Source organism: Pontibacillus salicampi, assembly GCF_042434395.1.
In the GTDB taxonomy this organism is placed as follows: Bacteria; Bacillota; Bacilli; order Bacillales; family BH030062; genus Pontibacillus; species Pontibacillus salicampi.
The window spans coordinates 1-57,671 of record NZ_JBHLTP010000002.1; the positions used below are offsets into that span (position 1 = coordinate 1).

The 57,671-nt window shown below is 39.5% G+C and carries 59 protein-coding genes and 2 pseudogenes (1 of these 61 running past the window's edge); 49 read left to right on the forward strand and 12 right to left on the reverse strand.

Annotated features, from left to right (window positions below; translation table 11 throughout):
* Positions 1–500: 500 nt before the first annotated feature.
* From ACFFGV_RS00765 to ACFFGV_RS00800, 8 genes and pseudogenes are all read left to right on the forward strand, one after another.
* A complete protein-coding gene (locus ACFFGV_RS00765) occupies positions 501–1,436 on the forward strand; it encodes a BsuPI-related putative proteinase inhibitor (protein WP_377344627.1) in 936 nt (311 codons plus the stop codon).
* Positions 1,437–1,733: 297 nt separating this feature from the next.
* Positions 1,734–2,348: pseudogene (locus tag ACFFGV_RS00770) on the forward strand (LysE family translocator).
* A gap of 123 nt (positions 2,349–2,471) precedes the next feature.
* Positions 2,472–3,413 (forward strand): alpha/beta hydrolase, encoded by a 942-nt coding sequence (locus tag ACFFGV_RS00775; RefSeq protein ID WP_377344628.1) that lies wholly within the window; start codon positions 2,472–2,474, stop codon positions 3,411–3,413.
* Between the two features lie 172 nt (positions 3,414–3,585).
* Positions 3,586–4,389 (forward strand): formate dehydrogenase accessory sulfurtransferase FdhD, encoded by an 804-nt coding sequence (gene fdhD, locus ACFFGV_RS00780; protein ID WP_377344630.1) that lies wholly within the window; start codon positions 3,586–3,588, stop codon positions 4,387–4,389.
* A 23-nt stretch (positions 4,390–4,412) separates the two neighbouring features.
* Complete coding sequence (fdhF, locus tag ACFFGV_RS00785; protein WP_377344631.1) at positions 4,413–7,355, forward strand: formate dehydrogenase subunit alpha; 2,943 nt, start codon at positions 4,413–4,415, stop codon at positions 7,353–7,355.
* A complete protein-coding gene (locus tag ACFFGV_RS00790) occupies positions 7,348–7,824 on the forward strand; it encodes a helical membrane plugin domain-containing protein (protein WP_377344633.1) in 477 nt (158 codons plus the stop codon). The genes fdhF and ACFFGV_RS00790 overlap by 8 nt, the downstream gene beginning before the upstream one ends.
* Positions 7,825–7,957: 133 nt before the next feature.
* Positions 7,958–9,097 carry a DEAD/DEAH box helicase gene (locus ACFFGV_RS00795; RefSeq protein ID WP_377344635.1) on the forward strand — a complete coding sequence of 380 codons (1,140 nt, stop codon included), beginning with the start codon at positions 7,958–7,960 and terminating at the stop codon, positions 9,095–9,097.
* Positions 9,098–9,256: 159 nt separating this feature from the next.
* Positions 9,257–10,081, forward strand: a complete 825-nt coding sequence (locus tag ACFFGV_RS00800) for an MBL fold metallo-hydrolase (RefSeq protein ID WP_377344636.1) — start codon at positions 9,257–9,259, stop codon at positions 10,079–10,081.
* A gap of 586 nt (positions 10,082–10,667) precedes the next feature.
* Here ACFFGV_RS00800 and ACFFGV_RS00805 read toward each other — a convergent pair.
* A complete protein-coding gene (locus ACFFGV_RS00805; protein ID WP_377344638.1) occupies positions 10,668–11,198 on the reverse strand; it encodes a DUF420 domain-containing protein in 531 nt (176 codons plus the stop codon).
* 214 nt (positions 11,199–11,412) lie between these two features.
* Between ACFFGV_RS00805 and ACFFGV_RS00810 the strand changes: the two genes are divergently transcribed.
* Positions 11,413–12,000, forward strand: a complete 588-nt coding sequence (locus ACFFGV_RS00810) for a nucleotidyltransferase domain-containing protein (protein WP_377344639.1) — start codon at positions 11,413–11,415, stop codon at positions 11,998–12,000.
* A gap of 50 nt (positions 12,001–12,050) precedes the next feature.
* The gene (locus ACFFGV_RS00815) at positions 12,051–12,425 is read left to right on the forward strand and encodes a hypothetical protein (RefSeq protein WP_377344789.1); all 375 of its coding nucleotides are present in this window, start codon (positions 12,051–12,053) and stop codon (positions 12,423–12,425) included.
* A gap of 5 nt (positions 12,426–12,430) precedes the next feature.
* Here the strand turns inward: ACFFGV_RS00815 and ACFFGV_RS00820 are convergent, their stop codons facing one another.
* Positions 12,431–13,222 carry a GNAT family N-acetyltransferase gene (locus ACFFGV_RS00820; protein ID WP_377344640.1) on the reverse strand — a complete coding sequence of 264 codons (792 nt, stop codon included), beginning with the start codon at positions 13,220–13,222 and terminating at the stop codon, positions 12,431–12,433.
* A 168-nt stretch (positions 13,223–13,390) separates the two neighbouring features.
* On the opposite strand from ACFFGV_RS00820, the gene ACFFGV_RS00825 reads away from it, so the two are divergent.
* Complete coding sequence (locus ACFFGV_RS00825; RefSeq protein WP_377344641.1) at positions 13,391–14,074, forward strand: GNAT family N-acetyltransferase; 684 nt, start codon at positions 13,391–13,393, stop codon at positions 14,072–14,074.
* A gap of 62 nt (positions 14,075–14,136) precedes the next feature.
* The gene (locus ACFFGV_RS00830) at positions 14,137–15,255 is read left to right on the forward strand and encodes a bifunctional transcriptional activator/DNA repair enzyme AdaA (RefSeq protein ID WP_377344643.1); all 1,119 of its coding nucleotides are present in this window, start codon (positions 14,137–14,139) and stop codon (positions 15,253–15,255) included.
* Between the two features lie 64 nt (positions 15,256–15,319).
* On the opposite strand, the gene ACFFGV_RS00835 is transcribed toward ACFFGV_RS00830, so the two are convergent.
* Positions 15,320–16,042: a 3-ketoacyl-ACP reductase gene (locus tag ACFFGV_RS00835; protein ID WP_377344644.1), complete on the reverse strand. Its 723-nt coding sequence runs from the start codon at positions 16,040–16,042 to the stop codon at positions 15,320–15,322.
* A gap of 191 nt (positions 16,043–16,233) precedes the next feature.
* On the opposite strand from ACFFGV_RS00835, the gene ACFFGV_RS00840 reads away from it, so the two are divergent.
* The 8 genes from ACFFGV_RS00840 to ACFFGV_RS00875 all read left to right on the forward strand — a co-directional run bounded on the left by ACFFGV_RS00840 (position 16,234) and on the right by ACFFGV_RS00875 (position 21,219).
* Positions 16,234–16,521 carry a putative quinol monooxygenase gene (locus tag ACFFGV_RS00840; protein WP_377344646.1) on the forward strand — a complete coding sequence of 96 codons (288 nt, stop codon included), beginning with the start codon at positions 16,234–16,236 and terminating at the stop codon, positions 16,519–16,521.
* 751 nt (positions 16,522–17,272) lie between these two features.
* Positions 17,273–18,193: a CvfB family protein gene (locus tag ACFFGV_RS00845; RefSeq protein WP_377344648.1), complete on the forward strand. Its 921-nt coding sequence runs from the start codon at positions 17,273–17,275 to the stop codon at positions 18,191–18,193.
* 122 nt (positions 18,194–18,315) lie between these two features.
* On the forward strand, positions 18,316–18,444 hold the full coding sequence (locus ACFFGV_RS00850; protein ID WP_377344649.1) for a hypothetical protein: 129 nt from the start codon (positions 18,316–18,318) through the stop codon (positions 18,442–18,444).
* 42 nt (positions 18,445–18,486) lie between these two features.
* Positions 18,487–19,194: a class I SAM-dependent methyltransferase gene (locus tag ACFFGV_RS00855; RefSeq protein ID WP_377344651.1), complete on the forward strand. Its 708-nt coding sequence runs from the start codon at positions 18,487–18,489 to the stop codon at positions 19,192–19,194.
* Positions 19,195–19,483: 289 nt separating this feature from the next.
* Positions 19,484–19,858, forward strand: coding sequence for a MerR family transcriptional regulator (locus ACFFGV_RS00860; RefSeq protein ID WP_377344653.1), 375 nt, complete (start codon positions 19,484–19,486; stop codon positions 19,856–19,858).
* Positions 19,827–20,291: an SRPBCC family protein gene (locus ACFFGV_RS00865; protein WP_377344654.1), complete on the forward strand. Its 465-nt coding sequence runs from the start codon at positions 19,827–19,829 to the stop codon at positions 20,289–20,291. The genes ACFFGV_RS00860 and ACFFGV_RS00865 overlap by 32 nt, the downstream gene beginning before the upstream one ends.
* A 246-nt stretch (positions 20,292–20,537) precedes the next feature.
* Entirely contained in the window at positions 20,538–20,765 is a 228-nt protein-coding gene (locus ACFFGV_RS00870; protein ID WP_377344655.1) for a helix-turn-helix transcriptional regulator, read from the forward strand.
* The gene (locus tag ACFFGV_RS00875) at positions 20,749–21,219 is read left to right on the forward strand and encodes a hypothetical protein (protein WP_377344656.1); all 471 of its coding nucleotides are present in this window, start codon (positions 20,749–20,751) and stop codon (positions 21,217–21,219) included. The genes ACFFGV_RS00870 and ACFFGV_RS00875 overlap by 17 nt, the downstream gene beginning before the upstream one ends.
* Before the next feature lie 151 nt (positions 21,220–21,370).
* On the opposite strand, the gene ACFFGV_RS00880 is transcribed toward ACFFGV_RS00875, so the two are convergent.
* Positions 21,371–22,135 (reverse strand): MerR family transcriptional regulator, encoded by a 765-nt coding sequence (locus tag ACFFGV_RS00880; RefSeq protein WP_377344657.1) that lies wholly within the window; start codon positions 22,133–22,135, stop codon positions 21,371–21,373.
* 267 nt (positions 22,136–22,402) lie between these two features.
* Between ACFFGV_RS00880 and ACFFGV_RS00885 the strand changes: the two genes are divergently transcribed.
* The 4 genes from ACFFGV_RS00885 (at position 22,403) to ACFFGV_RS00900 (ending at position 26,483) form a co-directional block, all read left to right on the forward strand.
* The gene (locus ACFFGV_RS00885) at positions 22,403–22,930 is read left to right on the forward strand and encodes a GNAT family N-acetyltransferase (RefSeq protein WP_377344658.1); all 528 of its coding nucleotides are present in this window, start codon (positions 22,403–22,405) and stop codon (positions 22,928–22,930) included.
* 103 nt (positions 22,931–23,033) lie between these two features.
* Positions 23,034–24,053 carry an NADP-dependent oxidoreductase gene (locus ACFFGV_RS00890; RefSeq protein ID WP_377344659.1) on the forward strand — a complete coding sequence of 340 codons (1,020 nt, stop codon included), beginning with the start codon at positions 23,034–23,036 and terminating at the stop codon, positions 24,051–24,053.
* Between the two features lie 243 nt (positions 24,054–24,296).
* On the forward strand, positions 24,297–25,448 hold the full coding sequence (locus ACFFGV_RS00895; protein WP_377344660.1) for an amidohydrolase: 1,152 nt from the start codon (positions 24,297–24,299) through the stop codon (positions 25,446–25,448).
* 12 nt (positions 25,449–25,460) lie between these two features.
* Positions 25,461–26,483, forward strand: coding sequence for a DmpA family aminopeptidase (locus ACFFGV_RS00900; RefSeq protein WP_377344661.1), 1,023 nt, complete (start codon positions 25,461–25,463; stop codon positions 26,481–26,483).
* 55 nt (positions 26,484–26,538) lie between these two features.
* Here the strand turns inward: ACFFGV_RS00900 and ACFFGV_RS00905 are convergent, their stop codons facing one another.
* Positions 26,539–27,540: an aldo/keto reductase gene (locus tag ACFFGV_RS00905; RefSeq protein WP_377344662.1), complete on the reverse strand. Its 1,002-nt coding sequence runs from the start codon at positions 27,538–27,540 to the stop codon at positions 26,539–26,541.
* A gap of 171 nt (positions 27,541–27,711) precedes the next feature.
* Here ACFFGV_RS00905 and ACFFGV_RS00910 point away from each other — a divergent pair, with 171 nt between their 5' ends.
* Positions 27,712–28,245, forward strand: coding sequence for a DUF4367 domain-containing protein (locus ACFFGV_RS00910; RefSeq protein ID WP_377344663.1), 534 nt, complete (start codon positions 27,712–27,714; stop codon positions 28,243–28,245).
* A gap of 106 nt (positions 28,246–28,351) precedes the next feature.
* Positions 28,352–28,747, forward strand: coding sequence for a VOC family protein (locus tag ACFFGV_RS00915; RefSeq protein WP_377344664.1), 396 nt, complete (start codon positions 28,352–28,354; stop codon positions 28,745–28,747).
* A gap of 338 nt (positions 28,748–29,085) precedes the next feature.
* Here ACFFGV_RS00915 and ACFFGV_RS00920 read toward each other — a convergent pair.
* A pseudogene (locus ACFFGV_RS00920) lies at positions 29,086–29,273 on the reverse strand (transposase); the annotation flags it as partial.
* 209 nt (positions 29,274–29,482) lie between these two features.
* Between ACFFGV_RS00920 and ACFFGV_RS00925 the strand changes: the two are divergent.
* Together ACFFGV_RS00925 and ACFFGV_RS00930 are read left to right on the forward strand one after the other, a co-directional pair.
* Positions 29,483–31,858: a penicillin acylase family protein gene (locus tag ACFFGV_RS00925; RefSeq protein WP_377344666.1), complete on the forward strand. Its 2,376-nt coding sequence runs from the start codon at positions 29,483–29,485 to the stop codon at positions 31,856–31,858.
* Positions 31,859–32,115: 257 nt separating this feature from the next.
* Entirely contained in the window at positions 32,116–33,333 is a 1,218-nt protein-coding gene (locus ACFFGV_RS00930) for a cation:proton antiporter (RefSeq protein WP_377344668.1), read from the forward strand.
* A 111-nt stretch (positions 33,334–33,444) separates the two neighbouring features.
* Here the strand turns inward: ACFFGV_RS00930 and ACFFGV_RS00935 are convergent, their stop codons facing one another.
* Positions 33,445–34,197 carry an NAD-dependent protein deacylase gene (locus ACFFGV_RS00935; RefSeq protein WP_377344669.1) on the reverse strand — a complete coding sequence of 251 codons (753 nt, stop codon included), beginning with the start codon at positions 34,195–34,197 and terminating at the stop codon, positions 33,445–33,447.
* Positions 34,198–34,237: 40 nt separating this feature from the next.
* The gene (gene nfsA, locus ACFFGV_RS00940; RefSeq protein WP_377344670.1) at positions 34,238–34,978 is read right to left on the reverse strand and encodes an oxygen-insensitive NADPH nitroreductase; all 741 of its coding nucleotides are present in this window, start codon (positions 34,976–34,978) and stop codon (positions 34,238–34,240) included.
* Between the two features lie 434 nt (positions 34,979–35,412).
* Between nfsA and ACFFGV_RS00945 the strand changes: the two genes are divergently transcribed.
* On the forward strand, positions 35,413–35,784 hold the full coding sequence (locus tag ACFFGV_RS00945) for a hypothetical protein (protein WP_377344671.1): 372 nt from the start codon (positions 35,413–35,415) through the stop codon (positions 35,782–35,784).
* Positions 35,785–35,864: 80 nt separating this feature from the next.
* Here the strand turns inward: ACFFGV_RS00945 and ACFFGV_RS00950 are convergent, their stop codons facing one another.
* Positions 35,865–36,584, reverse strand: coding sequence for a nucleotidyltransferase domain-containing protein (locus tag ACFFGV_RS00950; RefSeq protein WP_377344672.1), 720 nt, complete (start codon positions 36,582–36,584; stop codon positions 35,865–35,867).
* A 161-nt stretch (positions 36,585–36,745) separates the two neighbouring features.
* Between ACFFGV_RS00950 and ACFFGV_RS00955 the strand changes: the two genes are divergently transcribed.
* The 13 genes from ACFFGV_RS00955 (at position 36,746) to ACFFGV_RS01015 (ending at position 47,691) form a co-directional block, all read left to right on the forward strand.
* On the forward strand, positions 36,746–37,720 hold the full coding sequence (locus ACFFGV_RS00955; protein WP_377344674.1) for an ATP-binding cassette domain-containing protein: 975 nt from the start codon (positions 36,746–36,748) through the stop codon (positions 37,718–37,720).
* On the forward strand, positions 37,713–38,492 hold the full coding sequence (locus tag ACFFGV_RS00960) for an ABC transporter permease (protein WP_377344675.1): 780 nt from the start codon (positions 37,713–37,715) through the stop codon (positions 38,490–38,492). Before ACFFGV_RS00955 ends, ACFFGV_RS00960 begins: the two co-directional genes overlap by 8 nt.
* A gap of 119 nt (positions 38,493–38,611) precedes the next feature.
* Positions 38,612–38,818 (forward strand): hypothetical protein, encoded by a 207-nt coding sequence (locus ACFFGV_RS00965; protein WP_377344676.1) that lies wholly within the window; start codon positions 38,612–38,614, stop codon positions 38,816–38,818.
* Positions 38,819–39,083: 265 nt separating this feature from the next.
* Positions 39,084–39,176: a putative holin-like toxin gene (locus ACFFGV_RS00970; RefSeq protein ID WP_377344790.1), complete on the forward strand. Its 93-nt coding sequence runs from the start codon at positions 39,084–39,086 to the stop codon at positions 39,174–39,176.
* A gap of 295 nt (positions 39,177–39,471) precedes the next feature.
* Positions 39,472–39,840 carry a rhodanese-like domain-containing protein gene (locus ACFFGV_RS00975; protein ID WP_377344678.1) on the forward strand — a complete coding sequence of 123 codons (369 nt, stop codon included), beginning with the start codon at positions 39,472–39,474 and terminating at the stop codon, positions 39,838–39,840.
* An 18-nt stretch (positions 39,841–39,858) separates the two neighbouring features.
* A complete protein-coding gene (locus ACFFGV_RS00980; RefSeq protein ID WP_377344679.1) occupies positions 39,859–40,161 on the forward strand; it encodes a rhodanese-like domain-containing protein in 303 nt (100 codons plus the stop codon).
* A 189-nt stretch (positions 40,162–40,350) separates the two neighbouring features.
* Positions 40,351–41,478, forward strand: a complete 1,128-nt coding sequence (locus tag ACFFGV_RS00985; protein WP_377344681.1) for an MBL fold metallo-hydrolase — start codon at positions 40,351–40,353, stop codon at positions 41,476–41,478.
* A 180-nt stretch (positions 41,479–41,658) separates the two neighbouring features.
* Positions 41,659–43,416 (forward strand): LytS/YhcK type 5TM receptor domain-containing protein, encoded by a 1,758-nt coding sequence (locus ACFFGV_RS00990; RefSeq protein ID WP_377344682.1) that lies wholly within the window; start codon positions 41,659–41,661, stop codon positions 43,414–43,416.
* Positions 43,409–44,137: a LytR/AlgR family response regulator transcription factor gene (locus tag ACFFGV_RS00995; protein ID WP_377344683.1), complete on the forward strand. Its 729-nt coding sequence runs from the start codon at positions 43,409–43,411 to the stop codon at positions 44,135–44,137. The genes ACFFGV_RS00990 and ACFFGV_RS00995 overlap by 8 nt, the downstream gene beginning before the upstream one ends.
* Positions 44,138–44,280: 143 nt before the next feature.
* Positions 44,281–45,720: a carbon starvation CstA family protein gene (locus ACFFGV_RS01000; RefSeq protein WP_377344684.1), complete on the forward strand. Its 1,440-nt coding sequence runs from the start codon at positions 44,281–44,283 to the stop codon at positions 45,718–45,720.
* Positions 45,721–45,955: 235 nt separating this feature from the next.
* Positions 45,956–46,843, forward strand: coding sequence for a cation diffusion facilitator family transporter (locus tag ACFFGV_RS01005; protein WP_377344685.1), 888 nt, complete (start codon positions 45,956–45,958; stop codon positions 46,841–46,843).
* Positions 46,844–46,984: 141 nt separating this feature from the next.
* Positions 46,985–47,299: an ArsR/SmtB family transcription factor gene (locus ACFFGV_RS01010; RefSeq protein ID WP_377344686.1), complete on the forward strand. Its 315-nt coding sequence runs from the start codon at positions 46,985–46,987 to the stop codon at positions 47,297–47,299.
* A gap of 101 nt (positions 47,300–47,400) precedes the next feature.
* The gene (locus ACFFGV_RS01015; protein WP_377344687.1) at positions 47,401–47,691 is read left to right on the forward strand and encodes a late competence development ComFB family protein; all 291 of its coding nucleotides are present in this window, start codon (positions 47,401–47,403) and stop codon (positions 47,689–47,691) included.
* A 63-nt stretch (positions 47,692–47,754) separates the two neighbouring features.
* Here the strand turns inward: ACFFGV_RS01015 and ACFFGV_RS01020 are convergent, their stop codons facing one another.
* The 3 genes from ACFFGV_RS01020 to ACFFGV_RS01030 form a co-directional block, all read right to left on the reverse strand.
* Complete coding sequence (locus tag ACFFGV_RS01020; RefSeq protein ID WP_377344689.1) at positions 47,755–49,050, reverse strand: MFS transporter; 1,296 nt, start codon at positions 49,048–49,050, stop codon at positions 47,755–47,757.
* A 137-nt stretch (positions 49,051–49,187) separates the two neighbouring features.
* Positions 49,188–49,679 carry a DUF2512 family protein gene (locus tag ACFFGV_RS01025; protein WP_377344690.1) on the reverse strand — a complete coding sequence of 164 codons (492 nt, stop codon included), beginning with the start codon at positions 49,677–49,679 and terminating at the stop codon, positions 49,188–49,190.
* Positions 49,680–49,733: 54 nt separating this feature from the next.
* Positions 49,734–50,177, reverse strand: a complete 444-nt coding sequence (locus ACFFGV_RS01030; RefSeq protein WP_377344691.1) for a GNAT family N-acetyltransferase — start codon at positions 50,175–50,177, stop codon at positions 49,734–49,736.
* 228 nt (positions 50,178–50,405) lie between these two features.
* On the opposite strand from ACFFGV_RS01030, the gene ACFFGV_RS01035 reads away from it, so the two are divergent.
* The 7 genes from ACFFGV_RS01035 to ACFFGV_RS01065 form a co-directional block, all read left to right on the forward strand.
* The gene (locus ACFFGV_RS01035; RefSeq protein WP_377344693.1) at positions 50,406–51,062 is read left to right on the forward strand and encodes a haloacid dehalogenase type II; all 657 of its coding nucleotides are present in this window, start codon (positions 50,406–50,408) and stop codon (positions 51,060–51,062) included.
* Between the two features lie 262 nt (positions 51,063–51,324).
* A complete protein-coding gene (locus ACFFGV_RS01040) occupies positions 51,325–52,707 on the forward strand; it encodes a sucrose-specific PTS transporter subunit IIBC (protein ID WP_377344695.1) in 1,383 nt (460 codons plus the stop codon).
* 484 nt (positions 52,708–53,191) lie between these two features.
* Positions 53,192–53,683 (forward strand): GNAT family N-acetyltransferase, encoded by a 492-nt coding sequence (locus ACFFGV_RS01045; RefSeq protein WP_377344696.1) that lies wholly within the window; start codon positions 53,192–53,194, stop codon positions 53,681–53,683.
* A 27-nt stretch (positions 53,684–53,710) separates the two neighbouring features.
* Entirely contained in the window at positions 53,711–54,661 is a 951-nt protein-coding gene (gene corA, locus ACFFGV_RS01050; protein WP_377344697.1) for a magnesium/cobalt transporter CorA, read from the forward strand.
* A 750-nt stretch (positions 54,662–55,411) separates the two neighbouring features.
* The gene (locus ACFFGV_RS01055; RefSeq protein ID WP_377344699.1) at positions 55,412–55,939 is read left to right on the forward strand and encodes a TRAP transporter small permease; all 528 of its coding nucleotides are present in this window, start codon (positions 55,412–55,414) and stop codon (positions 55,937–55,939) included.
* Positions 55,936–57,216 carry a TRAP transporter large permease gene (locus tag ACFFGV_RS01060; protein WP_377344701.1) on the forward strand — a complete coding sequence of 427 codons (1,281 nt, stop codon included), beginning with the start codon at positions 55,936–55,938 and terminating at the stop codon, positions 57,214–57,216. The genes ACFFGV_RS01055 and ACFFGV_RS01060 overlap by 4 nt, the downstream gene beginning before the upstream one ends.
* Before the next feature lie 18 nt (positions 57,217–57,234).
* Positions 57,235–57,671, forward strand: the 5' end (the start) of a protein-coding gene (locus tag ACFFGV_RS01065) for a DctP family TRAP transporter solute-binding subunit (RefSeq protein WP_377344702.1). Its footprint extends 619 nt past the window's final position; 437 of the gene's 1,056 nt are visible here — the first part of the coding sequence; its start codon is at positions 57,235–57,237; its stop codon lies beyond the right edge, outside the window.

Here is a 57,671-nt window from a genome sequence, read left to right on the forward strand (position 1 = left end):
CTTGGCCTGTAAACATTCTTTTACTCAACAAGACCATCCCCCATATATTTAGTTAATTCTAAGTATACATAAAAGTACCCTATAGAGAGACTTTTTTTAAGTGTCTACTCTATAGGGTACATTTTATAAATGGAATGGGAGCTTTTTTTTTCGATTATCGCTTAATGGTACACAAGAAAAATTAGATATATTTTCATTTGCTGTAACTTCTTAACAATGGTGAACGACTTATATTATAGATAGTTTTTAATGGTTTTATACAACCTAGAAGGCTGGATAATGGAAAGGGTTACAGATTAAGGGTGCTCCGTTTGAAGTGACTAAAAGCAAAATTTTTTGCCAAACTACAGGAAGAGTTTGATCATACCCACAACTGGCCTAAGAACTTCTAATGAAAAAGAAGGGAAGAGAGCTATCCAGCTAACCAGTATCTAGATAATAATATATTATTTATATTATTTGTAAGCATAACTTTAGAAAAAAAAACGGAGGGATGATAAATGAGGAAAGTGGGCAGTCTCATCATCGTAGCAGGGCTAGTTATACTTGGTATGTCTAATGTAATTGCGAAGCCACAGCTTAATCAGTTGCCATCTGATTCGATTCAATCCTATGCAGTGCAATCCTTACTAACCTATCAGTTTATGCCTATTCAAAATCACCCAGGTGATGAATTTATTACAACAATGAATAACGCGTACACATATGTCTTAATGGGTCAATCTCCGCTTCATGCAGATGTAAAGCTAGCAAAAGAGGAGAATGGACACCGCTTTATTTTTACAGTTGAAAATACATCCGATAAGAAGCAAACCATTGGGTTAAGCGGAAAAAAATATGATTATATTCTGTATCAGGATAAAGAAAAGATTAAACAATATTCAGAAGGAAAATTATTTACAAAGCAATTTGAGAAAACCGTCCTGAAGCCGGACGAATCGATGGAACTGGAATCGGAAACGTTGAATTTAGCACCTGGGAGCTATAAGATTGATATTTGGCTAGCAGATAACGAATATCCTGGTGCGAGAGTGACAGAAGAGTTTATAGTCGAAGAACCTTCAGAAGCAAGTAGTGGAACTCCATCTATTGTGGCAGGAAGCCTACAGCCTTCTATTACCTATAAGCAATTGAACGGTGAGGAGGTGCAAGTCACCTATACTATTAAGAATCAAACGGAACGAGAGGTTGTATTAGGGGTATCAGGAAAAGAATATGACTACACATTATATAAGGATGGGAAGCAGATAAGGAGTTACTCAGAGGGAAAAGAGTTCACCCATGAATTTAAGGAAATTGCTATTGCGCAAGGGGAGGAGCACACCGTTACTACCGTGTTAGACAATTTGGAACCTGGCAATTATACAATTGAATTCTGGTTGAAAAATAAAAACGTCTCCGAAGCAAGAGTGCAAAAAGATTTTGTAGTAGAGTAAGGACCTTTCCTGTTTTACAAGCAACTACCTCACCCCCATTAAAATACGATGATACTTTACCTTAATCCATAAAACAGAGATGAAACAGTGCTCCATCATGATATAGAAGCATTTTAACCGCTATATAGTTGAAATCATTGTTCAAAAATACCTAGGATTATCAACCGAACTACTGGTGGGTATTCCTTTCCAAATCGCTTTCCTTCTTATACAATTTCTTTAAGCAATTTGTGTAGATGAAATAATGGTGACACAAATAACTCTCTTAAACAGTTCAGGAAGGTGGGGAAGGTGTTGGTGGATATTTGGTTACTAGGATTTGCTTTGGCTGTATCTCCCGGTCCTGATTTTTTCTTAATGACAAAGCACACTTTGAGTAATGGGCGTACCGCTGGGTATATGACGCTTCTTGGTAATCGCTGCAGTCTCTCTTTACACATATTGTTTGCTCTTGTGGGGCTTTCTGTTGTCTTGAAGCAATCAGCCATGTTATTCACGACAATGAAACTGCTGGGTGCGGTATATTTAATATATCTTGGTTGCAAGAAGCTAAAAAATCTAGTTCCTCATCCCAAAGACTCTACAACGAATAAAGCAAAAGAGACTCTTTTAAAGAGACAAGCCTTTCGCAGTGGTTTTATTACCAATTAGCTTAATCCTAAAGTAAGTATATTTTTTTTAAGTATTTTCCCTCAATTTTCCTCTTCGGATCAACTAATGAACCAATCAGTTACTATTGGTGTTGTTTTTTTACTAGGGAATAGTATGTGGTATATTCCAATCCTTTTTCTTATTGGGATGCGGTTTGTACGTTCAGCTGTCATGAGAATACAAAAAGGAGTAGACATTGCTTTTGGAACTTTCTTTGTTGTAATCGGTGGGAAAATAATTGGGGATGAGTTAATTCCATAAATGATACTCTACGTATATTGTCTTGGGATAGTGGGAGAGGAAAGTAGCTGTATAATGCTTATTTTTTCAGTAGAAGGTAATAATGAGCGTGATAGACTCTTCCTTAACTGCAGGTGATTATAAATGGATGAAAAAGCTTTTCAACGAATATTGAAACAAGTGGCATCCAATCAGCAGCCAATTGATTTCTGTATGCCAACTCCGTTAACGAGCGAGTTAACGACTTACCTTGAGTTTTATCATCTGGATTTTGAAGAAGCTTCTTTTCATTTAGGGACAGTAGATACCAATGGCAAAAAAATCATGGTACAGATGCATGCACCTCCTGACCCAGATGGAACAGTGTTGCTTTTGCACGGCTATTTTGATCACGCAGGTCATTTACAGCATGCTATCCGCTATTTGCTACATCAGCAAAAGAGGGTCGTAGTATATGATTTGGAGGGACACGGATTATCTGGAGGAGAGAAGTTATCCACTAAAAGGTTTGATAATTATGGTATCACTCTTCAATCAGTGATAGATGACATGCAGCATCAAATTAAAGGTCCATTTTACGCAATTGGGCATAGTACAGGTGGGGCTATATTAATAAATTACTTGCTCAAACAACCTCATCACCCTTTTCATAAAGTGGTAGTAGTTGCTCCCCTTATACGATCCTCCTATTGGAAGCTTAGTGTTGCAGGATACTATTTCCTTAAGCCATTTATGAATGGGATAGGGAGAAAATATCGGAAGAACTCTTCGGATGCTAATTACATACAGTTCGTTCGAAAAGACCCGCTGCAATATAACACTATTCCGTTTGAATGGCTGCATGCATTAATGGAGTGGAATAAAAGCATGAAGCATGCAGAAATAAGTTCAGAACGATTATTCGTCCTACAGGGCAATATAGATCAAACCGTCGATTGGCGATATAATTTGTCATTCCTGCAAAAGAAATTTCCTAAAGGAGAATTTGTGTTAATTGATCAAGGAAAGCACCATTTATTTAATGAAGTAGGTGCTATACGAAGAGAAGTATTTCGTCAAATACAGCAAATCATTTCAAAAAAATAATAGCAAAGACAGGAGAAGGGCTTCTATTTACAGAAGTCTTTTTTATTATGAGTGATGTATTGGTAGCCTTTGCTCCATGGTAAGCCTGAAGGAATTCTTCAGCAGGATGTAACAGACATTTGTTTCCTTAAGAAAAGCCAGTGGTATAAAGAGAGTGTGAGGGGGCGGTACTATGGAAGACAAGCCGATTATTCAATCGTGGACGATACATAAATATGAAAACCAATCGGTAACGCAACTAGAAGATGAAGTTGCGGTAGAATTTGCTTTAACGATTGTTATTAATGGGAAAGAATACGCTACGATGGTGTGCTCACCTTGCCAGTTAGAGGAATTGGTTATCGGGTTTTTAGCCTCTGAAGCATTGATCCTTACGTATGAGGAGATTCAAACGCTACAGGTTGATGTAGGAGCTGGCTTTGCCTATGTTGATCTAAAGAAGGAGCTGCTAGACACAGATTGGGGGAGGACCAAACGATTCATTGGCTCCTGCTGTGGAAAAAGCAGAGAATTTTATTACACACAGGACGCTAAGACTGCTAGAACTATTGTACATAAACACCAAATAATTATAGAGGATATTATCCATTTAATGAAAGCGTTTCAGCAACAATCAGATGACTTTAAGCGTACAGGAGGTGTACATCAGGCTGCACTAGCATCGAAGGAATCGATACAATACCGTGCTGTTGATATCGGCAGACATAATGCGCTTGATAAAGTCTATGGGTATATGCTAAGGGAGCATAGTCCACGAAGGAACGCCCAGATAGTATTCAGTGGGAGGATATCCTCCGAAGTACTGCTGAAGGTAGCTAAAATTGGTATAGGGTTCATTTTATCTCCCTCGGCTCCTACTGATTTAGCTCTTCGGTTAGCTAACGATTTAAACATAACTACTGTTGGGTTTATACGAAATAATCGGTTAAACATATATACACATCCAGAGAACATCATCCACGAATCCACTTCTTGAACAAGATACAAGGAGGAAATGAAATGAATGAACATTTAATTGTAATGGTTGATGGCAAAGAATATCTCGCGGGTGAAGGGCAATCCATATTGTCCCTTGTCCAGGACAGTGAAAAAATACCTAGCATTTGTTATCATGAATCGCTTGGTCCTATTCAGACTTGTGACACTTGTATAGTAGAGGCTGATGGGGAGCTAGTTCGTGCCTGCAGTACTTCCGTGCAGGCAGGGATGAATATTTCGACAAAGAAGGAACTGGTGAAGAAGGCGCAAAAGGAAGCGCTAGATCGTATTATGAGTAATCATGAGCTGTATTGTACAGTATGTGATTATAACAACGGAGCGTGTGAGATACATAATGCCGTAGCAGCCTATGGGGTGGAAGAGCAAAATAAACCATTTCAAGACAAGCCATATGATGTAGACCGATCTGGTTCCTTCTATCGTTACGACCCAGATCAGTGTATATTGTGCGGAAGATGCGTAGAGGTATGTCAGGATGTTCAAGTGAATGAAACGCTGACCATTGATTGGGAACGTCAAAAGCCCCGTGTTCTATGGGATAAGGATGTCCCAATCGATGAATCTTCCTGCGTCAATTGTGGTCAATGTGTGACCGTGTGTCCCTGTAATGCATTGCTCGAGAAGGGAATGGAGGGAGAAGCAGGATTTCTAACCGACCAGAAGCCCGGCCTGCTCCGGTCCATGATTGAGCTGACTAAGAAAGCAGAACCAGGGTATGGTCCTTTGTTTGCCGTTTCTGATACCGAAGCGGACATGAGGGAGGAGCGTATTAACAAAACCAAAACGGTCTGTACATATTGCGGTGTGGGATGTTCCTTTGATGTATGGACAAAAGGGAGAAAGGTATTGAAGGTGGAGCCACAGCCAGCCTCTCCAGCAAATGATATATCCACCTGTATAAAAGGTAAATTCGGCTGGGATTATGTCACGAGTGAAGAACGATTAACAAAGCCACTCATCCGAGAGGGAGATTATTTTAGGGAGGCAGAGTGGGAAGAAGCTCTCATGAAGATTTATAAGGAGATGACAGCATTAAAGACAAACCATGGTGCAGATTCCATTGGGTTTATATCCTCTTCTAAAGCAACCAATGAAGAATCGTATGTTATGCAGAAATTTGCTCGTCAGGTAATTGGTACTAATAATATTGATAACTGCTCCCGTTATTGTCAATCTCCAGCAACGAAAGGGCTGTTTCGCACAGTGGGTCATGGAGGGGACGCAGGATCTATAGATGACATAGCTTCAGCAGATCTTGTTATTACAATTGGATCGAATACTGCTGAATCTCACCCAGTATTAGCCTCTCGAATGAAGCGATCACAGAAGCTATCTAATCAGAAATTGCTTGTGTTTGATATTCGTCAGCATGAAATGGCTAAACGGGCAGATGCTTTCTATCGTCCTTATCCAGGGTCTGACCTCGTTTGGATTTCTGCTGTTACGAAGTACATGATTGATCAAGGATGGCATGATGAAGCCTTTATAAAGGAAAACGTTAACGGATTTGAAGCATTTTATGATAGTCTCGCCTCATACACCTTGGAATTTGCGGAAATGAATACAGGGTTAGATAAAGAAGTTATTAAAGAAATCGCTCAAACGATATCCCAACAGGACAAAGTAGCAATTTGCTGGGCTATGGGAGTTACTCAGCACCAGCAAGGGAGTGATACGAGTACAGCTATCTCAAATTTACTCCTGGCAACGGGTAATTACCGAAAGCACGGAGCAGGAGCTTATCCGCTAAGAGGTCATAATAACGTACAGGGATGCAGTGATTTCGGCAGTATCCCCAATTTCATGCCTGGATACGAATTTGTAACAGATGATGAGGTTAGAAGCAGGTATGAAGAGAAGTGGGGACACCCTTTACCGAATGAGGATGGAAAAGATAACCATGAAATGATTAGATCCATACATGATGGCGATTTACGAGCTATGTTTGTTCTAGGGGAGGATACTGGTGTAGTTGATTCTAATATTAATTACGTGACGGCTGCATTTGAAAAACTGGATTTCTTTGTTGTTCAGGACTTGTTTCTAACGAAAACGGCTGAATATGCTGATGTCGTCCTTCCGGCATGCTCAAGCCTTGAAAAGGAAGGAACCTTTACTAACACAGAACGTCGCATTCAACGATTGTACCGAGCTTTAGAACCGTTAGAGGATACAAAGCCTGATTGGGAAATTTTAACCCTTCTTGCTAAGCAATTTGGATATGATTGGGACTATCAATCTCCGGCAGATATTATGGAGGAAGCAGCCTCCCTGGCCCCACTTTTTGCTGGGGTTACGTATGAACGTCTGGAGGGTTACAATAGTCTGCAGTGGCCGGTAGCGCCAGATGGGACAGATACTCCGCTATTATATACGGAAGGTTTTCCGTTTGCAGATGGTAAAGCACGATTTTATCCTTTGACCTACGAACCAAATTATGAGTTGTCAGAAACATTTGACCTTCATATAAACAATGGACGGCTGCTTGAACATTTTCACGAAGGAAATATGACGTATAAATCACCTGGTATTACTCGTAAGACGCCAAGTGCATTTCTTGAGGTATCAGAAGAGCTGGCGAAGGAACGGGGAATGAAGGAAGGAGCCCTTGTTAAGTTAACTTCTAATGCAGGAGAAGCGACAGTAACTGTAACCGTAACAGATCGAGTTCAAGGAAATCAATTGTATCTTCCGTTAAATGACAACGGGAAATCTGCTGTAAACCTGTTAACAGATAACAGTGTGGACAAAGATACAAATACTCCTGCTTATAAAGAGATTGCAGTAAGCCTTGAGGTTTTAAGAAAACAGGGAACTTCTCCCATACCTTATAATAATCATCGTCGCGGCAATCCTCAACCTCAAATAGGCGTAAAGGTGGAAAAGAAATGGGAGCGAGAAGATTACAGTTTCCCTGGAGAGAAGGTGAATCAAGATGGCTAAAGCGATCTCCAAAATTAAACGGATGGAACTAAGCGTAGCTGAAGTTAGAGCAAGAAGAGTAGACCGACTGCAACAACAGATAGCGGATTCCGGTGATTCTCTCCACAAAGCAATAGAACTAATTCAAGCTCTGGATGAAGCGGAGCTGTTGGATATGCTGACCGCCCTTGTTAAACATAAGGATGATGCGCTTGCAAATGTCGTCAGGGAAATGAACAAAGACCGATATACCAGCGTCCTGGAAAATGCTGGTGGTTTTATGTTTCTTTTGGGTGAATTAGATGTGCATCATGTACGAAGCATAACCACCAGAATTAACCAAGGATTGGATTATGCTCATAAGGCGGTAGAGCAAGAGGAGAATACGAGCTATTTAGACTTAATTCGAGCCCTGAAAGATCCTGAAATAAATCAAGGAGTGACTATGATGCTTCATTTTTTAAAAGGATTAGGGGCCAATCAGAAGTAAGTATGAAAAATAATAACAGTGGTATGAAAAGAGTTACGGACATCTATAGGGAAATAAGGTACACTAGAGGACGTAACACATGTTTATTAAAGGTTTATGGTCTTATGGTGCCATGTAGAAAGGAAATACAAGGATGACTCAAAACAATTTATATCATCAGCTACCACAATTCTTACAAAGTAATTGGGATAAAGCTGCTTTCAAGCAGGCTACTGCTATTCAACGGGAAGCAATTCCCTTTATTAAAGCAGGAAAAGATGTTGTAGCAAAAGCTCCAACAGGAAGTGGAAAAACATTGGCATACCTGCTGCCTTTATTAGAAAAAATAGATCTTGATATGAAGCAAGTCCAGGGTGTAATTCTGGCTTCTTCTCATGAATTAGTTATGCAAATTCATCAAGAGGTACAAAAGTGGAGTGAAGGAAGTAATATTTCAAGCACCACGTTAATTGGCGGAGCTAATGTAAAGAGACAAATGGAAAAATTGAAGAAGAAGCCTCAGCTTGTAATTGGTACTCCAGGCAGAGTATATGAATTAATTAAACAAAAGAAGCTGAAAATGCACGAAGTGAAAACAATTGTTCTTGATGAAGGGGATCAACTACTTGTCCCTGAACATCAGCAAACAATTGATAATATCATTAAAAGCACCCTAAAGGATAGGCAGCTTCTCTTGTTTTCTGCAACACTTTCCGAGGCAACAAGAGAGAAGGCCCAACAAATAATGAAAGACCCAGAAATGATAAAGGTAGAAAGTGGTGAAGGGGAACAGCCAGAAGTAGAACATGGGTACATCGAATGTGAAAGTCGGAAGAAGGTAGAGACGCTGCAAAAGTTAGTGCGTGCAACGAATGGAAAAGTACTTGCTTTTGTAAGAGATGCTGGGAATTTACATGTAATGGCTGAAAAGCTTGCGTATCGAAAAATTAATGTCGCTGAATTACACGGAGAGACAGGAAAACAGGACCGTGCCAAAGCCATTAAAGCATTCCGCTCGGGCAAAGCAGACTTGCTACTCGCAACTGATGTAGCAGGACGTGGCCTTGATATATCAGATATCACTCACATTGTGCATGTCGACATTCCAGAGGAAGTAAAAGATTATGTACACCGCTCCGGCAGAACTGGCAGACTTGGATCTGAACAAGGTGCTGTCATTTCCCTTACTACAAAAGGGGAAGAAAAAATATTGAAAAAGCATACGAGAGAGCTTGGCATTACCCTACATGAAAAAGAACTCATCAAAGGGAACATACAAACAGTTCAAAAGTAACTAGAAGCAGCCTGAAGTATTCAGGTTGTTTTTTTTGCATCTACATCCAAAGTCGTAAAGAAATTCATTCTATGAAAAGTAGTAACTATGTGTCCATTCCGCTATTCTATATAATAGATGTTATAAACGTAAACATTTCAAAGAATGGGAGATATGATAATGAGTAAATGGATGTGCACTACTTGTGGCGTACAATATGCTGCACCAGAAACAAAACCAGATTCATGCTTGATTTGTACAGAAGAGCGTCAGTTTGTAAACCCAAATGGGCAGCAGTGGACGACTCATGAGAAAATAGTGGAAAGTGGAGCATATCAAAATATCATTTCCCAAGAAGAAGAAAACCTATATAGCATTACGACCTCCCCGAAGTTTGGCATTGGTCAGACTGCTTATTTAATTAGGGAAAACGATTGTAATATTTTATGGGATTGTATTAGCTATCTCGATGAAGAAACAATTCAGGCAATCCAGGAATTGGGAGGAATCGATGTCATTGCTTTGTCCCATCCTCATTATTACTCCAGGCAAGTAGATTGGGCTGAAACTTTTGGAGCGACTATATATATCCATCAAGATGATGCGGAGTGGATTATGGAACCGAGTCAGCATATCAAATTATGGGAAGGAGAACAGCTGGTGATCCACCATAATGTTACACTACACCGATTGGGAGGTCACTTTAAAGGAGGGGCTGTTCTGCTTTGGAGAAGCGGAAATCATGGTAAAGGAACTCTATTAACGGGTGATATTATCCAAGTAGTCGCCGATACGAACTGGGTGAGCTTCATGTATAGCTACCCTAATTTGATTCCTTTACCAGCATTTAAAGTGAAGGAAATTGCAAAGAAGGTGGAAGATTTGCCTTTCAACCGATTATATAATGCTTTTCATAAGGTTGTGCAAGTGGACGCAGACCTAGCTGTACAACGTTCAGCGCAAAGATACATAGAGGCATTAGAAGGTAACTTGTTTCAAACGTAACCTTTATAGAAAAAGTCAGAGATTACCGTCGCTTACTTTTGGTATTCATTAGGGAGGAATTTCTATCCTATAGATAAAAACTTCGAAAAAAGACACTGTTAACTTACGTTGTTGAAAATTTCTGAATAGCACCCTTGTGTGGAAGACTTGGATTCGAGATAATGTTGGTCCGTTGCTGAAAGGCGAGTTGAGTGTTCGGAAATAGCTTCGCTTTCCTGCGGCCCCACACGACGTGGGGTCGTTCACCATTGCTACAGGATGTAGCGCTTTTAGGTGAACTTCCTTCTGAGCCTATTTGAGTGGGTCTCCAAGCTAGAAGAAAGAAAGCTCCTTTTAGCGTTGATTGGGCTGGAATCACGGAGACTCCCGCGGAAAAACGAATGAGCAGAGACCCCGGAAGGCGGCGTTCTTTGCCGACTGAGGAGGCTCAGCCGTTCGTCCGTAGGAAAGCAGAGTGATTCCAGCCCAATCAACTACTCTTTCTATACTCCTTTCAACTTATCAAGAATCCAAGTCTTCCACTATCTCCCCATTATATAGGTCAACCTAAAAATCCAATGCCACATATAGGCATTGGATTAAGGCCTTAATAATAAGGAGAAATCATGATATAAACAATAACACCAGTCAAACTAACGTATAACCAGATTGGCATGGTCCAACGGGCAATTTTTCGGTGTTTGTCCACTTTCATGGCCAATCCTCTAAATAAGGTTAATAGGGCTAGAGGAACGATAAGGGCAGCAAGTACAATATGGCTGATTAAAATAAAGTAGTAAATTAACTGCAATATACCTTCGCCCCCATAGGAAGTAGACGATGACATAGAATGATAGGTTAGATAGGATGCTAGAAACAATGCTGTTGAGCTAAAGGCTGCAAATATGAACCGTTTATGCCATGTAACATTTTTTCTTATAATCATAAACAAAGCTGCTAGTAAAAAGACAAAGGTAAACGAGTTCAAGATTGCATTGAGTAGAGGAAGAAGCTTTATATTGAATCCCATTGAACCATCTATCTCGGGGATGAATAATAATGCAACTACAATGGCGTTTATAGCAATGGATAAGCCTACTACCCATGGTACGTAATTATATTCTTTCTTAAGTTCCATAGTGTTTCAACCTTTCGTATAGAATATAGGGCAATTCTAGTATATCGAAAAATAAACGTAAATTCATTAAAGAGCCGGCTTGAAAAGTGACGTGTTTGTTAACTTTTTTACATTGTGAGAGGGGATAGGTAAGGGTCATGCTTTTTGTTAAGACTAAGTGAGCTTTTGCTATACATTTTTCTAAACTAGGATAAAGATTAAAGGAGGACAGGTTGTGACCATTTATGATTTACAATCGGTGCAAAGAGTTATGGCCTCTTTTCCCGCAACATGGTTTATTGTTGGGGGATGGGCTATCGATCTTTATGTTGGGGGTAAAACTAGAAAACATAGTGATGTAGATATAGGCATTTTGCGAGGCAATCAACAGCAACTATTTGAGCATTTATCAGGATGGGATTGTTATAGTGTGAAACAAGGACAATTACTAAGATGGAATGGAGAGTATTTAGAAATGCCTATACATGAGATACATGCAATGAAAAAGGAGGAAGGGATGAGGCTTGAGTTTCTCCTCAATGAAGAACAGGCTAATGATTGGTGTTTTCGGAGGAAAACAGACATCAAGCTTTCTTTAGATCAGGTATGGGGATACTCAGACATGAATATTCCATTTCTTCAACCTGAAATTGTATTACTATATAAAATGAAGAATACTAAGGAGAAAGACTCGGTTGATTTTGAAACAGTTCTTCCTTACTTGCCTATGGGGAAAATGCAGTGGCTGTTAGCAGCTATGAAGCGTTTACATCCTACTCATCCATGGGTTAAGATAGTGCAAAACAGGGTTAAGTGTTGTTAAATACTTATCAACGAAATGCAAACAAAAATAAAGGAGAATTAGCGTTGAAAGTGCTCAGTTATGTATTAATAGGCACTGTTATTGTCTTGCTGTTTTTCTTAGGAATGACTAATGTCGGTTCTACTCTTTTCTCCCATTCCCCTGGCGAACAGTTTGGAGGTAAGTTGAACAGAGAGCAAGTACTTCGACTCAATCCAGATGCGGATTTAATAGAACTGAAGGATGGTACAGTGTATGTGCATGGAGCAGATTGGATTGAGAAGGAAAAGCTTACGAAGGAAGCAAAAATAGGGACAATAGCAAAAGGCATGGCTACCAAAGTCCCTAATGGTGCTCCTATATATCAGACAAAAGAAAAGAAACCTATCCTTATTGTCGACTACAAAGGAAAGACTAAAAGATATTTGCTAGCAATGGGAGAATAGGAACATTACTCGTACGTATGCATCGCCCATTTATCTATATCTCTAAATCCTATCCGCTTATAAATGTTACCGGCACTAGGGTTATCATAAAATAAACACAATTCCTTACCTTCTTCGAGCATATCATAGCATAATTTTGTCATGCTTTGTGTGGCAAGTCCTTGTCTTTTGTAGGAAGGCAAAGTGCATACACCTATTATCATGGCCGATTGTGAGTTCTCAGCGGCTGTAGACACGGAAGAAACAATTATGCCGTCGTCCTTAATGTAGTATGTGCGGGTCAGCCCATTTTCCATATTGCGTTTCATTTCTTCTTTTGTAGTACTAGAGGCGAATTCTTCTATCTCACTATGGAGGTGAAGAATACTATCTATATCTGTAACGGTTGCTTTCTCTATGTTGGCATCAATGGAAGCAAGCTGTAGGCTGTCTTTCGAATCACATTTCGCATAATAGAGTAGTCTGCTTTTGTCAGGATTTCGTTTGACGAAAGGTTTCACCTGACTCGTTATTCCATCTAACCCAGATAGTATCCGAAAGTTAGGATCGTTATTTAGGATGTGAGCAAACCCTTCAGCATCAAACCAATCAGGCGCATATGGGATGAAATTTTGTTCGTATTTTAATAATACCCCTCTCAAAGTACCATCAGGTGCATAATCTCCCCAAAGAGTTTGGAATTCCTGCTCATATCCATATGCTTCAATATCCCCTATAATAAATAGATTTTCTGATGGTTTCATATGTAGAAGCTCCATTGCCTGTATATGATCACGATGAGTCATTGTTCTAATCATGGCTAACCCCTCCTTTTTTTCTGCAGTAAATGTTTCTAAATATTAGCAAATAATGAGCAATTAGTAAATTGTTATAGAAATGTTCTGAAAAAAACTTTCCTTTTTGACACAGTACCTGTAAAATATTTCTCATTCATTACATAAGAACGGATAGAAAGGAAGCTTATTATGTCACTGGAATGGTTGGATGTTACTGCGGTAAACATTCATGAAATAAACGTTGGACTTGATTTATACAAGGAATCATTTCCGGAAGAGGTAAGAGAACCTCAACAAACATTTTATGATAGTATGCGGAAGGCTGAAGTTGCAACGGGTCAAACTTATAGATTTATCGTCGGGAAGGAAGAAGGTAAAGTGGTCAGCTTTGCTACAGGTCATTATTTTTCCTCTATTAATGCTGGGTTTATTGTATATATAGTGACAGATCCACATTTAAGGAGTAAAGGGATTGGGGCTGAAACCCTGAGGGCTCTAGAAGAGCGATTACACTATGATGCCAGACAGGCTGGGTATCATGAGATAGCTGACATTTTGTTAGAAACCGAACATAAGGACTGCGTCCACACCATGTTAGAAAAAGAGGAGTGTGATAAAAGAGCATTATTCTTTTCCCGAAATGGTTACTCCATAATGAAGGACATAGTATATGTACAACCCCCTCTTCATCAAGGGGAAGAGATTGTCCCACTCCACCTTTATAGTAAAAACGTTACCACTACTGTGAGTGATATAAATGCAATGATTTATGAAATATATTATCAAAAATACTATCGTATTAACGGGATAGATAAAGCGACATTAAATCAATGTTTACAGCAAATGAACATTCATAGAATGATAGAATCATAAAATAATTGCCTGATTTTCGGCTGTTTAATGGGAAAGAATCAGATATGATAAACTAACAGCGAATGAAGAAAGTAGGTGGAGAATTGTCATCTGTGCATAGGGACTGGTATGAAGCGTTAATAAAACGAAAGAAGGATTATGAGGGTGTTTTTTTTGTAGGAGTGAAAACGACAGGAATATTTTGCAGACCAACGTGTCCTGCCCGTAAGCCTAAGTTCGAGAATTGTGAGTTCTTTGAAACTGCCCAAGGTGCACTTTTAGCATCTTATAGACCATGTCAGCGCTGCAAACCCTTATCCCATCCAAATCAGGCGTCAGAGCTAGTCCAACAGCTTGTGGAACTAGTGGAGGGAAACCCTGAAAAGAGATGGAGGGATAGCGATGTAAGGGCATTGCATATTGACCCGTCTACGGCTAGAAGACAGTTTAAGAAGCGGTTTGGGATGACCTTTGTTGAATACGCAAGAGCTAGGAGGATGGGACTTGCTATGAAAGAAATACGTAATGGGAAATCTGTAATTCACGCTCAAGTGTTGACTGGATACGAATCAGGAAGTGGGTTTCGAGATGCTTTCTCAAGTATTATGGGAGCCCCTCCTTCCGTTCGAAATCCAGATCAACTCCTGTATGCATCATGGCTGGATACCCCGATCGGACCGATGATTGCCATAGGAGATGATACGGCCTTATATTTATTGGAATTTGTGGACCGTAAAGGGTTGGAAAAAGAAATTGAACAGTTGAGATACAAGACTAAAGCAGCAATTGTACCCGGTTATGCCAACTCGATTCAGTCAATAGAAGAGGAACTAAAGGAATATTTCACTGGTACATTGTTGGGCTTCCATACTCCTATCCATACCGGAGGGACCCGGTTTCAGCAAGAGGTATGGAATGTCCTCCAAACTATACCAATGGGGGAGACAAAAACGTATGGGGAAGTAGCACAATGTATAGAAAACCCTAAGGCAGTAAGAGCTGTGGCAAGGGCGAATGGGGCTAATCAACTAGCAATCATTATACCTTGTCATCGCGTAATTGGTGCTGACGGGTCTCTTACTGGATATGGTGGTGGTTTACACCGAAAAAAGTGGCTGCTTCATCATGAACAACAGCATTTCTTAACTACAACTAATTGTATTCCAGATAATCCATTGCTTCAAACGGAAAGGGAAGGGTAAGTTATACAAGCAGAGAAGACAGTCGTTTAGGTGCGACTGCCTTCTGGCTATAGAGGGAGTAACATTAAAATGGATTGGTAGCCCATTGTAAAGATTGCTTAATAAACATCCGTTGATTTAGTTTAAGCTGTGCTATCATATATTCTGCCATGTCCTCTGGTTGAGTGTATTTACTTTTATCATTTTGGTCCATATTCTCTCCAAAAGCAAGCTCCGTTGCTACGAGACTTGGATTTAATGTGAAGACACGAATATTATGTTTTCGTACTTCCTGCATCAACGCTTCACTCATCCCCTGAATGGCGAACTTGGAGGCACTATACGAAGTAGAGCCTGCTGTTGCCTTTAATCCGTTGCTAGAGGAGATCATCATTACATCCCCTTTATTCTTATCGACCATATGGGGGAGGACTGCTTTCGTAATATGATACGTTCCATATACATTTACTTCAAAGGTTTGTTTCCATGTTTCTTGATCCATTTCCAAGAATGGACCATGGGCTCCAATTCCGGCATTATTAATGAGAATGTCTGCTGTCCCGAGTTTGTCTTCTAGCTGCTGGATGCCTTGTTGGACTTGATCCCAATGAGAAATGTCCATTACGGCAATGCTAGCTTGAACCCCATGGGATTTAGCTTCTTCCGCTACTGCTTTTAATTTACTTTCTGTTCTAGCGATTAACCCTACATGCACACCTTCTTCAGCAAGTTTTAGAGCAACGGCTTTTCCAATCCCGCTTCCAGCTCCTGTTATATAGGCTACTTTACCAGCAATCGTTTGTGCCATATACCATCATCCTTTCCAACTAATCTATATTAAGTGTAAGGTTTTATAGGTATAGATTCAAAAGATAGATTTCACGGTCTGTTTTATACAATCTTTATATAAGCAAAAGGGAAAAGAGGTATGCTATGATAACTAGACCGATGTATAGGAGTTACTCCAAATCGGTGATGCTGTAAAAGAGGTGATTAGGAATGGAACAAATTAGCATAACAGCTGTTTTTACACCAAAGGAAGGTAAAGCTGATGCTTTACAATCAGAATTAAAAAAAGCACAGAAAGCTTCAAGACAGGAGCCAGGCTGCCTGCAATATGACTTACACCAGTCCATTGACGATGATACACTCGTTTTGCATGAGTTGTATGAAAATAATGAGGCAGTTCAACAACACATCAATAGTGAGCATTATCAAGAATATCGAAAAAATACAGAGGATTTATTAGCCTCGCGTAATGTTTATAAACTTAAAAAGCTTGATTAAGCCTTGTTACTAAGATCGCTTAGCATGTATAAAAACCTATGTTTTTCTACATGCTCACAGTGTCGAGAAAATCCCGTCGGTTCTTCTATGTGTATCGAGTAGGTGTTGGCGAAACGACTCGCTTTCCATGGGCGTCCGCTGAGTCTCCTGTCCCATAGGAGTCTCGCCGTTTCACCAACACCTTTCGAATATTGAGTCTGAACCTCTTCTGCTGCCATGAGCAAAGAAAGCGAACTTTGTTTGCATGGAATAGAATCATGGGCTTTTATTGTTGTTAGGTTCTGTTCCCATTATTTATTACTCAGTATGGTGGAAAATGGGGAGACTCCTTTAGGTTGCACAGAATACGGCGAGATCCAACAGGGAGCGAACCGAGCGAGGAAGCTCGGCGTCAGCAGTGGAAAGTGAGCTATTTTCCGCCCCGTGGATCACTATATTTGTAACAGACACCGACTTCCATACTTTTTCGACAGCATGAGCATGTAGAAAACCTATGTTTTTCTACATGCTTTTTTCTATAAAACTTGGAAGCATAGTAGGTTATCTGCTCCTGGTAACGGTAGTAACCGGAAATGGGTTGTACAAGTAAAGGTTTGTATAATTGAGGCTTCAGTTTAACGTCAATTTAGTGTTACAGTAATCCATACCATTCGCTCGCCTACGAGCATTTTCCTTTTTTGGTAAGGTAAGGCTTTATAATGTTTTTGCATGTAAAGGGAGCAGCGTTTATGATGTAGAGGGACGCATTGTTTTGAATCGTTATAAAACAGAAGCAGTACATCAATTGCTACGGCAAGAAAGTAGGATGAATATGAATGCAATAGAAGTTGGTACAGTGCAAACGTTCACTGTCGCAAGAGAAACGGAGCACGGATATGTATTAAGTAAAGCAGCAGAGGAAGTTATGCTCCATATAAACGATACAGCAGAAGAAATAGCAGTAAACGATAAAGTAGAGGCGTTTCTTTATCAGGATAAGCAAGGGAAAATAGTAGCCACTACTTATATTCCAACTATTTCATTTGAGCAATATGGTTGGTGTGAGGTCGTTGATAAGGTAGATAATCTCGGTGTATTCGTTACTATCGGAATCCCTAAGCATATCCTTGTATCCTATGATGACCTGCCGCAAAGTACAAGCCTGTGGCCTGAAATTCACGATAAATTGTATGTTTCTTTACAGAAGGATAAGAGTAATCGTTTAATTGCGAAGCCTGCAACGGAAAATGTTATGGAGCGGGAAGCCGAACCAGCTCCACAAGATATGTTACACAAACCAATTAGCGGACACGTCTATCGTTTAAATCCACATGGTTCTGCTATTTTGACAGAGGAAGGCTATCAAGGATTTATCCATTATACTGAACGGAAACAGGAACCAAGACTAGGAGAATGGGTTCAAGGGAGAGTAATTGATGTGAAGGGTGTAGGAGCTCTAAATATATCCTTGCGTCCTGTAAAAGAGGAAGCATTGGGAGAAGACGCATCTCATATCCTTCAGTATATGGAAAATAACGGCGGTGTCATGCCATTTACGGACAAAAGCTCTCCAGACGATATTCGAGAGACATTCCATATTAGTAAAGCAGCATTTAAAAGAGCGATAGGCACCTTGATGAAACAAAAAAAGGTAAAACAAGAAGAAGGAAAAACCTCCCTAATATCGAAATAGTGTAGGAAGCTCTCTAATGAAAGAGAGCTTTTTTATTATGGTTTTGTTAAATACTTAGAAGGGGCGTTTTAACGATAGCTTTTATGATTCTTATCTCATTACTTGTAATAGGTAGCATAATTATGGGGATATACAGTACGTACAAACATTATCACTATAAGGAACAAATGCTGTCCTTGGAACAACAAAAAATAGATTTAGAGCGAAGGAGAGTAGAGACAGAGGAGAAGAAGCAGCAAAGTCAGGCATGATGGCTTAATGTGGAGCATTTAGCTAATAAAAGGGGGATAGACATGACTTCTGTTCGGAAGACCTATGATCGATTAGCACATACATATGAACATGATATAGATAACGACAGCCCATATAATGCATATTATGAACGTCCCGCTATGTTGAAAGCATTACCAGAGAAGCTGGAGGGGAAAAATATATTGGATGCTGGCTGCTCTGCCGGATGGTATGCACAATATTTCGCGTCGAGGGGAGCAAACGTTACAGCAGTGGATATAAGTCCAGAAATGATAGAAGCTGCAAAACGAAGAGCAGTCACCAATGTTACCTATATGTGTCATGATTTGGAGACTCCCCTTCCATTTAAAGACAATTCCTTTGATATCATTTGTAGTTCACTTACGTTGCATTATATAAAGGAATGGTCATCTCCTTTTCAGGAACTCGCTCGGGTATTAAAGCCAGGAGGTCAGTTTTTATTTTCTGTTCATCATCCTTTTATGGACTATCATCAATTTTCTTGTGACGATTATTTTGAAACTACAAGGTTAACGGATGTTTGGGAAAAGCCCTCCATTACTATAGAAGTGAGCTTCTTTAGAAGGTCAATGCAAGATATTGTAAATTACACCACGTCCTTTTTTACATTAGATACGCTAATAGAACCAAAGCCTGTAGATAAAATGAAGGAAGTAAAGAGGGAGGCATATGAGAAGTTAATAAGAAGACCAAACTTTTTACTAGTGAAAGCAACATCAAGGAAATAAGTAGCCGATGGGATTTAGTTAGCAAGCGAGTACTCTTAGTATATTGTTGTTTTCAATCATTCGAATGTTATGTCACGGGATAGGCTTACCGATTAGTGGGATAATGGTAGTGGTTCCCTAAGAGGAATCCTCCATTAGACATAATGTAGGATTCCTCTTAGGGAACTATTTAATATTGTAAATTTGCGTGCTTCTCCCCCTTCTGGAGAAGCATTTCTAGTATATAAACATATTAGAGTTGACTGCGTGGTGCACCACATAGTTTACGATATAGGAAGGGGGAGGCAGAATGTATAAAATAAGTGAATTTGCTCGCATAACAGGATTAAGTAAAGAAACGTTACGGTATTATGCAGAGGTCAAATTGTTAGAACCAGCTTATATAGATCCCTATAATCATTATAGGTATTACGATGATGGCAGTTATTTTATAGCATTGCTATTAACAAAGTTACGACAATTTGGTTTTACGATTCAAGAGATGATTTCCGTAATGGAAGACGAATCTTTCACTCATTTGGAAGAGATACTGTTGGAAAAACGTCAAAAAATACAAAATCAGATAGTAGAGTTGGAAACAAGGTTGAAAGAAATAGATCATTTTCTCGCATCTGGTAAGGAGGAAATACAAGATGATGGAATGGAAGGAAACGAAAATTATTGATGCAGATATTGAGGTAGTTTGGGAATTATTTAAAGATCGAAATATAAGAACTATTATGCCTAAGGTAGAAGAACATACTCTAATAGAAAAAGAGGAGCATCAGGCAGGTGCCAAGCATCGACAAACCTATCGGGAAGGCAAGCGAGTAGAGACCTATATAGTAGAAACAGTAGCATACGAGGATCGAGATGATTACAAAAATAAACAAATTCAATTTGTATTAGGAAAAGCTTTTGAAATCGATCTAACCTTTACACTTGAGAAGATAGGTAAGAACAAAACATCTTTCACGTATGCAGGAAGAAACAAGGGAGTAAATTTCGTGGGGAGAGCTATGCTGAGGCTAGGGAGCAAAAAGGGAAATATGGATGTTGTCCAAGAATTTATGAACCGTGTCCAATCACAGTCCATTCAGCAGGATGATAAACAATAGGTCGGCATTCACTTGATTTCTCGCTTTCTAACGTAATAAGCGTACTTTTTTCATATACTCTCTTAATAGTCCTCCTATCGCTCCTATAAAACTAATGATGTATCTTAAGCTCAAGGGGCCGTTCATTTTCTATTATAAGACAAATATAAAAAATAAATGTTAAGTTAAAATAACAAAATGTTATATTGACTTAACATTTTGTTTGGTATATTATATATAATAACAACATGAAAAAAGGAGTAAATCGTGTATTTATCTAATAGTGTTCGAGAGTTAAGGGCAAGGTATCAGTGGTCTCAACAAACATTGGCATCTAGAGTAGGAGTAACCCGACAAACCATCGCTGCTGTGGAGAAGGGAGAATACGTTCCATCTTTAGTATTAGCAATGAAGATCTGTCAGGAATTTGATCTGTCAGTAGATGAGGTATTTGCGTTACATAAAGGAGCTGAAGAGAGTGAAAATGTCGACTAGTTATATCCTTCAAATTACAGTACTTTTGTTGTTTGGATGGGCATTAATATCGTTTTATGATGCTGTTAAGGGATTCAGGGAAATGGTAGTGAACCCGGATGTATTTATGTTTACTCTTGATCTTATTCCGATAACCTTGTGCCTGCTTGTTGGAGGTACTATCGAACTTGCGTTTATGAGAAAACAAAGGAAAAAAGGGGTAGGGTGGAAGAAAATGCTTTTTCTTCCAATGGAACTAAAAGAGGAAGATGAAAGGGAACAACAGATTACGGCAAAGGCTTGTCGAAATGCCTATATTGCAATGATATTTAGCTTTCCTATAATTGCTGGGTTTTTGATTGCTCAGCCCTTGTTATTCGAATACTTTTCTGGCTTTCCAATCGTTATATTATTATTGATCCCGCTCGTTCAAATTACTACTTACTATGTTTCCATAAGTAAATCAATTCCATAATGTAAGATTCTTTTTTACACATTTTAATAAGATAAGATAACACTATCCTTTTGCACATAAAGGATAATGACCCATGCTTACCGAACTTCAAAAAAACAGACTCCCATTTCTTCTTGCTGAATTGGGAGCCTGTGTGAATTTCTAACCTCTTTTATTCTTGCTCCTGTTGGCTGCAATAAACAATCATAGCTTTGCTCAAAAAAGGAGCCAATCCTGTTTTAATTGTATTAATATTGTTCGTGAATCGTTCATCTGTGACATAGAGGTCAGCTAAGCCACGGAAGATTTCTAACGTACAATCGTAGAAATAGGTAGTAATAACATTGCGCCACCTAGCCACGTGCTTTTGAACTTCCGCATCATCTGGGCCATAGTCCATTCTCTTCGCAATAGATACGTAAATATTATTTATTTCTTGTTGAATATTCTCCCAATCTTCTTCATCATATGATGCTGTGCGTCTATTTGATTCATCTACTATCGCCTTTGGATACTTTTGTCTAACCTCCTCTTCATATTTTTTCTGATGTTTTTCAATTTCTACCTTATCAAATCCATTAAACATGTGATTTTCCTCCATTTCTTCCCCTCTTTCTAAAGCTTGAATAGAGGTGCGGACGGTTTGTAGCATTTGTTCCAATCTGGATTGTTTCTTTAAAAGCATCTCTTCATGCATCTGTAGAGCCTCTAGACGATCGAATTCTGGACTATCGAGCAAATTCTTAATGTCTCCAAGCGTAAGCCCCATTTCTTTGAAGAACATGATCTGCTGCAGTCGTTCAAGGTTGCTCCTCGTATAAACACGATAACCTGCAGGTGTAATCGAGTCAGGGGTTAGTAATCCAATTTCGTCATAGTGATGAAGAGTGCGTACGCTAACTCCAACAAGGTTAGCAACGTCTTTTACTTTAAACATCGCTGTTCACCTCCTATGTATAAGAGTAATGTATCACGTAACGTAAGGGTCAATATTTTTTATATGTCATTTTGTTCCATGTGATGTTAAAATATAAGGAATATTTCAATAGGTAATTCGTACTTCTTTTCCCTTGTTTACATCTTTGTCACGAGATTGTCACAGTAAGCTTGATAAGATAGGCAACAAGTCTGCTGATATCTCCGTTGAACATGGTAAAATGGAACATATATCGTTACGTTTCTCATAAGAAGGAGGGGTTCATTCATGGTATATGATATTGCCATCAGACCATTGTCACCTGCTGATTTCCTAATGATGACTAAGTGGCTTCGAACTGAGGAAGTGCTTCACTATTATGAAAGTGACGCTCAGGAATTATATACATATGAAAGTATTATTGAAAAGTACTCCCCCCGTTTGAATGGTGTTATTGATATACCCTCTTTTATTGTAGAGGTTGATACGGATCCAATTGGCTTCGTTCAGTCATATCGAGTAACCGCTGAAGAGATAGAAGCGTGGGGGCTTCCAAAAGGAAAAACCTACTTTACGTTTGACCAATTTATTGGCGACCCTGATTTGTGGGGACAAGGAATTGGTTCTCAAATGATTAAGCGTTTCGTAGTGGAGCTACTAACCAAACACCAGCCAGATGGTGTTATTGTTACACCAAACGTTACGAACGAGAGAGCGATTAAATGTTATGAGAAATGTGGTTTTCGTAAAGTAAATAAAATTGAAAACGATTTAAAGTGGATGCTAGTGTATGGAAATAGTATAGCATTCCAGTAGGCATAATGTAGGAAAGCACATAAGGTGAGCCTTATCTTTTGATGAGAGAGGTCAAGCTCTGATACCGTATTATTGTATTGAATAATGGAAAGGGGCTTTTCACATGAGTCATGAAAACGAACAAATTGTACTGGCAAGTCGTCCAGAAGGAATGCCAACTCATCAGAATTTTACTTACGAAACAATTGATACAAAACCACCTCAACAAGGGGAGGTTGTCGTTAAGAGCTTATATATTTCTGTAGACCCATATATGCGAGGACGTATGAGTGATCAAAAATCATACGTAGAGCCGTTCCAACTGAATCAGGTTGTTTCTGGCGGTGTTGTTGGAGAGGTTGTTGAATCTCAAAACGACTCTTTTAATGTAGGCGATAAAGTATTCGGAATGCTTGGCTGGCGACGCTTTAATGTGGTACCAGCTGAACAAATTCGTAAGGTAGATGGAGAAGCAGCTCCATTATCTGCCTATTTGAGTGTATTAGGACTGACGGGACTTACTGCTTATTTCGGGTTACTCAATATCGGTAAACCGAAAGAAGGGGAGACGGTTGTCGTTTCAGGAGCAGCTGGTGCAGTAGGCATGGTCGTTGGTCAAATTGCTAAGATTCAAGGTGCACATGTCGTTGGGATTGCCGGTACCGATAAAAAAGTACAGTACCTAGTAGAAGAACTAGGGTTTGATTCTGCGATAAATTATAAAACAGTGGATAATATGCAATCCGCGCTGGAAGGTCTTTGCCCAAATGGGGTAGATGTGTATTTCGATAATGTAGGCGGAGAGATATCAGATGCTGTTCTTAATCTATTAAATCCATTTGCCCGAATTCCATTATGTGGAGCAATCTCTTCCTATAATCGAACAGACGGTGATTTAGGTCCGCGTGTACAGACAAAATTGATTAAATCTCGTGCTGGAATTCAAGGCTTTATCGTTGGGGATTATGCCGATCGTTTCTCAGAAGGTGCTAAGCATTTAGCAAAATGGCTTTCTGAAGGAAAGTTAGTAAATGAAGAAACAATAGTTGAAGGCTTTGACAATGTACCTGATGCATTTCTTGGTCTTTTCTCTGGAGAGAATCTAGGTAAGCAGCTGGTGAAAGTTGCTGATCCGGAATATTAATTAAAATGCAGCTACCCTTTATTGGGTAGCTTTTTTACGTGAATTACATTCTTGTTTCCCCCCTATACAGGGGCAATCATATACGTATGGACCTGGAAATCAAGTTCTCTAAACTCTCCCGATTATAGGGTGGATATAACCTTGACAGTAATCCTTTACAGAGATTTCCATTTAAAAGTCGCGCTTTTCTGTTTATTTAGCATGTAGACTCCGATAGACTAGTAAAGAAAGGGAGGAAGATACATGAAGGCATTTACACATGCTAGTGGTTATGATGGTAACGGTAATTGGTTTACGGATAAGACTATTCTTTTTAACAATGGAACAATAGAAGCAATTCAAGATGAAAAGCCATCTGCTGCTTATGAGGTTATCGATGTGAGTGGTAAAGTTATTACACCCGGTTTAATTGATGTACATACTCATATTGGAGTATTCGAGCAAGGAATTGGACAAGAGGGACATGATTTTAATGAAACAAGCAATGCTACAACAGCAGAGATAAGAGCACTTGATGGAATTAATCCATTTGATAAGGGATTTGAGGACGCTAGAGCAGGAGGCATCACGACAGTTCAAATTCTCCCTGGGAGTGCGAATGTCATCGGTGGTGAGATGGTTGTGGTGAAAACAGTAGGTACAGTTGTGGATGACATGGTAGTTCGCAACCCGTCTGGCTTAAAGGCTGCTACCGGTGAAAACCCTAAGCGAGTCCATGGCGGCAAGGGGAAGCTCCCTACTACTCGAATGGGGGTAGCTGCATTACTTCGTAAAAAGCTAATCGAAGCTCAAAATTACTTACAATCTTTGGAAAAGGAGCAACATGACCGAAATTTGGAGATGGAACAAATCGCCAAAGTCTTACGAAGGGAAATACCGCTTCGAGTACATGCGCACCGTGCTGAGGATATCGCAACCGTGATACGAGTGAAGAATGAATTTTCTATTGATGTGACCATCGAGCATGGGACAGAAGGTCACTTTATAATTGATCTTCTTCAACAGCATCCACAAATCAGTATTGCTGTAGGACCTACGATGACATCCCGATCTAAAGTAGAGTTAGCTCACAGAGGGTGGCACACGTTAACAGCTCTACAGGAGGCTGGCATTCCGTTTACCATCACCACTGATCATCCCGTTGTTACCATAGAACATTTAATGACTAGTGCCATTATGGGAGTGAAGCATGGTCTAAAGGAATCGATTGCTCTACAATCTATCACTTTATTTGGGGCCAAGCACCTTGGAATCGAGCATCGTGTCGGATCTATTGAAGAAGGTAAAGATGCAGATATGGTTATTTGGGAAGGGGACCCCTTTGACCTTAGGAATAGTGTTGAAGCGACGTTCATTAATGGTTATATGGTCTATAGTAAACATGATAATTCTTAATGAGGTGTAGGAATGAGAAAGAGATTAAGAGAATTGGGTATTGTTATTGGTGAACTACCCACTGGTGAGCAAAACAGCATTACAGACGTTCCGGAAGTAAAAGTAGGACATGTGACGTTAAGTAAGGAGGAAGCTTGTGTGCAAACTGGAGTAACTGCTATTATGCCACACGGAGAGAATCCTTTTTATGCTAAGGTTCCAGCTGCTGGATTTGTCGCCAATGGTTTTGGAAAAACAGCAGGACTCGTTCAAATTGAAGAGCTTGGAGAAATAGAATCGCCAATCCTTCTGACTAATACGTTCTCTGTAGGCTCTGTTCTTCAGGGAGCCATGGATTATATGCTGAAAATCACACCGGAGATAGGTGATACTACCGGTTCAATAAATGTAATTGTAGGAGAGTGTAATGACAGTTTTTTACACGACCCCCGTTCCCAAGCAGTGGAGCCTTTACATGCTGCAAAGGCTATTGAAGAAGGAAGCACTACGTGTGAGGAAGGAGCTGTTGGTGCTGGAACAGGAATGACTTGCTTCCAATATAAAGGAGGTATCGGAACGTCCTCTAGAATTATTCATGATAGATGGACTCTTGGAGTTCTCATAAATTCCAATTATGGGCTTAGGAAAGAATTGGAGGTTCCCTCCTACCAAGAAAGCTCAATGGAAGAAAGAGATCTTCCTGCAGGCTCTATCATGGTCATTATAGCAACAGATGCTCCTGTTTCTGACCGTCAATTAAAACGATTAGCTAAACGTGCTACAGTTGGGATTGTCAGAACAGGGGGACGTATTCACCATGCCAGTGGTGATATTGTTATAGCATTTTCAAACACTAATCTGCGATACCATTTTCAAGAGGAAATGCTGCAAAGCCACTCCTATGTTGGCGATGATACAGAGGCTTTTCAATTATTGCTGCAAGCCGTTTCAGAGGCTACTGAGGAGGCTATCATGAATTCGTTAACGATGGCATCATCAACTACTGGAAGAAAGGGCAGGTATGTAGAAGGGATTCCTTATGCATTGCTTGATTAGTAGTTATTATGGAAAGAAGGGCAGCTGTTTACTGCCCTTCTTTCCATTTCATTGCTTATTTAATATCTTTTCTAGTTGGGGGTGCCATAAACTCAGGGCCTACCGGATCTTGAATATTCTTTACAAGAATATCATCAATGGCCTTTTGAGCATCCTCATCTATTGTAAAATCCATCACTTCGTCGATTGGATTCATTTGCTCTGGTTTACGACCTCCCCATAGAGCTGTACCCGTTCCAGGCTGATCCAGAATGAACCGAAGAGCGAGGTGAATAATGCGCTTATCAAAGCGCTCTTGAGCTAGAGCATCCAGCTCTTTAACTGCCTCTAGATATTGATTATAACGAGGTTGCTGGAACTTAGGATCTCCATTTCTAAGATCATCACCTCCAAATTGAGTATCCTTACTCATTTTGCCTGTGAGAAGGCCTCTACATAAGCTTCCATAAAGGAGTGTATGCAAATTGTGTTCTTGTACGTATGGCAGTATATCTTCTTCAATACCACGCTCGAACATGTTATAAGGCGGTTGTACTGTATGAAGAGGTGCTGCTTCTCGGAATGTATCCATTTGCTCCGGAGTGAAATTACTTACCCCAATAGCTCTAATCTTACCTTGCTTGTATAAATAATATAAAGCTTCAGCCGTTTCCTCAATTGGAACGGTTGGATCTGGCCAGTGTACTTGATAAATGTCAATGTAATCTGTTTGAAGACGACGTAGGGAATCCTCTATTTCCTTATGGATACGTTCTTTCGATGCATCCCGAAATACCGTTTCTTCATCTTTCCAGTTCATGGCAACCTTTGTTGCTAAAGTAATGTTGTCTCGGCCGCCGTATTGCTGGATAGCCTTACCAACAATTTCTTCTGATCTTCCCATTCCATAAACAGGTGCGGTGTCAATGAGGTTGACGCCTTTATCCAATGCAGCATGGATGGTGTTGATGGATTGCTGTTCATCTGTTCCACCCCACATCCAGCCACCAATCGCCCAAGTTCCTAGACCGATTCGAGATGTTTCTATACCTGTGTTGCTTACATATTGTTTTTCCATCATTCCACCTCCGAAAGGGAATTGCTTTTCTTCAACTTACCTATAGGATGTACCCTTTTTCAGAACGTGTTAATCTTACATATGTTTATGGACTATTTTATCGGGGAGAAAAGCATGATTTACATTACGTAAGAATAAGATAGTAGCAGCTTGTCTGAGGAGGACTAAATTATGATTACCGTTTCACAAAAAACCGTTTTACTTACTATGGTTATAGGGTTTTTAGTCCTGAGCGTACTAGGATTACATCGCGCCAAAACTGTTGTTCTTCCCCAAGCTGTTATGGAAGCAAGTGAATCTGTTCCAATACCTCAGCCTCTTATTAAAAAAGAGACGGTGGAAGAAATACAACAGGTAGTCGGAAGGCACATTCCAACATTACATTTTGTTCCAGAAAATTATGCGCAAGAAAGCGTTGGCTATCGAACAAGCTCCGGAGGATATTTAATTAGACAAACGTTCATTGATCCAGGGAGTGGACACATTTCTTTGGAGCAAAGACCGGTAATGGCAGGGAATAGCTCCTCTATTATCGGGATGGAGACAGAAGAATTAATGTTTGATAATAAATCTATTACACTGGCTTCCAGAAATGGAGCCATATATTCTATGAGCTGGGAGACAGATTACTATCGGTATGAGCTTTCCTCCCTAGAGAGTTTCGATAGATCAGTATGGAAGAAGATGGTGGTAAGTATTCAATAATTTGTTCTATATGCGGCTTCCTTATATAATTAGACTATGAAATTATTAATCAGTAGTAACTAAAAAATCCTACTGTACACAACATAAAAGAAAGAAGGAAATCCGTATGTCCCGTGGGATGATACATCATGTTGAAGTAAACGTTTCTGATTTACCTAAATCTCTTTCCTTCTGGGATTGGTTGCTGACCCACTTAGGTTATGAGCCATATCAGGAGTGGGAGCAAGGGAAAAGTTACCGATTGGGATCGAGTTATCTAGTTTTCGTCCAAACGGAAGAGGAGTTTTTGACACCTTCCTATCATCGGAAGCGTACGGGCTTAAATCACCTCGCCTTTTATGGAGACTCACAAGAGCATGTAGATGAGTTGACGAGGCTGTTAAGAGAGAAAAGGATTCCTATTCTGTATGAAAAGGAACATCCGTATGCAGGTGGCGAGCATTACTATGCTGTATTTTTTGAAGATCCGGATCGTATAAAGGTTGAGGTTGTATCACCGTAAAGCCTTGTGAGAACAAGGCTCAGCTTGTAGAGAACCCCCCTTGTTTCCTACAAGCTTTTTACATGTATGCGGGTTGGCAAATACCACTCGCTTTCCGCGGACGAACGCCCGAGCCTCCTCGTGAAACCCACACTCGGGGGGCTCGGATCGCCCGTTTTTCCGCAGGAGTCTCCTGGTATTTGCCAGCCCTTCACCGAAAAAGACTCTCCTTCACCTAACACACCCTTGATAGGTGAAGGGCAATCTTCTTCATATTCTGACAGGCAGCTGTCCGTAACGCCTGTTCGCGCACATTTTCTTTTCCGCGCAGGCGACAATAACGCAGCCCATGCAGTTCTTTTGAATAATACAACAGGATCAAGTGAGGGACGACCATTGTCTTCGGAATAGTAAGTCGCACTTTTTCTGGAATGAAGGAGAAGTCTATGTACCGATCGATTTTACGGAGGAGATTGTCTTCAGGAACAAGCTCTTCAATCGTGACCATTTCGATTTCATTTTGACGCTCTTTTTTGGATTGAAACATCGAATCACCTTTCGTTAGAGAATATATAACTATTATAACAAATTAACGCGGTGAATAATAAAAGTAAAAAGAAAGAAATAAATAAGGCTGTCGAGACTTTCTCGACAGCCTGAGCCTTGTGAGAACAAGGCTTTTTTTATGGTTGCAAAAAGTATTGTTTAATATTCAGAAAATTATTACAATAAAGTAGAAGAGAAAGGGGAGGGAGAATGGAAACGAGGTTAGAAAAACAACCTTCAGTATTGAAAAAAGGACAAAGAATAACTCTATGGACTTTATTTGTATTAGGATTGATCATGATTGTAATACTTATTTTTGTAAACGTTTACATTAATAGGAGTCTTCCCCAAACAAAAGGGACGATTGCTGTGTCTGCTCTGGAAAAGCCAGTCGACATCATTCGAGATAATCAAGGTGTTCCACATTTATCTGCTTCCTCTGACAAAGATTTGTTTATTGCTCAAGGGTATGTTCAAGCTCAAGATAGACTATTTCAAATGGATCTAGCTAGAAGACAAGCATCTGGAACCTTAAGTGAAGTAGCAGGAAAAGCTACTGTTACACAGGATAAATATTTTCGGACACTTGGATTACGAAGGGCAGCAGAAATCTCATATAAGTCGTATTCCGAGGATGCCAAACAGGTACTAGAGTGGTATTCTCAAGGAGTAAATGCCTTTATCAAGCAAGCAGAGGAAGAAAGACGCCTCCCTGTTGAATTTACTCTGATGGGGAGCTCTCCAAAGCAATGGAGTCCAGTCGATTCATTGACCATTGGTAAATATATGGCCTTTGATCTTGGTGGTCATTGGGAACGGCAAGCTTTTAATTACTATTTACTGCAGAACTTACAACAGGAAAAGGCTGAGGAACTGTTTCCAGTGTATCCAAAGCATGCTCCCACCATTTTACAACAGGAGCCAGTAGATGTGACGAGCAGCCTCGAGCATGCTGTGATACCTCATCCTCATAATGGCAGCAACAACTGGGTAGTTAGTGGAGAAAAGACAGCTTCCGGATATCCATTATTAGCAAATGATCCTCATCTTGGTTTAGCAACTCCTTCCATTTGGTATGAAATGGAATTATCCTCTCCGAATTATCAAGTAGCGGGAGTTATTTTCACGGGCATTCCTGGTATTATTCTTGGCCATAATGAGGATATAGCATGGGGAGTAACCAATACGGGACCCGATGTTCAGCAGCTTTATTTAGAGAAGCGTCATCCAGAGGATCCAACCTTATTTTTATTTGAAGACACATACGAAGAGGCGATTGTTCATGAGGAAACCATTCATATAAAGGGGGAAGAAGCGATAGAGTATGAGGTTGTGGAAACAAGGCATGGCCCAATACTATCAGAGTTTGCTAAAGATAGTGGGAAGGATACGGTTCTTTCCCTGCGGTGGACGGCGTTAGATGCCAGTACAGAACTAGAGGCGATTCTAGAAATGAATCAGGCAGCAAACTGGACAGAGTTTGAGGAGGGGTTGAAAAAGTTTCTCGTGCCTACTCAGAATTTTGTATTTGCTTCTAAAGATGGGACCATTGCCTATAAAGCAAATGGAAAAATTCCTATTTATGAATCTGCCTCTGACGCTTTAGTACCTTTAGAAGGTTGGAAAAAGGAAAACGAATGGAAAGGGTATATTCCATTCGATGAGCTTCCAACTGTTATAAATCCAGAAAAAGGGTTCATCGCTACTGCTAATAACAAGGTTATAGGGGACAAGTATCCCTATCACATATCAAACAATTGGGCACAGCCGTATCGTTATATAAGGATAGAGGAAGTATTGGAAGAAAATAATAAGCTCACAGTGCAAGACATGAAGAACCTGCAAATGGATCAGCAAAATCTACAGGCCAGAGAATTTGTTCCAATTCTTTTACAGCATTTACAAAATCAAAAGCTCACCACTATGGAACGTCAGGGCTTGGAGGTATTACAGTCCTGGAATTATGAAGATGATGTTTCGATGGCTGCTCCTCTCCTGTTTCATCATTGGATGAATAACATAGCATTGCATTTGTTTGAGGACGATGTTCCAGATAGCATGATGGAATTCTTTAAAGGAAGAGGACAGTTAACGGACGATATCATTCGAAGAGCCTCAAATGGTGAATCGCTTCTTATGATAGAGCAGCAAGGCGGACTTGATAAGCTGCTTATCGATTCTTATCAAACTACGATCGATGATTTAGCCAACACGTATGGTTACGACTTAACAGCTTGGGAATGGGGAGAATATCACAAGGTGTCTTTCCAGCATCCCCTGTCAAACATATCGTATTTGAAGCCATTTTTTAACCCACAAGACCCTTTACCAGTAGGTGGCAGTAGAGTTACTGTGATGGCTGCAAGTTATAATCAGTCAACAGGCATAGTGAATCACGGTGCATCCTGGAGATTTGTAGCAGATATAGGAGATTTAACGAGCGCTTCTCACATCGTCAGTCCTGGACAAGTCGGACATTTTCGAAGTGAATGGTACCACAATCAAAGAAAAGACTGGGCGACAGGCGAATATCACGACACTCATACGTCGGAGGTACAAGGGGAGAAATTAACCTTACTTCCATAAGATAGTGAAAACCTAACTCTCACCAACGAGTTAGGTTTTTGCTTATTGTCTCAGTACAGTTTGATGTTGAATACCCTTTCTGCGGGAAGACGTTACAGTAAGATAATATGAGTTTATTCCATACAGGGAAGCGGAACAATTTTCGGCCACTTTATTCAAGAGCTTGCCAAAAACAAAGGAATTAGTTTTCGATAGAGGGGGAACAGTAAACAATATAATCCACATTTGTTTGGGACGTTATAAAGGAGGAGACTGGCTTGCATGGCTTTCATGAAGTATTTATTCAGCTGTTAATATTGTTAGGAATATCTGTAACAGTCATTGGTGTTGCCAAAATTATTAAAGAGCCTTATTCGATTGCACTAGTTTTAGTAGGGGTACTTCTTGGCGTGACAGAGATACCTCTCATTGAAGAGTCTGAACAATTTATTACACAATCAGAAGTATTCCATGCTATCATTATTTCCTTATTCTTACCCGTATTACTAGGAGATGCCACTTTAAAGATGCCCTTCCACCACTTATATGGGCTAAAGAAGACCGTAATATCTCTGGCATTTCTGGGCACCTTTTTATCATTTATCATTATCGGCTTTAGTGGTCATTACTTTCTAGGACTCCCTATTGCAGTTGCGTTCACATTTGCAGCCCTGATGAGTGCTACAGATCCAATAAGCGTTATTTCTATTTTTAAGGAGCTAGGGGTGCCGCAGAAGTTCACCACTATTATGGAGGGTGAATCACTCTTCAACGATGGGATAGCAGTTGTATTGTTTAAAATCTCTACACTGTATTTACTGACCTACATAGATATGGGGCTGGCTGGTTTAGGTGAAGGAATTTTTATGTTTGTTAAGTTTGCAGTAGGCGGTGCCATTATCGGATTGGTAATTGGCTTTATATTTTCCCAGATTATTCGTATTTACGACGATTATCCACTTGAAATTGCCTTTTCTATGCTGCTTTTCTTTGGCAGTTACTTCATCGCAGAACATTTCCACGTTTCCGGAGTAATTGCAGTAGTGGTCGGAGGATTATTATTTGGCAGCTATGGCAAGAAAATTGGAATGTCTGAGGAAACAAGAATCAATATTAATACGTTTTGGGATACCATCACATTACTTGCCAATTCGTTTATTTTCTTAATGGTTGGACTGGAAATAAGACAAATTGACTTTACGGGGAAATGGGACATTATCATTTTTGCTATCCTCATTGTACTCCTTGGGCGAAGTATAGCGCTATACACCTCGACGAGTTACATTACCCATCTGAATCAAAAAGAGAAAATACTTTTAAATTGGGGAGGTTTACGAGGAAGTCTTTCTATCGCCCTTGCGTTAAGTATTCCAGACGACTTTGATGGAAGAGAGGATGTATTAATCTTGACCTTCTCTGTAGTTCTCTTCTCCTTAGTGGTTCAAGGGCTGACAATAAAGCCGCTTATTAAAAAATTGGGTATTGTGAAGAGATAAGAGAAGCTCCTAATCCTTGGGTTAGGAGCTTTTCCCTTAGAGGGTCATAGAGCTATTATCGAAATGCATAAGAGGCCACTTTCCAAACAAGGACCAAACAAGGAATAACTTTTACTGTAAAAAGCGTTGTATGTGATGAATCGCTTTAGACAAGTCGTCATGTACAACTACATCAAAAATATTGTCTTTCATCGTTTCTTCTCTATTAATAAGAATAGAAGGGAGACTTCTTTGATAAATAGCATAGTCAGGCAGGAAATTAAAGGGCATCACAAACAATGATGTTCCCATAACGAGTAATAAATCTCCTTGGTCGATAATTGCTTCTGCTTTATCGTGCTCGGTTATCGAATCTCCAAACAACACTATGTCAGGCTTAAGAATATCCCCGCACGGAGTTGATCCGTATAAGTCGTTGCAATAGGGGGTTTCCGAATTCATGATATAGGATAATCCATAGGATGTTCCGCATGTAGGACAGGTAGCGCTTTGTAGTGTCCCGTGATAATTAATGATAGTAGTATTTCCAGCACGTTCATGAAGTCCATCTACATTTTGAGTGATAATAGATATCTTTTTTCCTTTGGCTTCTAATTGTTGTAGAAATAGATGAACATTATTAGGGTGATAAGTGCCGACTAGCTTCATTTGAAAGATGGCTTTATATTTTCTCCAAAAATCTTCAGGTTCTTTCTGAAAATATTCAGAGGACATATAGTATTCCCTTGATCGGTCCTGCTCCCATATCCCTCCGGAAGAGCGGAAATCAGGTATGCCACTGGCGGTACTTACCCCTGCCCCTGTTAAGACAATAATGTGTTGTGCTTGATTTATTCTCGTTGCCATATTTTTATAAAGAGTCATAGAATCACCTCATCGCAGCCAAATGTAATAGCCAAATACATTACCGTTTCTTAAATCCTTTTGATTCTACATAAGGAGTAACATCCATCCTCATTGTATTTTGAAAGCGTCTTAGCATTTGATCAGTCCAGGAATCTATACGTTTATTGTTCGATCGATTCTCATAATATTGCTTAATGGTTGCATCAAATTGGTTAAGAGAGCTGTCTTGATTACGGTTATATTCGTTTTCAAAATAGACGCCTTCTAAAGGCAACCTTGGCTTTTGTTCAGGTTCTTTTGCAGGTACGCCAATAACCATTCCAAACAAAGGGATAACATGAGGTGGTAAATTCAAAATCGTATCTACCTGCTGGATATCATTGCGAAGGCTTCCGATATAGCACATGCCAAGTCCCATGGATTCCGAAGCGATAGCTGCGTTTTGAGCTGCAAGTGCTGCATCAATGGTAGAGACTAGCAAATGCTCTGTATTCTCTAGGTTAGCCTTCATATTTTCTAGTTGCTCCTCGGTAGCTTTTATTTGGTGTCTATATAGGTCAGCACAAAAAATGAACAAATGTCCATTATCTTTAACGTAGGGCTGTCCAGAAACTTGAGCGAGTGCTTCCTTCTTCTGAGGATTCGTAACTCCAATAATAGAGTATGCCTGCATATAGCTCGACGTTGATGCCATTTGGGCAGCTTCAACTATTGTATTGATTTGCTCTTGTGTTATTTTGTCATTTGTAAATGAGCGTATTGAACGGTGCTGTAGTATCGTTTGTAGCGTTTCATTCATGTCTCTACATCCTTTCGTTATGGAAAAATAACATATGAATTGTCTTGATTTACTATAACATGCATGCGTTTTGAAAAAGGAAGAATACGCTTATCTTTATTCAACCCTCCGCACTAGAAAAAGAATGAAAAAATAGAATTTTTCGTAAATAAATCATATTCTTTGTAACATCTATCTTTATATATGTTATTATTATATAAATACATCCTCTTTTAGTGTAATAGACAAAGTTTTAAATTCCTCTCTCTCTATTGTTTACTAGAAGAAAACAATACTTGCCTATATTGCTCCAAGTTTATCTGCAACGAACAAATATTGCTTTACGAATATAACTTATTAAGGAAACTGAACGTAGTAATGGGAGATGTTAATGTTCTAGTCAGTTCATTGAACCGCTTCAGTAGCTTAGCAGATAATAAAGGTGAGGATATAAAATGGGAGAGATTATTGATTTTGAAATTAGACGAGCGAGAAGGGAACTTAAACGGTACACAGATCAGAAAGGAATTGCATATGAAATTTATTTATCTGTCGTTCGATATGTAAATGCTCATTTAGAAAGACCTTTTGATAAACCGGTTGAGCAATTGAATACAGAAACGCCAATAGAATTTATTTATGGTGGTAATGAAGAGAGGCTTATGGAAACTTTTGTTGAACTCTCGCAGTACTGGAATTTAGAGGATGCCGTGTATGATCGGATTCATGCGCATCATGACAATATATTCTCCGTGTTTGAAACCATTGGGGACTTGTGTATCTATATTGAAAAAAGAGTAAATAACATTAGGGGAAATAATAGATAACCATAGAAACCAAGGGTTACGAGTTAATTTGAAGGAAGGCTTTAATTACGAAAGCCTTCTTTTTTTATGCGGTAAATCTACTATTTATTGCAATTATTCTTACCCAAGGTAAACCCTTCAAATAATCTTCCTCCAAATGGCCGGATTGTATCATCTGTAATATGGACAATCCCCTCTATATTTCCTGTACGATAAAATTCGTCTAAGGCACTTGTGTATTGTTTCGCATAGGCTTCATCGTAATCACGCAAAGTTCGAATCACCCATTTCCCCTTGCCGGTCCACTGTCCATTCACACGAAGATAGAACTCTTGTAATAGTTGAGCGAGGGCATTAACGGTAAACAATTGTTCAGCTCGTTGCTTTGCTCCTTTAAGATCTTCCAGTAAGTCTGTAATAATATATCGCTTCCAATTAATGATTTCTTCATCCCAGCTCTCTGGACCCGCCGCTAACCTAGCAATAGCTTCCTTCTGGATGGGGGCAATTATGTCTGCTCCCATTAGTGGCATTCCTTCTGAAATCATCCTAGGTAAGGAGGGGGTACCATGTTGGCAATCCATATCAATAAAGTCACGGTAAGAGAAGCTATTGTAGACAAACATTTCTACTGGCCAATCATGAGAGTAGAAAGATTCTCGATAAGCTCCCTCTACAGAAAAATCAAAGATAATGATATCCAAGTCAGAGGTCTTTGTTTCATCCCCTCTAATAACACTGCCAGCAAGTAATGCAGCATGACAAGTTGGATACTTTTCTAGCACAATCTTTTTGGCATCCGTCATAGCCCTTTCCGTCATTATACTACCCCTCTCGTTATATGTTTACTTTATTCTACAAAAAAATGGAGATTGAGGAAATGTAATTTGTGAAAACAAAGATAGGTAAGATTTTTAATTCTAAAAAGGTATGGCACCCGGGATAACGAATATATGTAAAGGAAGGAAAAGGAGGGCCACAGATGGGCAAGGGTACTATTCATGTTAAACAGTTATCAAAGACATTTAAAAAAGGGAACGTTCAAGCGGTTAAAGATGTCACGTTTTCCGTGAGGGAGGGAGAGTTTTTCGCGTTTTTGGGTCCGAATGGTGCAGGGAAATCTACAACGGTACAAATATTAACAACCTTGATAAACGCTACTGCCGGCACAGTAGAGGTTGCAGAGCATGATGTAATTTCTAAGCCTCACGAGGTACGAAAGCATATAGGAGTTGCTCTCCAGGAAACAGGGATTGATCCAAGCCTAACAGGCAGAGAGATGCTGCTTTTACAGTGTGGTATATTTGGTTTTAATAAGAGTGAAGCACAAGAAAGGACGCAGGAACTGCTGGAGATAGTTCAGCTAACAGAAGCAGCTGACCGCATTTGCGGTAATTACTCTGGAGGGATGAGGAGAAGACTGGATTTAGCGTTAACGCTTGTAAATAGGCCAAAGATTCTGTTTTTGGACGAACCGACAACGGGCCTTGACCCATCCAATAGAAAAAGTATATGGGAATACCTCGAGCGTTTAAATAAAGAAGAGGGAACCACAATATTTCTAACGACACAATACTTAGAAGAAGCAGATGTACTAGCAGATCGAATCGCAATCATTGATGATGGTTTAATAGTTGCTGAGGGAACTCCATCAGAATTAAAATCTCAGATTGGCAATGATCTTATCACTATGGTGTTTGCTAGTACAGAGGAAGTGACACATGCAAAAGCAACGCTAGAGCAGGAACTTGACGAAGCTGATATAGCAGAACGTGAGGAACAACTAATTATGTATGTCCAAGATGGCACGAAACGTTTAATGGATGTTATCAGGGTGCTCGATGCACACGATATACTTGTCCAAAGCATAAATGTAGACTCTCCAACACTAGACGATATCTTCTTGAAGATTACCTCAGAGAATGCAACTCAGAAAGGAGAGGTTAATTATGGGTAATGGGCTTTGGAAGGATGTTTGGCTTCTGACAAAAAGAAGTATTGTGACGACGCTGCGCAGCCCTTTTTCCTTTATACCTAACCTCTTGATATCTATGTTTTTTCTAGTTGTATATGACAGTGGCCTAAGCGGCATTGCCGAATTACCTGCTTTTGAAGGAGCGAATTATCTCGCCTTTATATTGCCAGTATCTGTTGTTTCAGCAGCAATTGGTGGTGCAGGTGGTGCTGGTCAAGGAATTGTAAAAGACATTGAGAACGGCTTTTTCTCTCGGTTGCTGTTAACACCAGCCTCTAGACTATCTATCGTGCTAGGTCCGATTATCGCAGGTATGACCCAATTATTTGTTCAGACCCTGTTAATTATTAGTATCGGATTTGTAATGGGACTCAAAGTGGAAACGGGATTTTTCGGGGTTCTAGTAGTTCTTTTGCTTGCAATTGGCTGGGGATTGGCGTTTGCTGGATATTCAGCGGGAGTAGCTTTACGAACGAAGAATGCACAGGCAGCGCAAGCTGGTACACTTATATTCTTTCCGCTCATTTTTTTGAGTACAACGTTTGTTCCATATGAATTAATAGAAGCATCCTGGTTAAAAGTTGCAGCAACTATTAACCCCACCACATATATTTTTGAAAGCATGAGGACCGTTTTAATTGAAGGCTGGATTTTTTGGGATATAGCTCAAGGATTTATAGCAATTGGTATCGTGTGTTTTATTACCATAACATTTGCAGCAGTATCTGCTAAAAAAGCTGTAAGTAGAGGATAACGAGAGAAGACAGCTGTCATGAAAATGGTATCTGCCTAATAATTACTTTCTGAAAAGTCTGCAACATGTGCCTTTGGGCGTCATACCTTGTAAGAAAGAACAGAAGTGAGGCGATTGCGTTGAAGTGGCATGATATGTTTGATGTGTTCGTGCTATGTCTGTTGTTCGGTTCGGTAATTTTACACGCAAACCGAGTCATTACGGATTGGATGATTACACTGATCGCAGCTCCAAGTATGCTCTATATTATGGTGGTAAGTGATATGATCCGGAAGAAATCAAGAAGGTATTACTTAAGAAGAAAGCAAAAACCCCCTGCTTCCTAAAAAAGACAGAATGTAAAAAGGAAATGGTTACCATATATTATTTAGTAGTACGAGAAAGGGAACTGTATAACAAAACAGGCTGCCAGATGTAATATTGGTAGCCTGTTTTCACGTTAACAACTCATAAATACGAACATACATTCGTATTTTAGGGAAATATATGGTACAATCATATGTGATAGCTTTCCTTAGGAAGTAAATTTTGGATGGAGATTCCTTTTTACAGGAAGGACAACCATTCTATTCATCCCTTGATAGAAAGGGGGTGAGGATTATTAGTATCTATGAAACACTAACGCTTATGATTACCTTTGGTAGTCTCATAGTGTTGATTATCACGTCCAATCAAAAAAAATAAACCCCCTATGGCCGTAGGAGGCTTATTATTATCCCACTATTACATGGAAAGCTATCTAGGCTGTAGCAGTTGCTGCAGCCTTATCCATCATACTCAATGCCATCATACCATAATTTAGGGCATAAGTCACATTTTTTCATCGTGTAGGATAAAATAATCTTACTCTCTTGTCAGGGCTAATGCTTCCACTATTAGTATATAAGCAAAGAAGCTTCAAATCCTTTACTTGACGAAGCAGTATCTATCCATTAATATACCCGTATGGGTAATTGGGGCGGGGAGGGATGCAATTACTATGCAAACAGCAATAACAATTGGTATGATATTAATAGCCCTATTTTGGATAAGCAGAACCATACTCCCTCCAAAGGGAGTGACCACGGTCTCAATAGAAGCTGCAAAACATGATTTAGAGAATAATGCTCTATCTAAACATTGGGTCGATGTAAGAACGCCTTCAGAATTTAAGCGAAATCATATCAAAGGCTTTACAAACATTCCATTGCAAAGCCTTCAACAGCAGGCAAATCAATTGGATCCATCCAAAGAATTGATTCTTATTTGTCAAAGTGGCTCAAGGAGTATGGCAGCTGCAAAGATTCTAAAAAAATTAGGTTATCCCCATATTACAAATGTAAAAGGCGGATTGAACGCCTGGAAATAATTTAGGAGGAATGTCATAATGCGTACATTAACAGCCGAACAGGTTCGTCAGCAGTTGGAAGAAGAACAGAAGCAATTAAACATTGTCGATGTAAGAGAGGATGAGGAAGTAGCTGAAGGGAAGATCCCAGATGCAATCCACATTCCACTTGGATCAATCGAAGACCGTAAAGAGGAATTGGATAAAGCGAAAGAATATATTATGGTATGCCGATCTGGAGGTCGCAGTGGACGTGCCTCTGAATTTCTAGAATCAGAAGGATACAACGTCATCAACATGGAAGGCGGTATGCTTGCTTGGGAAGGCAAGACAGATAAATAATTAACTAATCCTCTTTAGTAAGGGTAGCAGAATCTCTCTGCTACCTTTTTTTAATGAACGGATTTTTAACGATTTATCCAGACAGCTATTAGATACGTATATATTTTTGGGCTTCACTGGAGCATTTGTATAAAACCTCTCATTAAAACAAAAAATGGTTATACAGCTATATATTTGTGAGGTGTTGTAATGAAGAAAATGAGTGTTCATCAACTAGCAGTAGACGTCATGAACCAAACTCCAATTACTATTATTGACGTACGGTCCACAGAACAATATGACAATTGGAAAATAGATAAGGACCCTATATCTGTAGTGCATATCCCAATAACTTCCTTAACAAGTGACAAGGCTCACGTACAAGATGAGCTTTTGGAGAAGAAGGTTTTGGTTGTTGGAATGAATGAAGCCGACTCTAAGCAAGCAGCGGGAGAAGTGGAAGACCATCTTAGTATAGAGTGCTTCTTTTTAGCCGGTGGCATAAACGAATGGCATGATTATGTTGAACCTATCAAGGTTGGAACATTATCAGATGGAGGGGAAATATATCAATTTGTGCGACTAGGGAAGGGGTGCCTTTCCTACATGGTGATTAGTCAAGCAATGGCGTTAGTAGTAGATCCGATAGCAAATATTCAACCTTATTTAGATTTTGCTGAGGATAATGGGTTTACGATTGCCCACGTAGTAGATACCCATCTTCATGGAGATCATATTTCAGGTGCTAGCATGATAGCAGACGAAATGGAGGTTACATACTATATTTCTTCGATAGATGCTCAAGGTGCAGAAATACCTTATGAGTCGCTTACACCTCACAGCTTTATTGAAGTAGGAAACACCAATATACCTGTTGAGGTAATAGCGACACCAGGTCACACACAAGGGTCCATATCATTGTTAATTGATGAGCATTATTTGTTAATGGGAGACACAATGTTTGCAGATGGAGTCGGGCGTCCTACTATTGAGAAAGATGGGGAATCTGTCATACATCAGCTGTATGAAACACTTTATAGTAGATTACGTCATCTTCCTGAAGATTGTATGACATTTCCAGCTCATTTCAGTCATCTCTCAGACTTGAATACGGAAGGATTTTTTGGGGGCGCACTGAAGGAACTAATAAGCAGTAATTCTCTACTCCAGAAAAACGCAAAGAATGAATTTATTCAAAGTATAAATACAAACATAGAAGAAGAGCCAACAAGCCATCAAGCAATTCGGAATGCAAATCTAGGACTGTCTCACCCAGACGAGAAGGAACGGATGTCCCTAGAACTTGGACCAAATCGCTGCTCTATTACTGAATCGTAACCATTTTATACTGAGTTATCTTGTGTCTTGTAACTGGTTGACAACTAAATAGCGCCGTTATGTGGAAGGTTTGCCCTTATACTTCAACCTCCTAATGATAAAGATTTTTATTCCGATACACCGCTTTTATCATGTATACTATGAAACGGATATGAAATCGCTTTATAAAAGGAGAGCCCTATGCTTTATTTGTTAGTTACTATGCTAGAGCGTGTAGGAATAATAGTTACGGTTGCTTTCGTTACGACTAGACTGCCGTTTTTTAGAAATATGATGGAGCATCAAAGGCTACAAGGGTCCATTCTTTGGAAGATGATACTATTTTTCGGTGTATTTGGTATTATAGGAACTTACACCGGTTTGTCTGTGAATGCATTTTCCTTTGAAGTATCTAAGTGGACTGTTTCCTTAAACCATGAGGAAGCGTTAGCCAATTCCCGAGTCATTGGTGTTGTAATCGGCGGACTTTTGGGAGGCTGGAAGGTTGGTCTTGGGGCTGGCTTGTTGGCTGGTGTCCATCGTTTCACCCTTGGGGGATTTACAGCATTGGCGTGTGGCATAGCCTCCATTGTGGCTGGTTTAATTGCTGGGCTTATTAGGGGAAGAACAGGAAAAAATGCCTTCCAGTCTTTATGGATTCCTTTCTTTGTAGGCATGCTTGCAGAAACGGTTCAAATGGCGATTATTCTAGGAATATCCAAGCCTTTTGAAGCAGCTTTTAGTTTAGTTGAAAAAATTGGACTGCCAATGGTAATTGCTAATGGGATTGGCTCTGCACTATTTATCATAATTGTGAAAAGTGTGTTTGACGAGCGGGAAAATGTTGGGGCTGAAAAAACACAAAAAGCATTGCTATTGGCTAAATTAACTACCTCTCATCTGCGATTCGGATTGAATCAGAAAACGGCACAGCAAACTTGCGACGTGTTATGGAACGAAGTAGGTGCCTCTGCTGTTGCCATTACAAATAAACAAGAAATACTAGGCTATGTAGGAGAAGGGATAGACCATCACTACCAAGGTCAGCAAATTCAAACGAATGAGACAAGAGGGGTTATCGAAAAGGGAAAAACCTACATTGCTAGAAATGAAGCAGTGCATTGTCAAAATCCAAAATGTTCTCTTCAAACAGCAGTTATAGCTCCGTTAAATTTACAAGGAGAAACAGTTGGTACGTTAAAATGTTATTTTGAAAGAGAAGATGATTTATCAAGGGTAACAGAGGAATATATTACTGGATTAGCAGCATTGCTGAGCCAACAACTAGAGCTTAGTGACGCAGAGCGCGTTAATCAGTTAGCGAAAGAAGCTGAGATAAAATCTCTTCAAGCACAAATCAGCCCCCATTTCCTATTTAATGCTTTGAATACCATCGTTTCCATGATTCGATCGGACCCAAATGAAGCAAGGAAGCTGCTCATTTCCTTATCTAGATATTTACGACAAAATATTCAAGGTAGTAAAGAGACTGTTATTTCCTTATCTCAGGAGCTAGAGCACGTGAATGCCTATTTATCTATTGAAGAAGCTCGTTTTAAGGACACGCTTACGGTTCACCATGAAATTGAGGAAGGAGTACTATATACACGTGTACCGCCTATGACCTTACAGCCGCTTGTGGAGAATGCGATTAAACATGGCTTGAAAGATAAACAGGGTAAAAGAGACCTTGCTATTGTAATAAAAAAAGAAAACAACGGTGTTCGGATAGAAGTTACAGATAATGGGGTTGGAATAAGAGAGTCTCGACGCTCGAATTTAGCGACTACCCCTGTGTCTTCAGAAGAAGGAGCAGGGATTGGATTAGCAAATATAAATCAAAGACTTTGGATGATATTTGGCAAAGCTTCTCATCTATCAATAACATCCGTAGAAGGGGAGGGAACATCCATTTCTTTTTGGATACCGTTTAAGCGAGAGGAGGAGATCTATGAATGACATTCGTGTGATGGTAGTTGATGATGAAGTATATAGCCGGGATGAGTTAGTTCATTTATTGTCTTTATTCCATGACATCTCTATAGTTGAGGAAGCGGGATCTGCAGAGAAAGCACTAGAAAAAATTATGAAATCGTCTATTGACGTAGTTTTTATGGATATTGAAATGGGTCCTATGTCAGGAATAGACTTAGTTGAGGCTGTCCAACAATTGAAACACCCTCCCGAGATAGTATTTGCCACAGCACATCCTGATTACGCTGCTAAAGCGTTCCGGCTGCAGGCACTGGATTATTTACTTAAGCCCTTTGCTGAGGAAGAGGTTATGGAAACGGTCCAAAGAATTCGATCTGTATTAGCTGGGGATGAACAAGAAACACAAGGGAAGAAGAAGGGGAAACTGGCTATTGAATCAGAAGATAGAATATATTATGTTCATCCAGACGATATTATTTTTATTCGTGCAGAAGAAGGGGCAACAGTCATCCATACTCGTTCTAAACAAATTCCATCCAAAACAACTCTGAAGGAATTTCAGGGAATCTTAAAGTCATGGTCTTTTTTCCGGACACATAAAAGTTTTTTAATCAACCTGGAGGATGTAGTAGAGTTAATTCCATGGTTTAACGGTGCTTATCAGCTTAAATTAAAGGATGTTCAAGAGGATATACCTGTTAGCAGGACATATGCTAAGGATTTAAAAGCAAAGCTCTCCATGTAAAGAGTGCTAGTTATCGCTTATATGGTGCATCTTACTTTGGAATTCCTACATCTTATTGAAAAAGAGCCTCAAGAGAAGGCTCTTTTTTTATAATGAGGATAATCATTCAATGAAAGCGCATACAAGTTGAGGAGGGTATTTACTTGTTTACTTTTATTCTATCCATTGCCATTTTAATCATTGGTTATTTTACGTACGGAAAGTTTGTAGAGAAAACGTTCGGTATAAAGGAAGAACGTAAAACACCGGCTTATACGATGGGAGATGATGTCGATTATCTTCCGATGGGGACGAAGCGAAACTCACTTATTCAATTGTTAAACATTGCCGGAGTGGGCCCCATTTTCGGCCCGATTTTGGGAGCTTTGTACGGACCGGTAGCATTCCTCTGGATTGTCCTTGGTTCTATTTTCGCTGGGGCTGTTCATGATTATTTAACGGGAATGATTTCGCTTCGCAACAAGGGAGCTCATATTCCGGAGCTTGCAGGAAAATTTTTAGGGAAACCGATGCGCCATATTGTGAATGCGTTTACAGTGTTATTGCTCTTATTGACTGGAACTGTTTTTGTGTCTGCACCGGCGTCCCTCATAAATGGGCTTACCTCCAATTGGATGAGTCTAAGTGCTATTGTGCTGTGCATCTTCGTGTACTATATAATAGCCACAGTTTTGCCTATTAACAAAATAATCGGTAGAATCTATCCAATATTCGGGGCAATGCTCTTGTTAAGTGCTATTGGAATTGGAGTAGGGCTTATTGTAAGAGGTGCTCCAATACCAGAAATGCAGCTTACGAATATGCATCCTGATAATTTGCCAATTTTTCCACTTCTATTCTTAACCATTTCGTGTGGAGCTTTATCAGGGTTTCACGCTACTCAATCTCCAATTATTTCGAGGACGACGCAAAAAGAAGGTCAAGGAAGAAAAATATTTTATGGAATGATGATAGCAGAAGGAATTATTGCAATGATTTGGGCTGCTGCAGGAATGAGTATGTTCTCAGGAAATGAATTAAACCAAATTATCGCAGAAGGAGGACCAGCTGCAGTAGTTAGTGAGGTTTCAACGATGATGCTTGGTGCAGTGGGTGGCACAATAGCAATTATAGGAGTTATTATCCTGCCAATCACTTCTGGTGATACTTCCTTCCGAGGCTTGCGTATGATTATTGCAGACTATTTCAATATTGGTCAAAAGAAAACGCTCAACAGACTTTGGATTGCGTTCCCAATTTTCGCCTTATCGTTTATGCTCACTAAAATTGATTTCTCTATTCTATGGAGATATTTCTCATGGGCAAATCAATCAACAGCCATGATTGCTTTATGGATTGGTGCTATGTATTTAATCCTTTCTAAGAAAAATTACTTTATAGCTATGGTACCAGCTGCCTTTATGACTATGGCTACTACCACTTATATTTTCTACAATGAGATAGGATTTGGCTTGCCAATACAGTGGGCATATGGCATAGCTGGCATTATTACTATAGGAGTAATTGTGTTATTTTATCGTACCGCCCACAAGCGACTGCAACAGCCGATCTCCTTGGACGATGGATACGATCAAGTGGCATAACGGAATCGCAGGCATATCATTAATATAAATAAGAATCTACCACCTCCGTAGTCAGTTAGTAACGGATTATGGAGGTGGTTTTTGTCGTGTATTGTTGTTAACAATGAAATATTATCTTCTCTATGATGTTGACTATGTAGGAGTAGGACGATACACTATATATGAATATATGTTCATATATAAGTATTAAATGAGAGCTACTCGGGGTAACATATGGAGAAGAGGAGGACGTTTTATGGGACATCACCATCATGACCATACTACAGGAAATATAAAGGTAGCCTTTTTATTAAATCTGGGATTTACTATTCTAGAGATTATAGGGGGCATATTAACGAATAGTATGGCTATTTTATCCGACGCGCTTCATGATTTAGGGGATTCCTTGTCACTAGGCTTGTCCTGGTTCTTACAGAAGTATTCCAAAAAAGAAAATACCAGCGAGTATACTTTTGGATATAAGAGGTTCTCTTTATTAGCTGCATTAATCAATAGTGTCGTTTTAATAGTTGGATCTACATTTATTCTATTTGAAGCCATACCGAGGTTATTAAATCCTGACATGCCAAATGCGACAGGGATGATTGTACTAGCTGTTCTCGGTGTCCTTGTGAACGGAGCAGCGGTGTTTAAACTAAAAGGCGGCGAATCGATGAATGCAAAAGTAATAACTTGGCATCTAGTGGAAGATGTTCTTGGCTGGGTTGCTGTATTAGTAGTAAGCATCCTGCTTCTATTTTTCAATCTGCCTATTTTAGATCCATTGCTTTCTATTGGTATTACCGTTTATATTCTTTATAATGTTATCCTTAATTTTAGAAAGACAATGTCATTATTTCTAGAAGCAGCTCCAGAGGGAATCGATGTGGACAAGGTCAAACAGCAAATTGAAAATATTAACCTGGTGAAATCTATTCATCATACTCATTTGTGGTCACTTGATGGAGAACACCATGCCTTTTCAACTCATGTGGTTGTACCGGAGAATGCAAGTAAAGATGATATTTGTGACACTAAAGAGCAAATTAAACAAATTATTCAAGAAATACAACTAGATCACATCACTATCGAGATCGAGTACGAGGATGAAGCGTGCTCCGTTTTAGAACTATCTCATCATTAGACGAGGAGGGTTAGTTTGTTAGGAACGTTGTTTTATTCAATGGTAGCAATGGCAATTATTATTTTTGCGGCATTTACCTTATTTATGTATGCAGCATATAAAAAGGGGAGGAAGCAAGATGATTAATAGGGAGGTGGAAGCATGACGAAGGATGATCAGGAAGGACGCTTTTTAGATGAGGAAACGTTATTTATTGTGACCCAGACTTTTAAAGCATTATCTGATCCGACAAGGGTGCGCATTCTCCATCTGCTCTTTCAGCAAGAACTATCTGTAAATTCGATTGCAGAACAATTAGGATTAAGACAATCAACCGTTTCCCATCAGTTACGGTTTTTAAAAAATGTAAGGCTTGTACATTTCAGAAGAGAAGGGACATCTATTTTCTATTCCATTGAAGACGAGCATGTGCAAGGGGTTCTAAAACAGACAATTGAACACGCTACCCATGCTTAGGTAATATTTACCGATAATGCAAGGCTAAATATTTTATTGCATAGTACGATAAATATAGTGTATGTAAAATTTATTAATAGATGGGAAGCGTAAATAGCAATATGGAAAGAAAAATAGTGAATGTGATGGAAGATTTAGCATCAAGTCTAATAACTGTAATGCTGACAAGTCCTGAGTATCAATTGTTTTGTAAATGTGAGCAATGCAGAATGGATATATTAGCATACAGTTTAAACAATTTGCCAAGTCACTATGTTTCCACTAAGGAAGGGAAAGAAAGGGCTTTTGAGCAACTAAATACAAATCAGCATCGACGTTGGATTAATAAGCGCATTATTCATGCAATTCATGTTGTAGGCAAGTATCCGAAGCATTATAAAGCAGTACAATAAATAAATGTATATCAGCCCCTGGTCTCCTTTACTATCAGACCAGGGGTATTCTCTGTCCGATAATTATTGTACAGGTTCAATGGAATTGGATTGCACATCAGTATTTACTACTATATCTTGCTGATGTTTCTCGAATTTACTCGATAAGCGAGGCAGTAAAATCATATAAAATACACCTACTAATAACAGGATGGCTCCGCATACATAAAATAGACTTTGAATAGAGATGATAGATGGAAAACCAACAGTAATAATCGCAAGTGTTGCTGTATGGGATACCATCATAATTGGGGTAATCCAGCTTTCCACCCTTCCCATCATTCGCTTATCTACAATTGATGGGAGCCAACCTCCAATCGCTATATTAGCTAGTGGGATGGAGAACGCAATAAGCCCAGAGAGACTTAAAAAGAAGACTACGTTTGATGACGCCCCACTAACGATAATAAAACTTCCAGCCATAATGAGACTGAAGGACAAGCATGTGTATAGCTTCCATATCTTTGTTAACAAGGCACCTGCTATACTTCCGGCAATCATTCCTACTCCGAACACAATCCCTAAGACTACAGTCCATTGCTCATAGGCTTCTGGTGTTAAATGGTATTTCAGCATATATAAAGGCATGACAGTTAATCCTCCATTAACAATACCTATTACAAAGAAGCCTGAAACAATAGTAAGTAATAATTTATGCTGGATAATATATTGTAACCCTCTCAAAAAGTCTTGAAGAATAGAGGTGTAGCGTAAGTCTTTAATGGTCCTTGCTCCATTAGGCATTCTTACTTCTTCCGTAATCACACTGGATCGAATAAGCAGCGCTGATACAATAAAGGTTATTAAATCAAAAACGATAGCTCCCTGTATGCCAAGCAGCCAGTATGCTCCAAGCCCTAAGCCGGTAGCAAATAAATTAAAGACACCAGCTACCATTTGGTTCAATCCTGCTGCAGTAGGATACTCCTTTTTTGTTAAAATCCCCTGAACGAGACTCATTTCAGCTGGAGTGAAAAATTTAGCTACAGCACTTCTAATAAACAAAACTAAGAAAATGACTGGCATCACATCTATCCAGAGTGCTCCTAATAAACATAACGATAAGATTCCACAAATCACATCACTGTAATAGGCTATTTTTTGTCGGTCTAAAGTGTCAGCGAAGACACCTGTTACAACAAAAACGAGTAGGGTTGGTGCGGAATACATCATTTCAGCAAATGTTGCATAAGCGGGCTGCTCACTGAATCGGTCTAGCAAATAAAATGTGAATGCAGTCATTCCAACTATAGTTCCAAGTCTTGACGTAACAGAAGCGAAAAATAGCTTAGCAAACGTAGTATTGTTAAAAATCCCCAATCTGCTCCATTCCTTTCAATTGAAAGTCGTTATGTTTAGTATAGTTGGGGGGGAGATGCTAACAAACCAGCCACGGATGTAAGTGTACTCCGTCTGAAGAACGAGAAAAAAAGCAGCACCCATAACTGGAATGCTGCTTACTCTTCTTGATCTGGGTCGTGTGAATGTTCTGGTTGTGCGTCTCTCTTCTGTGCTTGAAATGGGGAGAGCTCTTCAGAGGCTTCTACTCGTAGTTTCTTTGGAACAAGCAACTGCCGTCTTTTTTCATATGTTTTAGAACCAAGACGGAGAACCTTGGTTTCCATGTATATATGAAAAAAAGTTTCCAATGCGACGATAAAACCAGATGCTGCAATGGCTGGAAGGACGGTTTGCGTAGGAATGCCATTGATTGTCTGACCAAACACATACAATATACCAAATGCGATAATCGCATCTACAAGAGATGTGACTAATAAACCATACCTTCTTAGTACAAATACATCTCCAATAACGTACGTAATTCCAAGCAGTATAAGACTGATAAGAAAAATATTACCTAACGATGCATTTACAATTGGAGCGTAAATTGGGAATATGGCTGCGATCAGAATAACCCATTTAATAGCTAATGCTTTTACGTGTCTCACGGTTAACACCTCCGTCCATTATCATTTGCATGGAGGTGCTATTTATGCATTAACCTAGGAATCCTCTAACGGAAGACTCATTATCGTTTGACGAGCCTGAAAGCCTAATTTCTCGTACAATTGTTTAGCTGAATTGGAGGCAAATACATTAAGACGTACTTCGTTATACCCTTTGGACCTAAAATAGGTGATAGCTTCTTTCATTAATGCTGAACCTATTTGGTTTCCTCGATGTTTTGGTACAACTAAGAGGTCATAAATATACCCATACTCTTTATTATCAAAGTAATCCAAGTTCTTCCCTATAAAAATCCAACCGACAATCTCTTCTCCCTTTTTTGCTACAAGGTAGTGACCGCCTAAATCTCTAATGTTCTGGTTAAGCTCTTGAAGGTGCTCCAGCGACATATGTTTATGTTCCTGTGGTACAGATAGATGTAAATTATTGGCTATAAAACTTTCATCAGCAGGATTAGCCATTTGGATGTTCAAATCCATAATAGTCACTTCCCATCATTATAGTTTCTTTAATTGTAAAGTTAACCATCCATTCAATCAACGAATATGTTGTTTGAGTTTTTATCCCGTAGCATAGGTATGGTTGTTATGTATGAATCGAATGAGATTTCACAATGTGGTATGCTCGAAGTCTCATAAGTACATACTCTTATGTGTGAAAAATACTTTTATAGGGTAACAAATGAGAGAGCATGAAGGAGGAATAGTATGAATATAAAAGCATTTGTATTTGATGCTTATGGAACTTTATTTGATGTACATTCAGTTCGTGAGCGATTAGATAACCTATTTCCGGACAACAGTGAAGCAATTAGTCAATCATGGAGGTCCAAGCAGGTACATTATTTTTTTATCCGCCAGTTAATTGATGGATATGAACCGTTTAATTTAATTACTAAATGGGCACTGCAAGACGCTTTAATAGAAAATGGGATAGAATATAACAAAGATATTGTGGAAGATCTAATGGAAGCCTATAAGCAATTAAAACCATATGAAGAAGTAAGGGACGTATTACAACAGCTTGAGAACCATCAACGTGTTATTTTTTCAAACGGTACACAAGCCATGCTGGAGCCTTTATTAGAATACAACGGGCTTGATCAAACACTTGGTTTATTAAGTGCTGATCAAATTCATATATACAAGCCAAGTCCTGATGCGTATCAATTTGCCTTAAATCAATTAGGGGTGAGCAAAGAAGAAGTGTTATTTATGTCCAGCAACCCTTGGGATATAGCTGGCGCGAAGCATTTCGGATTCAATACTGCTTGGATTAGCCGAGATGGAAAGGAATTCCCGCAGATGGGATTAGAGCCCGACCGCATTTATCAGACATTAGCAGGGATAGTGGAATGGTCGTAACGAACATACAACCCTCTCTTCTATAATATAAGTACATTGCGTTGACAAAAAACACCGCTTTCACTATACTGTTAGTAGACATTTTCATTACGTAAGATTGTTACTGATTCTTCAGGCAAGACTTAAACTATTTCATGGGTTTGGGCCTCGTGTACCCCAAACGCATAATTAGGTTAAGTCTTGCTTTTTTTTGTGTTCTAATATCTGTTTTCAATGACGTAATGAAAAAGGTTAACTTTAAGCAAAGGAGAGGGAGAGGACTATGGATTATAAAGATATAGCAAAGAAACTGGTCCCGCTTCTAGGAGGCAAAGAAAATGTAGTCAGCGCAACTCACTGTGCTACTCGTCTTCGTTTAGTAATGAGTGATGAATCCAAGATCGATCAAAGTGAGATAGAAGAATTGGATGGGGTGAAAGGTGCGTTCTCTAGCTCTGGACAGTATCAAATCATTTTTGGAACAGGTACCGTAAATAAAGTGTATCAGCCATTTGCAGAAGAGTTAGAAATTGCAAATGGAGAAAATAGTTCTGAGAGTAATGCTGCACCAGATCATAAAGAAGCAGCGAAGCAAAATATGAACCCCTTGGCACGATTCGCCAAAACGTTATCTAATATTTTTGTTCCCATTATTCCAGCTATCGTAGCAAGTGGTGTATTAATGGGAGTGCTTGGATTATTAAATACCTATGATGTATTTACTCCAGAAAGTTCTATATATGTGTTGTTGAACATGTTCTCTAGTGCAGCATTTATTATACTGCCTATACTTATTGGTTTTAGTGCAGCAAGGGAATTTGGAGGAAATCAGTATTTAGGTGCTGTTATTGGTGGAATTATGACCCATCCAACTCTTATGAACCCATGGGGACTTCAGGATGCAAGTGCAAACCCAGAAACCATGCAGTTCGTTGGTATGAACATAGAGCTGCTTGGATATCAGGGAACCGTAATACCAGTCCTATTGACGGTTTATGTGATGAGTAAACTAGAACGTGGGGTCCGAAAGATTACACCTAGTGCCGTCGATTTACTTGTCACTCCATTCGTGACAGTTATTATTACCGGTTTTGTAGCACTTATGGCTGTTGGACCAATTGGTCGTTTATTAGGGGATGGTATCACTACTGCATTAGACGCTGTGTACGGATTTGGAAGTGGATTTGCAGGATTAATCTTTGGTGGTACGTATTCCTTGATTGTATTAACAGGCGTACATCACAGCTTCCACGCTATTGAAGCTGAGCTATTAAACTCCGGTGCGAACTACCTTCTCCCAATATGGTCAATGGCTAACGTAGCACAAGGGGGAGCGGGACTTGCAGTATTCTTTAAGACAAAGAATAAAAAGACGAAAGAACTCGCTATCCCATCTGCGACTTCTGCGTTTTTAGGAATTACCGAGCCGGTTATTTTCGGTGTTAACTTAAAGTATCGTCGCCCATTTATTGGCGCTTTAATCGGAGGAGCAATGGGTGGATTTTATGTCACCATGTTCGGTGTTGAAGCAAATGGCATTGGCTTAACCGGAGTACCTATGGCTGCTATTGCAACTGATATAATGAACTATTTCATTGGTTTCATCATTGCTGTTGGCGGTGCCTTCCTTGCAACACTTCTACTGGGTTGGAAAGAAGACAAATAATAATTATCTATAAAAGAGGCTGGGACATACGTGTATTAGCCGACAAAAAATCCGAACTATCTATTGAAAATCCTCTATGGGATTCGATGTAGTTCGGATTTTTATCTTTGTATATTTTTTATGATACTCATTTTTCGACTTTTAAACGGATAATGAAAGTTGTGGACCAACCTCTCAGGCTATAGAAAAAGTGTGGAGGGCGGCTCTGTTACAAATGGGTGGAATTCCGCGGAGGAAGCCCATGAAAAGCGAGTCGTTTCACCAACACCGCCTCGATCCACATAGAATAACCGACGGTCTAAGTCAGGCTATGCCTGACTTTTTCCTGTATGAAAGAAATAATCCTATCCCTGTAAAGATTAAAAAGGGATTGCCCTAAAGCCTTAGCCGATTAAGCTGTATTGTTGACGAGTTGTCTATGAAAATACGAAGAGTATAGTGTAGAATGGTACTATTCTATAGCGTATTAAGGGTGGTGAAATGTATGCTTGTCATACGAAATGCCGAAAAAAGCGATGTATTATCTATGTTACAAATAGAGAACTACGAAATTGCCAATGGAAATGCAACATTTGATTTGGATGCCAAAACACTGGAGGAAAAAGAGACTTGGTTTCAATCCTTACATACGCGTTATCCAATCATAGTGGCAGAGCTGGATGACTATGTAGTGGGATATGCTTATGTCAGTCCCTTTAATCCGAAACAAGCCTATCAGCAAACGGTGGAGCTTTCCGTGTATGTTGATGCTTCCTATCGAGGAAGAAAAATCGGAAAGAGCTTAATGGAGTATATTCTAGAAGAATGTGAAAATGAAAGGTTTCATACCGTTATTTCCAAGATCACAAAGGGTAATGAAGGAAGTGTGCGGTTACATAAGCAAGTTGGTTTTCAATTAACCGGAACGTTAAAGGAGGTTGGCTTTAAATTTAATACGTGGCAGGATGTAGAAATATATCAATATTTTTGTAAATAAGACCCAAAAAAATGAAGGAGGGATGACATGATTCGAACACTTGCCTTAACGAAAGCAGGTGAACTACAGCAAGATATTCCTGTTAGAGATCTTTTTCATTCAAACATAGCATGGTACTGGGTCGACTTTTATATTCCTTCTCCAGAAGAAACGAAAGAGTTGGAAACTGAATTCGAGTTTCACCCATTAGCTGTAGAGGACTGTATACATACTTTACAGCGACCAAAACTTGATTATTATGAAGACTATACTTTTATTGTTATTCACGCCCTCCACGCTAGGTCATTAACAAAGCAGGAATTAGATATTTTTCATGGGGAAGGCTATATCGTCACTTACCATAAGGAGGAGTCACCAGAGCTAGAACAAGTATGGAACCGACTACAGCGTGCACCTCATCCTAACAAATGGGAAGAAGACCATGTGCTTCATCAGCTACTTGATAAAGTAGTCGATAATTACTTTCCTATTGTATATGCCATTGAAGATCATATTAATGATATTGAAGACAATACTAGGCAGTTATCCATGGAAAAACTGTTAGAGCAGCTATTTGATACCCGTGCTGATTTATTGGCCCTTCGGCAGACAGTACATCCGATGCGCGATTTATTGTATCGCATGTTGAATTCCCAGCATATGGATGGGGTGATGGAGCGGAAAGAATATTTTTCCGATATACATGATCACCTAATGAAAGTATCCGAACTGATTGAGTCAAACAGGGAAATGACGACAGATATTCGCGATAGTTATATGTCGTTGAACTCGCATGAAACCAACCGGACTATGCAAATACTTACCGTTATCTCCACGATATTTATGCCGCTTACATTCATTGTTGGGGTGTATGGGATGAATTTTAAATATATGCCAGAGTTAGATGAACGGTACGCCTATTTTGTAGTGATGTCCGTCATGGTGGTCATTGCAATACTTATGTTTATGTGGTTTAAACGAAAAGGCTGGTTTGATTAACCCTCACCTTGCCTGTTGGTTTGAGACTGAATAATGATATAGGTTCGTCCAATCCTGTACGCTTATCAGAGAAAGGTATGGCCTGGAAAACGGAGCTATCTTTAACCACTTAACTCCTTTTCCGGAAACAACCCCATACTATCTCAAACCGTTGTCTTCCATATAAGGGCAATATACAGAGTAAACAACAACAGAGTTTTTCAGATAGACGTCTGAGAGGGAGCTACGTCGTAAGTATGAGAATGTTTCCTCCTCTTTACTGTTATAACAAATGAATGAAATAGCTATACTTATTTATAGTTAACATTCTATTTACAGTGCGGAGGAGGTATTTTATATGTACACCGATTATGAAATAGAATACTTATTGTCCGAGAGACGACCGAAGTAATCATGCAAGAAAAAACCTTACTTCCCTGTATTGAAGGGAGGTAAGGTTTATTTAGGTTGATGCCAATAATATATCTTCGGGACGTGAAGAAGAAGCCAATGTTCATGGATTATGGATAAAGCTACAAATGTGATAAGACCCCATTCCACTGATTTAATATCCATACCATCCCTCATTTCGTAACCAATACGCTTATCTATATGTTCTCCTACGTTTGTCTTATTCCAAATCTCACCTAACCTACGGACCTATGTACCCTGTACCCATTTTTTAAGCACGATATCACCGTTTAGGAATGTATCTAAGAGGTTATACGTTATATGTTGGGAAAAATCTGAAAGTTGGAAAGGGGTTTTGTTTTGTTAAAGAAATTAGATCATTGGGTGACCAGCGTGGAAAAGTGGATTATTAGCTGGTCTATCATCGGGATGACAGTTATGCTGCTAGCTAATGTCGTTGCCCGTTCCTTATTTAACAGCAGCCTAAGCTTTGCGGAAGAGGTTGGGCAGTTCTTTATCATACTCGTCACATTTGTGGGGGTTAGTTATTGCGCGAGATGGGGGAGGCATTTGAAGATGACAGCTTTAGTAGAATTGCTTCCCTTTCGTGTTCGTAAGATACTCGTCCTGTTTGTGACGCTCACTACTTCTCTACTTATGTTTTATCTTGCTTATTTAGGTGTGCAGTACGTTTGGCAATTATACACCTTTGAAAGGGTGACGCCTGCGTTGAGAATACCTATGTATGTAATTATTGTGTTTGTACCAATTGGGTTCCTATTCGGTGGGATTCAATATATACATGAATTTGTATTAAATGTTCGTTCTAATGACATTATTGATGGTACAAAACAATCGAAGGTAGACAAGGAGGAAACTGCATTATGATTTGGGTTATGCTAGTGTTATTATTTTTACTACTTTTCATAGGGTATCCTATGCTGGTTCCATTAATTATTGCCCCCTTAGTGGCAGCGTTAATCTTTTTACCGGATTTTAATACGGTTGTGCTCATACAGCAATTTGTTACTGGGATTAAGACATTTGTATTACTAGCTGTTCCTATGTTCATATTTGCAGCGGATATCATGTCCTCAGGAAAAACGTCTAATCGTTTACTTGATTTCGTTGGAAGCTTCATCGGACATATTCGTGGGGGATACGCTATTACGACTGCTGCTGCTTGTACTTTGTTTGGCTCTATTTCAGGTTCTACACAGGCTACGGTAGTAGCTGTAGGAAAACCAATGAGAGAGAGGCTAAACAGTGTTGGATATAAGGATAGTCAATCCATACCACTTATCATTAATGCATCCGATTTAGCACTAATGATTCCTCCTAGTATTGCTATGATTGTGTATGGTGTGGTAACAGGAACGTCAGTTGGTGAGTTATTTATAGCTGGAGTAATTCCAGGGTTAATTATCTTCTTTTTCTTTGCCGCTTATAGTTACATATTGGCTTCTCGAAAAGGTCTAGGGCAGGAAAGGAAAGCTACCTGGAGGGAGAGATGGGTCGCAACAAAGAAAGCAATACTTCCATTGGGATTCCCTGTGCTTATTATCGGTGGTATTTATCAGGGGATTTTTAGCCCGACAGAAGCGGCTGCTGTCTCTGTTGCGTATGCCTTTTTATTAGAGGTTGTATTGTTTAAAGATGTTTCTCTAAAGGATATCCCGAAAATTGCCGAATCCTCGGCAGTTGTAACAGCTGCAGTGTTTATTCTTGTGTCAGCAGGAACTGCATTAAGCTGGGTTTTAGCCTATGCTAAATTACCTGAGGAGATTACCCAGGCTGTATTAGGATCTGACCCTTCTGCTACATACGTTTTGTTTATGGTAGCGGTATTTTTCTTCGTGGGTTGTATGTTTGTTGATCCATTGGTCGTAATCATTATTCTGACACCAATATTCTATCCCATTGCTATGAACGCAGGGGTGGATCCAGTCGCTCTTGGTATCATAATTACATTGCAAGCAGCAATTGGATCGGCTACTCCTCCTTTTGGAGTGGATATTTTCACCGCAATAGCAGTGTTTCAAAAACCCTATCAGGATATTATTAAGGGGATCTGGCCATACATTATTATTCTTATGCTGGCATCAGCGCTATTTATTGTATTCCCAGAAATTATCACCATATATAAGATGGTGTACAGTGATTAGGATGGAAAGGGTGTTAAGGTGAAACAAATCTATGTATTTGTATGGATGACATTTGCGCTAATACTAGCAGCTTGCTCTTCTTCTGCAGAAACAACTAAGGGAGAAGGGAGTCCGGAAGTGGTGATTCGTTTTGTACATGAAGAATCGCCGACCTCTGTGCAAAATAGCTACGTAGAAGCGTTTAAGAAGACAATTGAGGAAAAATCGAACGGTTCTATTGCAGTAGAGATTTATCCAGTTGGGCAGTTAGGAAATGGGGTAACTCAGGCGGAGCTTCTGCAAATTGGAGCAGTAGATATGGGGATAGTATCTCCTGGTAATGTTGGTACCATCGTTCCTGAATCTCAGGTTATGCTTCTTCATTTCTTATTCTCGGACGACATGAAGGTGAATCAGAAAGTATTTAATGAAAGCCCTGCATTATATGAAACGCTCGGGAAAGCATTTGAAGATAA

Coding starts and splice junctions, on each gene's coding strand:
- ACFFGV_RS00765 (WP_377344627.1), top strand. CDS start 501: ATGAGGAAAGTGGGCAGTCTCATCATCGTAGCAGGGCTAGTTATACTT.
- ACFFGV_RS00775 (WP_377344628.1), top strand. CDS start 2,472: ATGGATGAAAAAGCTTTTCAACGAATATTGAAACAAGTGGCATCCAAT.
- fdhD (WP_377344630.1), top strand. CDS start 3,586: ATGGAAGACAAGCCGATTATTCAATCGTGGACGATACATAAATATGAA.
- fdhF (WP_377344631.1), top strand. CDS start 4,413: ATGAATGAACATTTAATTGTAATGGTTGATGGCAAAGAATATCTCGCG.
- ACFFGV_RS00790 (WP_377344633.1), top strand. CDS start 7,348: ATGGCTAAAGCGATCTCCAAAATTAAACGGATGGAACTAAGCGTAGCT.
- ACFFGV_RS00795 (WP_377344635.1), top strand. CDS start 7,958: ATGACTCAAAACAATTTATATCATCAGCTACCACAATTCTTACAAAGT.
- ACFFGV_RS00800 (WP_377344636.1), top strand. CDS start 9,257: ATGAGTAAATGGATGTGCACTACTTGTGGCGTACAATATGCTGCACCA.
- ACFFGV_RS00805 (WP_377344638.1), bottom strand. CDS start 11,198: ATGGAACTTAAGAAAGAATATAATTACGTACCATGGGTAGTAGGCTTA.
- ACFFGV_RS00820 (WP_377344640.1), bottom strand. CDS start 13,222: ATGATTAGAACAATGACTCATCGTGATCATATACAGGCAATGGAGCTT.
- ACFFGV_RS00825 (WP_377344641.1), top strand. CDS start 13,391: ATGTCACTGGAATGGTTGGATGTTACTGCGGTAAACATTCATGAAATA.
- ACFFGV_RS00830 (WP_377344643.1), top strand. CDS start 14,137: ATGAAGAAAGTAGGTGGAGAATTGTCATCTGTGCATAGGGACTGGTAT.
- ACFFGV_RS00835 (WP_377344644.1), bottom strand. CDS start 16,042: ATGGCACAAACGATTGCTGGTAAAGTAGCCTATATAACAGGAGCTGGA.
- ACFFGV_RS00840 (WP_377344646.1), top strand. CDS start 16,234: ATGGAACAAATTAGCATAACAGCTGTTTTTACACCAAAGGAAGGTAAA.
- ACFFGV_RS00850 (WP_377344649.1), top strand. CDS start 18,316: ATGGGGATATACAGTACGTACAAACATTATCACTATAAGGAACAAATG.
- ACFFGV_RS00855 (WP_377344651.1), top strand. CDS start 18,487: ATGACTTCTGTTCGGAAGACCTATGATCGATTAGCACATACATATGAA.
- ACFFGV_RS00860 (WP_377344653.1), top strand. CDS start 19,484: ATGTATAAAATAAGTGAATTTGCTCGCATAACAGGATTAAGTAAAGAA.
- ACFFGV_RS00865 (WP_377344654.1), top strand. CDS start 19,827: ATGATGGAATGGAAGGAAACGAAAATTATTGATGCAGATATTGAGGTA.
- ACFFGV_RS00880 (WP_377344657.1), bottom strand. CDS start 22,135: ATGTTTAAAGTAAAAGACGTTGCTAACCTTGTTGGAGTTAGCGTACGC.
- ACFFGV_RS00885 (WP_377344658.1), top strand. CDS start 22,403: ATGGTATATGATATTGCCATCAGACCATTGTCACCTGCTGATTTCCTA.
- ACFFGV_RS00890 (WP_377344659.1), top strand. CDS start 23,034: ATGAGTCATGAAAACGAACAAATTGTACTGGCAAGTCGTCCAGAAGGA.
- ACFFGV_RS00895 (WP_377344660.1), top strand. CDS start 24,297: ATGAAGGCATTTACACATGCTAGTGGTTATGATGGTAACGGTAATTGG.
- ACFFGV_RS00900 (WP_377344661.1), top strand. CDS start 25,461: ATGAGAAAGAGATTAAGAGAATTGGGTATTGTTATTGGTGAACTACCC.
- ACFFGV_RS00905 (WP_377344662.1), bottom strand. CDS start 27,540: ATGGAAAAACAATATGTAAGCAACACAGGTATAGAAACATCTCGAATC.
- ACFFGV_RS00910 (WP_377344663.1), top strand. CDS start 27,712: ATGATTACCGTTTCACAAAAAACCGTTTTACTTACTATGGTTATAGGG.
- ACFFGV_RS00915 (WP_377344664.1), top strand. CDS start 28,352: ATGTCCCGTGGGATGATACATCATGTTGAAGTAAACGTTTCTGATTTA.
- ACFFGV_RS00925 (WP_377344666.1), top strand. CDS start 29,483: ATGGAAACGAGGTTAGAAAAACAACCTTCAGTATTGAAAAAAGGACAA.
- ACFFGV_RS00935 (WP_377344669.1), bottom strand. CDS start 34,197: ATGACTCTTTATAAAAATATGGCAACGAGAATAAATCAAGCACAACAC.
- nfsA (WP_377344670.1), bottom strand. CDS start 34,978: ATGAATGAAACGCTACAAACGATACTACAGCACCGTTCAATACGCTCA.
- ACFFGV_RS00945 (WP_377344671.1), top strand. CDS start 35,413: ATGGGAGAGATTATTGATTTTGAAATTAGACGAGCGAGAAGGGAACTT.
- ACFFGV_RS00950 (WP_377344672.1), bottom strand. CDS start 36,584: ATGACGGAAAGGGCTATGACGGATGCCAAAAAGATTGTGCTAGAAAAG.
- ACFFGV_RS00955 (WP_377344674.1), top strand. CDS start 36,746: ATGGGCAAGGGTACTATTCATGTTAAACAGTTATCAAAGACATTTAAA.
- ACFFGV_RS00960 (WP_377344675.1), top strand. CDS start 37,713: ATGGGTAATGGGCTTTGGAAGGATGTTTGGCTTCTGACAAAAAGAAGT.
- ACFFGV_RS00975 (WP_377344678.1), top strand. CDS start 39,472: ATGCAAACAGCAATAACAATTGGTATGATATTAATAGCCCTATTTTGG.
- ACFFGV_RS00980 (WP_377344679.1), top strand. CDS start 39,859: ATGCGTACATTAACAGCCGAACAGGTTCGTCAGCAGTTGGAAGAAGAA.
- ACFFGV_RS00985 (WP_377344681.1), top strand. CDS start 40,351: ATGAAGAAAATGAGTGTTCATCAACTAGCAGTAGACGTCATGAACCAA.
- ACFFGV_RS00990 (WP_377344682.1), top strand. CDS start 41,659: ATGCTTTATTTGTTAGTTACTATGCTAGAGCGTGTAGGAATAATAGTT.
- ACFFGV_RS00995 (WP_377344683.1), top strand. CDS start 43,409: ATGAATGACATTCGTGTGATGGTAGTTGATGATGAAGTATATAGCCGG.
- ACFFGV_RS01005 (WP_377344685.1), top strand. CDS start 45,956: ATGGGACATCACCATCATGACCATACTACAGGAAATATAAAGGTAGCC.
- ACFFGV_RS01010 (WP_377344686.1), top strand. CDS start 46,985: ATGACGAAGGATGATCAGGAAGGACGCTTTTTAGATGAGGAAACGTTA.
- ACFFGV_RS01015 (WP_377344687.1), top strand. CDS start 47,401: ATGGAAAGAAAAATAGTGAATGTGATGGAAGATTTAGCATCAAGTCTA.
- ACFFGV_RS01030 (WP_377344691.1), bottom strand. CDS start 50,177: ATGGATTTGAACATCCAAATGGCTAATCCTGCTGATGAAAGTTTTATA.
- ACFFGV_RS01035 (WP_377344693.1), top strand. CDS start 50,406: ATGAATATAAAAGCATTTGTATTTGATGCTTATGGAACTTTATTTGAT.
- ACFFGV_RS01040 (WP_377344695.1), top strand. CDS start 51,325: ATGGATTATAAAGATATAGCAAAGAAACTGGTCCCGCTTCTAGGAGGC.
- ACFFGV_RS01045 (WP_377344696.1), top strand. CDS start 53,192: ATGCTTGTCATACGAAATGCCGAAAAAAGCGATGTATTATCTATGTTA.
- corA (WP_377344697.1), top strand. CDS start 53,711: ATGATTCGAACACTTGCCTTAACGAAAGCAGGTGAACTACAGCAAGAT.
- ACFFGV_RS01060 (WP_377344701.1), top strand. CDS start 55,936: ATGATTTGGGTTATGCTAGTGTTATTATTTTTACTACTTTTCATAGGG.